Origin of the sequence: Streptococcus alactolyticus (assembly GCF_042649785.1) — a bacterium.
GTDB classification, from domain to species: Bacteria; Bacillota; Bacilli; order Lactobacillales; family Streptococcaceae; genus Streptococcus; species Streptococcus alactolyticus.
In genome coordinates, this window is sequence record NZ_JBHRZX010000014.1 from 1 (window position 1) to 57671 (window position 57671).

The 57671-nt window shown below is 39.3% G+C and carries 56 protein-coding genes and 4 pseudogenes (1 of these 60 running past the window's edge); 30 read left to right on the top strand and 30 right to left on the bottom strand.

The features are described 5' to 3' along the window. Positions 1 to 127: 127 nt before the first annotated feature. From ACFORE_RS03900 to ACFORE_RS03915, 4 genes are all read right to left on the bottom strand, one after another. A complete protein-coding gene (locus ACFORE_RS03900; protein ID WP_154455442.1) occupies positions 128 to 475 on the bottom strand; it encodes a DUF1831 domain-containing protein in 348 nt (115 codons plus the stop codon). 1 nt (position 476) lies between these two features. Then, the gene (locus ACFORE_RS03905; protein WP_168260767.1) at positions 477 to 1592 is read right to left on the bottom strand and encodes a cysteine desulfurase family protein; all 1116 of its coding nucleotides are present in this window, start codon (positions 1590 to 1592) and stop codon (positions 477 to 479) included. Positions 1593 to 1595: 3 nt separating this feature from the next. After that, positions 1596 to 2567 carry a ribose-phosphate diphosphokinase gene (locus tag ACFORE_RS03910; protein ID WP_235280997.1) on the bottom strand — a complete coding sequence of 324 codons (972 nt, stop codon included), beginning with the start codon at positions 2565 to 2567 and terminating at the stop codon, positions 1596 to 1598. A gap of 91 nt (positions 2568 to 2658) precedes the next feature. Continuing rightward, positions 2659 to 3222, bottom strand: coding sequence for a CYTH domain-containing protein (locus tag ACFORE_RS03915; RefSeq protein ID WP_264879339.1), 564 nt, complete (start codon positions 3220 to 3222; stop codon positions 2659 to 2661). Between the two features lie 124 nt (positions 3223 to 3346). On the opposite strand from ACFORE_RS03915, the pseudogene yjbM reads away from it, so the two are divergent. The 10 genes and pseudogenes from yjbM to cls all read left to right on the top strand — a co-directional run bounded on the left by yjbM (position 3347) and on the right by cls (position 13715). Continuing rightward, a pseudogene (gene yjbM / locus ACFORE_RS03920) lies at positions 3347 to 4011 on the top strand (GTP diphosphokinase). Beyond that, positions 3986 to 4831 carry an NAD kinase gene (locus ACFORE_RS03925; protein WP_168260771.1) on the top strand — a complete coding sequence of 282 codons (846 nt, stop codon included), beginning with the start codon at positions 3986 to 3988 and terminating at the stop codon, positions 4829 to 4831. Before yjbM ends, ACFORE_RS03925 begins: the two are co-directional and overlap by 26 nt. Continuing rightward, on the top strand, positions 4828 to 5715 hold the full coding sequence (locus tag ACFORE_RS03930) for an RluA family pseudouridine synthase (protein WP_235280998.1): 888 nt from the start codon (positions 4828 to 4830) through the stop codon (positions 5713 to 5715). Before ACFORE_RS03925 ends, ACFORE_RS03930 begins: the two co-directional genes overlap by 4 nt. Positions 5716 to 5732: 17 nt before the next feature. Next, positions 5733 to 6728, top strand: a complete 996-nt coding sequence (gene pta, locus ACFORE_RS03935; protein WP_154455449.1) for a phosphate acetyltransferase — start codon at positions 5733 to 5735, stop codon at positions 6726 to 6728. A 62-nt stretch (positions 6729 to 6790) separates the two neighbouring features. Then, entirely contained in the window at positions 6791 to 7546 is a 756-nt protein-coding gene (locus ACFORE_RS03940) for an SDR family oxidoreductase (protein WP_235280999.1), read from the top strand. Between the two features lie 135 nt (positions 7547 to 7681). Continuing rightward, positions 7682 to 8376: pseudogene (locus tag ACFORE_RS03945) on the top strand (HAD hydrolase family protein); the annotation flags it as partial. A gap of 116 nt (positions 8377 to 8492) precedes the next feature. Further along, a complete protein-coding gene (locus ACFORE_RS03950) occupies positions 8493 to 9911 on the top strand; it encodes a glycoside hydrolase family 1 protein (RefSeq protein ID WP_154455451.1) in 1419 nt (472 codons plus the stop codon). 237 nt (positions 9912 to 10148) lie between these two features. Continuing rightward, positions 10149 to 11132 carry a GMP reductase gene (guaC, locus tag ACFORE_RS03955; protein WP_235281064.1) on the top strand — a complete coding sequence of 328 codons (984 nt, stop codon included), beginning with the start codon at positions 10149 to 10151 and terminating at the stop codon, positions 11130 to 11132. Positions 11133 to 11279: 147 nt separating this feature from the next. Beyond that, positions 11280 to 11996, top strand: a complete 717-nt coding sequence (locus ACFORE_RS03960) for a class A sortase (RefSeq protein ID WP_154455453.1) — start codon at positions 11280 to 11282, stop codon at positions 11994 to 11996. Between the two features lie 138 nt (positions 11997 to 12134). Beyond that, positions 12135 to 13715, top strand: coding sequence for a cardiolipin synthase (cls, locus tag ACFORE_RS03965; RefSeq protein WP_154455454.1), 1581 nt, complete (start codon positions 12135 to 12137; stop codon positions 13713 to 13715). 232 nt (positions 13716 to 13947) lie between these two features. On the opposite strand, the gene ACFORE_RS03970 is transcribed toward cls, so the two are convergent. From ACFORE_RS03970 to ACFORE_RS03980, 3 genes are all read right to left on the bottom strand, one after another. After that, positions 13948 to 14520, bottom strand: coding sequence for an ECF transporter S component (locus ACFORE_RS03970; protein WP_154454303.1), 573 nt, complete (start codon positions 14518 to 14520; stop codon positions 13948 to 13950). A gap of 106 nt (positions 14521 to 14626) precedes the next feature. Next, on the bottom strand, positions 14627 to 15178 hold the full coding sequence (coaC, locus tag ACFORE_RS03975) for a phosphopantothenoylcysteine decarboxylase (protein WP_235281063.1): 552 nt from the start codon (positions 15176 to 15178) through the stop codon (positions 14627 to 14629). Then, positions 15171 to 15854, bottom strand: a complete 684-nt coding sequence (locus tag ACFORE_RS03980) for a phosphopantothenate--cysteine ligase (RefSeq protein WP_204984346.1) — start codon at positions 15852 to 15854, stop codon at positions 15171 to 15173. Before ACFORE_RS03980 ends, coaC begins: the two co-directional genes overlap by 8 nt. A 190-nt stretch (positions 15855 to 16044) precedes the next feature. On the opposite strand from ACFORE_RS03980, the gene ACFORE_RS03985 reads away from it, so the two are divergent. From ACFORE_RS03985 to ACFORE_RS03995, 3 genes are all read left to right on the top strand, one after another. Beyond that, on the top strand, positions 16045 to 17715 hold the full coding sequence (locus tag ACFORE_RS03985; protein ID WP_168260784.1) for a formate--tetrahydrofolate ligase: 1671 nt from the start codon (positions 16045 to 16047) through the stop codon (positions 17713 to 17715). Positions 17716 to 17942: 227 nt separating this feature from the next. Next, complete coding sequence (locus tag ACFORE_RS03990) at positions 17943 to 18524, top strand: xanthine phosphoribosyltransferase (RefSeq protein ID WP_154454307.1); 582 nt, start codon at positions 17943 to 17945, stop codon at positions 18522 to 18524. Position 18525: 1 nt separating this feature from the next. Further along, positions 18526 to 19791 (top strand): nucleobase:cation symporter-2 family protein, encoded by a 1266-nt coding sequence (locus tag ACFORE_RS03995; protein ID WP_167510347.1) that lies wholly within the window; start codon positions 18526 to 18528, stop codon positions 19789 to 19791. Positions 19792 to 19828: 37 nt separating this feature from the next. On the opposite strand, the gene ACFORE_RS04000 is transcribed toward ACFORE_RS03995, so the two are convergent. Beyond that, complete coding sequence (locus ACFORE_RS04000) at positions 19829 to 20209, bottom strand: DUF3795 domain-containing protein (RefSeq protein WP_154454309.1); 381 nt, start codon at positions 20207 to 20209, stop codon at positions 19829 to 19831. Between the two features lie 198 nt (positions 20210 to 20407). Next, positions 20408 to 20593: a 4-oxalocrotonate tautomerase gene (locus tag ACFORE_RS04005; RefSeq protein ID WP_002885057.1), complete on the bottom strand. Its 186-nt coding sequence runs from the start codon at positions 20591 to 20593 to the stop codon at positions 20408 to 20410. A gap of 377 nt (positions 20594 to 20970) precedes the next feature. Between ACFORE_RS04005 and ACFORE_RS04010 the strand changes: the two genes are divergently transcribed. The 9 genes from ACFORE_RS04010 to ACFORE_RS04050 all read left to right on the top strand — a co-directional run bounded on the left by ACFORE_RS04010 (position 20971) and on the right by ACFORE_RS04050 (position 30517). Beyond that, entirely contained in the window at positions 20971 to 21552 is a 582-nt protein-coding gene (locus ACFORE_RS04010; protein WP_154454310.1) for a thymidine kinase, read from the top strand. 30 nt (positions 21553 to 21582) lie between these two features. Continuing rightward, entirely contained in the window at positions 21583 to 22662 is a 1080-nt protein-coding gene (gene prfA, locus ACFORE_RS04015) for a peptide chain release factor 1 (protein ID WP_154454311.1), read from the top strand. Then, a complete protein-coding gene (prmC, locus tag ACFORE_RS04020) occupies positions 22662 to 23492 on the top strand; it encodes a peptide chain release factor N(5)-glutamine methyltransferase (protein WP_204984343.1) in 831 nt (276 codons plus the stop codon). The genes prfA and prmC overlap by 1 nt, the downstream gene beginning before the upstream one ends. After that, entirely contained in the window at positions 23485 to 24084 is a 600-nt protein-coding gene (locus ACFORE_RS04025; protein ID WP_154454313.1) for an L-threonylcarbamoyladenylate synthase, read from the top strand. Before prmC ends, ACFORE_RS04025 begins: the two co-directional genes overlap by 8 nt. Positions 24085 to 24176: 92 nt before the next feature. Continuing rightward, positions 24177 to 25427: a serine hydroxymethyltransferase gene (gene glyA, locus ACFORE_RS04030; protein WP_235300349.1), complete on the top strand. Its 1251-nt coding sequence runs from the start codon at positions 24177 to 24179 to the stop codon at positions 25425 to 25427. A gap of 21 nt (positions 25428 to 25448) precedes the next feature. Then, a complete protein-coding gene (locus ACFORE_RS04035) occupies positions 25449 to 26423 on the top strand; it encodes a nucleoid-associated protein (RefSeq protein WP_168260790.1) in 975 nt (324 codons plus the stop codon). Continuing rightward, positions 26423 to 27025 carry a lysozyme family protein gene (locus tag ACFORE_RS04040; RefSeq protein ID WP_154454316.1) on the top strand — a complete coding sequence of 201 codons (603 nt, stop codon included), beginning with the start codon at positions 26423 to 26425 and terminating at the stop codon, positions 27023 to 27025. The genes ACFORE_RS04035 and ACFORE_RS04040 overlap by 1 nt, the downstream gene beginning before the upstream one ends. A gap of 22 nt (positions 27026 to 27047) precedes the next feature. Further along, the gene (locus ACFORE_RS04045; protein ID WP_204984341.1) at positions 27048 to 28778 is read left to right on the top strand and encodes an ABC transporter ATP-binding protein; all 1731 of its coding nucleotides are present in this window, start codon (positions 27048 to 27050) and stop codon (positions 28776 to 28778) included. Beyond that, positions 28775 to 30517, top strand: coding sequence for an ABC transporter ATP-binding protein (locus ACFORE_RS04050; RefSeq protein WP_264879331.1), 1743 nt, complete (start codon positions 28775 to 28777; stop codon positions 30515 to 30517). The genes ACFORE_RS04045 and ACFORE_RS04050 overlap by 4 nt, the downstream gene beginning before the upstream one ends. 42 nt (positions 30518 to 30559) lie before the next feature. Here the strand turns inward: ACFORE_RS04050 and ACFORE_RS04055 are convergent, their stop codons facing one another. From ACFORE_RS04055 to ACFORE_RS04065, 3 genes are read right to left on the bottom strand one after another with little or no spacing between them, the layout of a single operon-like run. Next, the gene (locus ACFORE_RS04055; protein WP_300773581.1) at positions 30560 to 30799 is read right to left on the bottom strand and encodes a hypothetical protein; all 240 of its coding nucleotides are present in this window, start codon (positions 30797 to 30799) and stop codon (positions 30560 to 30562) included. 4 nt (positions 30800 to 30803) lie between these two features. After that, positions 30804 to 30965 carry a hypothetical protein gene (locus tag ACFORE_RS04060; RefSeq protein WP_239472444.1) on the bottom strand — a complete coding sequence of 54 codons (162 nt, stop codon included), beginning with the start codon at positions 30963 to 30965 and terminating at the stop codon, positions 30804 to 30806. A 33-nt stretch (positions 30966 to 30998) separates the two neighbouring features. Further along, a complete protein-coding gene (locus tag ACFORE_RS04065; RefSeq protein WP_168260793.1) occupies positions 30999 to 32456 on the bottom strand; it encodes an alpha-amylase in 1458 nt (485 codons plus the stop codon). 535 nt (positions 32457 to 32991) lie between these two features. Here ACFORE_RS04065 and guaA point away from each other — a divergent pair. Further along, positions 32992 to 34554 carry a glutamine-hydrolyzing GMP synthase gene (gene guaA / locus ACFORE_RS04070; protein ID WP_298192772.1) on the top strand — a complete coding sequence of 521 codons (1563 nt, stop codon included), beginning with the start codon at positions 32992 to 32994 and terminating at the stop codon, positions 34552 to 34554. 67 nt (positions 34555 to 34621) lie between these two features. Here the strand turns inward: guaA and ACFORE_RS04075 are convergent, their stop codons facing one another. The 4 genes from ACFORE_RS04075 to ACFORE_RS04090 form a co-directional block, all read right to left on the bottom strand. Continuing rightward, positions 34622 to 35815 carry a site-specific integrase gene (locus tag ACFORE_RS04075; RefSeq protein ID WP_000237797.1) on the bottom strand — a complete coding sequence of 398 codons (1194 nt, stop codon included), beginning with the start codon at positions 35813 to 35815 and terminating at the stop codon, positions 34622 to 34624. A gap of 26 nt (positions 35816 to 35841) precedes the next feature. Beyond that, positions 35842 to 36042 carry a DUF3173 family protein gene (locus ACFORE_RS04080; protein WP_000633907.1) on the bottom strand — a complete coding sequence of 67 codons (201 nt, stop codon included), beginning with the start codon at positions 36040 to 36042 and terminating at the stop codon, positions 35842 to 35844. Positions 36043 to 36539: 497 nt separating this feature from the next. Next, positions 36540 to 36770 carry a helix-turn-helix domain-containing protein gene (locus ACFORE_RS04085; RefSeq protein WP_000845143.1) on the bottom strand — a complete coding sequence of 77 codons (231 nt, stop codon included), beginning with the start codon at positions 36768 to 36770 and terminating at the stop codon, positions 36540 to 36542. Then, positions 36767 to 37189 carry an RNA polymerase sigma factor gene (locus ACFORE_RS04090; RefSeq protein ID WP_000804879.1) on the bottom strand — a complete coding sequence of 141 codons (423 nt, stop codon included), beginning with the start codon at positions 37187 to 37189 and terminating at the stop codon, positions 36767 to 36769. Before ACFORE_RS04090 ends, ACFORE_RS04085 begins: the two co-directional genes overlap by 4 nt. A gap of 530 nt (positions 37190 to 37719) precedes the next feature. Here ACFORE_RS04090 and ACFORE_RS04095 point away from each other — a divergent pair. From ACFORE_RS04095 to ACFORE_RS04125, 7 genes and pseudogenes are all read left to right on the top strand, one after another. Beyond that, complete coding sequence (locus tag ACFORE_RS04095) at positions 37720 to 38073, top strand: helix-turn-helix domain-containing protein (RefSeq protein WP_001227350.1); 354 nt, start codon at positions 37720 to 37722, stop codon at positions 38071 to 38073. 44 nt (positions 38074 to 38117) lie between these two features. Then, a pseudogene (gene tcpF, locus ACFORE_RS04100) lies at positions 38118 to 39983 on the top strand (conjugal transfer ATPase TcpF); the annotation flags it as partial. Next, positions 39980 to 42007, top strand: coding sequence for a CD3337/EF1877 family mobilome membrane protein (locus ACFORE_RS04105; protein ID WP_000192392.1), 2028 nt, complete (start codon positions 39980 to 39982; stop codon positions 42005 to 42007). The pseudogene tcpF and the gene ACFORE_RS04105, both read left to right, overlap by 4 nt. Further along, complete coding sequence (locus ACFORE_RS04110; protein WP_000768372.1) at positions 42004 to 43026, top strand: bifunctional lytic transglycosylase/C40 family peptidase; 1023 nt, start codon at positions 42004 to 42006, stop codon at positions 43024 to 43026. Before ACFORE_RS04105 ends, ACFORE_RS04110 begins: the two co-directional genes overlap by 4 nt. 16 nt (positions 43027 to 43042) lie before the next feature. After that, the gene (locus ACFORE_RS04115) at positions 43043 to 43972 is read left to right on the top strand and encodes a conjugal transfer protein (RefSeq protein WP_000584386.1); all 930 of its coding nucleotides are present in this window, start codon (positions 43043 to 43045) and stop codon (positions 43970 to 43972) included. A gap of 251 nt (positions 43973 to 44223) precedes the next feature. Then, positions 44224 to 46143 (top strand): tetracycline resistance ribosomal protection protein Tet(M), encoded by a 1920-nt coding sequence (gene tet(M) / locus ACFORE_RS04120; protein ID WP_002335119.1) that lies wholly within the window; start codon positions 44224 to 44226, stop codon positions 46141 to 46143. A 160-nt stretch (positions 46144 to 46303) separates the two neighbouring features. Next, a complete protein-coding gene (locus tag ACFORE_RS04125; protein WP_319020699.1) occupies positions 46304 to 46429 on the top strand; it encodes a cysteine-rich KTR domain-containing protein in 126 nt (41 codons plus the stop codon). Between the two features lie 10 nt (positions 46430 to 46439). On the opposite strand, the pseudogene ACFORE_RS04130 reads toward ACFORE_RS04125, so the two are convergent. The 14 genes and pseudogenes from ACFORE_RS04130 to ACFORE_RS04195 form a co-directional block, all read right to left on the bottom strand. Continuing rightward, positions 46440 to 47030: pseudogene (locus ACFORE_RS04130) on the bottom strand (conjugal transfer ATPase TcpF); the annotation flags it as partial. Further along, positions 47014 to 47409: a conjugal transfer protein gene (locus ACFORE_RS04135; protein ID WP_000723887.1), complete on the bottom strand. Its 396-nt coding sequence runs from the start codon at positions 47407 to 47409 to the stop codon at positions 47014 to 47016. The pseudogene ACFORE_RS04130 and the gene ACFORE_RS04135, both read right to left, overlap by 17 nt. 71 nt (positions 47410 to 47480) lie before the next feature. Next, entirely contained in the window at positions 47481 to 48119 is a 639-nt protein-coding gene (locus ACFORE_RS04140; RefSeq protein WP_000248477.1) for a DUF6037 family protein, read from the bottom strand. A 55-nt stretch (positions 48120 to 48174) separates the two neighbouring features. Further along, the gene (locus ACFORE_RS04145) at positions 48175 to 48669 is read right to left on the bottom strand and encodes an antirestriction protein ArdA (RefSeq protein WP_000870467.1); all 495 of its coding nucleotides are present in this window, start codon (positions 48667 to 48669) and stop codon (positions 48175 to 48177) included. Between the two features lie 66 nt (positions 48670 to 48735). Then, positions 48736 to 49497 (bottom strand): abortive infection family protein, encoded by a 762-nt coding sequence (locus tag ACFORE_RS04150; protein WP_001565981.1) that lies wholly within the window; start codon positions 49495 to 49497, stop codon positions 48736 to 48738. Positions 49498 to 49556: 59 nt separating this feature from the next. After that, a complete protein-coding gene (locus ACFORE_RS04155) occupies positions 49557 to 49778 on the bottom strand; it encodes a hypothetical protein (protein ID WP_001009054.1) in 222 nt (73 codons plus the stop codon). Then, a complete protein-coding gene (locus tag ACFORE_RS04160; protein ID WP_000055376.1) occupies positions 49775 to 50065 on the bottom strand; it encodes a hypothetical protein in 291 nt (96 codons plus the stop codon). Before ACFORE_RS04160 ends, ACFORE_RS04155 begins: the two co-directional genes overlap by 4 nt. Continuing rightward, complete coding sequence (gene mobT / locus ACFORE_RS04165) at positions 50062 to 51246, bottom strand: MobT family relaxase (RefSeq protein ID WP_000426689.1); 1185 nt, start codon at positions 51244 to 51246, stop codon at positions 50062 to 50064. The genes ACFORE_RS04160 and mobT overlap by 4 nt, the downstream gene beginning before the upstream one ends. Before the next feature lie 181 nt (positions 51247 to 51427). Then, a complete protein-coding gene (locus ACFORE_RS04170; RefSeq protein WP_001130244.1) occupies positions 51428 to 52831 on the bottom strand; it encodes an FtsK/SpoIIIE domain-containing protein in 1404 nt (467 codons plus the stop codon). A gap of 21 nt (positions 52832 to 52852) precedes the next feature. Next, positions 52853 to 53626, bottom strand: coding sequence for a Mom family adenine methylcarbamoylation protein (locus ACFORE_RS04175; protein WP_000185761.1), 774 nt, complete (start codon positions 53624 to 53626; stop codon positions 52853 to 52855). Between the two features lie 9 nt (positions 53627 to 53635). After that, positions 53636 to 54013 (bottom strand): YdcP family protein, encoded by a 378-nt coding sequence (locus ACFORE_RS04180; protein ID WP_001234191.1) that lies wholly within the window; start codon positions 54011 to 54013, stop codon positions 53636 to 53638. A 20-nt stretch (positions 54014 to 54033) separates the two neighbouring features. Beyond that, on the bottom strand, positions 54034 to 54348 hold the full coding sequence (locus tag ACFORE_RS04185) for a YdcP family protein (protein ID WP_000421279.1): 315 nt from the start codon (positions 54346 to 54348) through the stop codon (positions 54034 to 54036). A gap of 199 nt (positions 54349 to 54547) precedes the next feature. Then, positions 54548 to 56341, bottom strand: coding sequence for an ATP-dependent helicase (locus ACFORE_RS04190; protein ID WP_000181735.1), 1794 nt, complete (start codon positions 56339 to 56341; stop codon positions 54548 to 54550). Beyond that, positions 56338 to 57671, bottom strand: partial view of an ATP-dependent nuclease gene (locus tag ACFORE_RS04195; protein ID WP_000470931.1) — the 3' portion only. The gene runs 856 nt beyond the window's last position; only the last 1334 of its 2190 coding nucleotides appear in the window; the start codon falls outside the window, past its right edge — the gene reads right to left on this strand; it ends in the stop codon at positions 56338 to 56340. The genes ACFORE_RS04190 and ACFORE_RS04195 overlap by 4 nt, the downstream gene beginning before the upstream one ends.

Consider the following 57671-nt stretch of genomic DNA (forward strand, 5'->3'; position numbering starts at 1 on the left):
AACATAAAGAAAGAGAGGACGAAGTTCGTCCTCTCTAGGTGTTAGCTTTTCATCTACCCACTACAGTTGACAAAGAGCCAAAAAAAGCCTGATTTCTAAGCAAAACTAGAAATCAAGCTGATGATCATTAAACGGATGTTTTGGTGAAAATATCACGTTCAACAAGGCTATCCATCAAGAAGTAAAATTTCTCTTGTAAAATGGTGTTATCTTCTGATTTGAAAATGTTGACGAGGCGTAGACCAGATTTGTCCGTAATGTTCATTTTAAAGCCTGTTAGCTCTTTGTTAATAGTGATTTTTAGGGCAAAACCTTCGCCAGAATTAGGGACTTTTTCCAATAAACGTGTCAATTCATAATGTCCTACACGATTTTGAGTAAAAGTCGTGTCGCGAAGGGTATATTTTTTAACGTCATCGCTAAGAGTATAGCTATATAGGCAGTCTGTTAATGTAATTGTTTTTTCAAATGCCATCTTATTTTCCTATTATTTCTACTAATTTTTGGGCGAACTCTTGCACTTCTGATAGTGTGTTGAGTTCAGAGAAACTGATGCGAATAGACTCGTTTAAACGTAGTGAGTCTTGGCCATACATACTGGCTAACACATGACTTGGCTCAACCGTACCAGCCGTGCAGGCAGAACCTGTTGAAACGGCAAATCCAGCCAAATCTAACTGGGTTAATAATGTGGCATTATTGTGATGAGGAAAACCGATATTAAGCACATGAGGCATCGTGTTGGCTGTTTCATTGAGGTAATAGTCCAAGCCAGAAATAGCCTCCAAAAAGGCATCACGCAAGATTTGAACGTGGTCATAATTGGCTTTTTTATTTGCCACACTATCGGCCAAGGCTTGTGCCATCCCAGCAATACCAACCATGTTTTCAGTACTTGCTCGGCGTTTTTCTTCTTGCTCCCCACCATGAAGTAGGTTATCAAAGTGTTGCGGCGTCGAATATAAAATACCAACGCCCTTTGGACCGTGGAATTTATGGGCAGAAGCAGACAAAAAGTCGGCTTTTAACTCCTCAGGAAAAACGTCCAGTTTTCCCACGGCCTGAACAGCATCCACGTGAAAAACAGCTTGATGCGATTCAAGGAGTTCTCCGATTTCCTTGACGGGTAGGAGGTCGCCTGTTTCGTTATTAGCCAACATGGTGCTAACTAAAATGGTATCATTACGCAAAGCGTCAGCCACTTGTTGGGCAGAAATCGTCCCGTTTTGAGGTTGCAAATAAGTTACTTCAAAACCAAAACTTTCTTCCAAATAAGTCATTGTGTGTAAGACAGAGTGATGCTCGATAGCCGTTGTAATCAGGTGTTTTCCCTTATTTTGATTGGCCAAAGCATAGCCTTTAATAGCAGTATTGTTGCTTTCAGTTGCTCCTGAGGTGAAGATAATGCGGCGTGGAGTTGTCTTGAGGGCAGACGCAATCATTTGCCGATAAGTACGCAGGCGGTAGTTGGCACGGCGTCCAATCCTGTGAATGCTAGAAGGGTTACCAAAATCGGTAGTCATGATATCCTTCATCGCCTCAATGACAGACGGAGTTAGTGGAGTAGTAGCAGCATTATCAAAATAAATCATATCTTAATCCTTTTTAGCGTCGTATGAAAAGAGTGGGCTAAGTGGTGCTTTTTCGTGGATACGAATAATAGCATCCGCAATCAATTCACTGGCAGAAAGGTATTTCAAGTTTTTAGGAAGAAGTTCCTTAGTGTCAACAGAATCGGTTACAACAATTTCTTTGATAGGAGCAGTATTTAGCGTATCAGCGGCACCGCCAGCAAACAATCCGTGACTGGCTACCACATAAATCTCAGTTGCACCTTCGCGTTCAAGGATTTTAGCTGCTTCAGCAAACGTACGACCTGTATTTAAAATGTCATCGATAAGGATGGCTTTTTTATTTGCAACTTCACCGATAATGTAACCTTCTTCGCGGTGTGAGTCGTCTTGAGCGTAGTCGATGATAGCGATAGGTGAATCAAGGTATTCGGCAAGGCTACGAGCACGTTTGATTCCTGAGTTTTTAGGACTGACAACAACAACGTCTTCTCCTTTTAAATCAAGGTTGTAGCAGTATTCTGCAAACAAAGGTACAGTGTACAAGTTATCTACTGGAACGTCAAAGAAACCTTGAACTTGGACAGCGTGAAGGTCTAGTGTAAGAAGACGGTCAACACCAGCTTTAACAAGCATATTAGCCACTAGTTTAGCAGTAATTGGTTCACGTGATGCGGCAATGCGGTCTTGACGAGAGTAACCAAAGTAAGGAATCACCACGTTTACGGTGTTGGCACTGGCACGTTTACAAGCATCAATCATGATGAGCAACTCCCAAAGGTTGTCATTCACTGGGTAGCTCGTTGATTGGATAATGTAGATATCATCACCACGAACAGTTTCTTCGATGTTAATCATGATTTCGCCGTCTGAGAATTTGCGTGTTGACACTTTTCCTAGCGGCACCTTAACGGCATCCGCAATTTTTTTGGCAATTTCCACATTAGAAGAAAGAGAAAAAAGCTTAAATTGTTTGTCGGCGTAAAGTTCTGCCATGATATAAATATACTCCTTTAAACATTAATAGTTCTATTTTATCAAAAAAGATGGAATTATTCAGCATTTTATAACGAAAAATGGGCTGAAATTATTTTAGTGTGGCACTGAAACGAGCCACCTTGCTTTTAGCGTATTTAAAATGAATGTGGTTTTGGGCTAGGAAACGGTCAAAATCGGCCTTACCTTTATCAGCATCTTCCACCTCTAACTCCAACTCATAATCTTGTTTGCCAGCGTATTGATTGCTATCTAGCGCCATTAAACCGATAGACGTTTTCATTTCGCGGCGAGTGGTTGTCAAATGCCCAAAACACTTCAATGCAGCTGGATCAACTCCATTTTCTCGAATGTGATCAAAAAATGCAATCTTTGAAAAATGATTGGTTTGAATAATGTTTTTTGCTTCTTCTAAAGTCAAATCGTGATTGTGTTCCAAATTGCCAACTTTTTTGGGCACTTTAAGAGTGAGTTCGGCGCGGTCGTCAAATGTGCGAATGCGCAAGGACATCCGATTGGCTTTCATATCAAATGCCGCTGTATCAAAGTAGTAGTTGGTTTGAGTAACAGGAGCGACTTGTGCAAATTGTGGGCTCAAACGGTTAAAATCATCCTTGTTTAATAAGGTTTTGTATTCTATTTCAAGATGTGTCATAAGCCAGTTTTCCTTTGTGATAAAAATAGTGAATATGATATAATTAGAATGTTATACTAATTCTATAAAAAAGTTATTTATTTGACAAGAATGGACTTGTCATGATAAAGGGGGATGATGATTTTTGGATTGGGAAAAGTTTTTGGATCCGTATATCCAAACCGTAGGAGAGTTAAAAATCAAACTGCGAGGGATTCGAAAGCAATTTCGAAAGCAAAACAGACACTCTCCGATTGAGTTTGTCACAGGACGTGTGAAATCGGTTGAGAGTATTCAAGAAAAAATGGCACTCCGAGGCATTAAGCTTGAAAATATCGCTCAAGATTTGCAAGATATTGCTGGGGTGCGTATTATGGTTCAATTTGTCGATGATGTGGACGAAGTCTTGACGCTATTGCGTAGCAGACATGATATGACCATTATCCAAGAACGCGACTACATCAACAATATGAAATCAAGTGGTTACCGTTCATACCATGTGATTATTGAGTATCCTGTTGATACTATAGATGGTCAAAAAACAGTCCTAGCCGAAATTCAAATTCGGACTTTGGCCATGAATTTTTGGGCAACGATTGAACATTCCTTGAACTACAAGTACAAGGGGGAATTTCCAGAAGAAATCAAGAAACGTTTGGAAATCACGGCAAAAATTGCTTTGGAATTGGACGAGGAAATGCGGAAAATTAGGGAAGATATCAGAGAAGCACAGCTTTTATTGATCCAGCGAGTCGAAAATTAAATGATGGAGTAGGGAATAGCGATGACACAGACGAATACTACAGGTAAAAACAAAAAAGCTATGCGTGTGGCTATTGTTTCAAATGGGAAAAAACAAAGTCGCCGAGTAGCTTCAAAATTGTTTGCGATTTTTAAAGAAGACAAGGATTTTTACTTAACCAAAAAAGACCCTGATGTAGTGATTTCAATTGGTGGCGATGGTATGTTGCTTTCAGCCTTCCATATGTACGAAAGAAATCTAGACACCGTCCGTTTTGTGGGGGTTCACACGGGGCATTTGGGCTTTTACACCGATTACCGTGATTTTGAAATCGACAAATTGGTTGATAATTTGCGCTCAGACAAGGGCGACAAGGCTTCTTACCCTATCTTGAAAGTGAAAATTACCCTTGATGACGGCAAAGTCATTAACCTTAGAGCCTTGAACGAATCGTCAATCAAACGGATTGAAAAAACCATGGTGGCAGATGTCATGGTTAGCGATGTTATCTTGGAGCGTTTCCGTGGTGATGGCTTGTCTGTATCAACACCGACAGGAAGCACGGCTTACAACAAATCATTAGGTGGGGCTCTTTTGTACCCAACCATTGAAGCCATGCAGTTAGCTGAAATTTCAAGCTTAAATAACCGTGTTTATCGCACCTTAGGGTCATCAATTGTTGTGCCTAAAAAAGATAAGATTGAAATCAAGCCGACCCGCCAAGGTATCTATACCATTTCAGTGGACAATAAAACCATGCATTATAAAAATTTATCTAAAGTGGAATATCGGATTGATTCTAAAAAAATTAGCTTTGTGGCAACCCCATCGCATACAAGTTTTTGGGAACGTGTCACAGATGCTTTCATAGGAGATTTGGATTCGTGAGATTTGAATTTGTTGCCGACCGTCAAACCAAGGTCAAGACATTTCTAAAAAGCCATGATGTTTCAAAAGGGTTACTCGCCAAGGTTAAATTTAAAGGGGGGAATATTTGGGTTAACGGCGTTGAGCAAAATGCGATTTACCTCTTAGAAAAAGGAGATGTCGTCACGATTGAGATTCCTGACGAGCAAGAGCACGAAACCCTCATTCCCGTCAAACACCCTTTGGATATTGTCTATGAGGACGAGCATTTTCTAATCATCAATAAGCCGAGCGGCTTTGCTAGCATTCCAAGTGTTTTGCACTCTAACACCATCGCTAATTTTGTGAAGGCTTATTATATGGAAAATGATTACCCTAATAAGCAGGTTCATATTGTGACCCGTTTGGATAAAGATACGAGTGGTTTGATGCTTTTTGCCAAACACGGCTACGCTCATGCCAGACTAGATAGGCAGCTGCAAAGCAAGTCTATTGAAAAGCGTTATTTGGCTTTGGTTTCTGGCAAGGGAGAATTGGAAGATAGCGGCGAGATTATTGCACCAATTGCTCGCTCAGATGACAGCATCATCACGCGCCGTGTTCACCCATCAGGCAAATACGCTCACACCAGCTATCAAGTGGTCGAACGTTTTGGTGATGTGGCCTTGGTGGACATTCGGCTGCACACAGGACGCACCCATCAAATTCGCGTGCATTTTGCGCACATTGGCTTTCCTTTGCTGGGAGATGATATGTATGGCGGTCGGATGTTAGGCATCACACGTCAAGCTTTGCATTGCCATTACTTGCGTTTTAGAAATCCTTATGACAATAAGGAGATTATCCAGAAAATCCCCTTGACAAAAGACTTTGAAAACGTTATCATTAAATTACAAAAAAATTAGAATTGAAGGTTGTTTATATGGGAATTCGCTCTTTATTTGGTAGTTTGCGCGGAAAAATCATTGGAAAAAACCTCAAGATTGTCTTTCCTGAAGGCAGTGACGAACGTGTTTTGCGTGCGGCAACACGTTTGAAATTTGAGGGATTAATAGAACCGATTATTCTAGGAGAACCTCAGGTCATTCGTGAAACACTTGACATGATTGGATTTGCTGATTTGAATTACATTATCATTAACCCAGAGGAATACGATGGCTTTGATGAGATGAAAGCAGCTTTTCTAGAAATTCGCAAAGACAAGGTAACACCTGAAGAAGCTGATGAACTCTTACACGATGTCAATTATTTTGGGGTTATGTTAGTAAAAATGGGGCTTGCTAACGGGATGGTATCAGGTGCCATGCATTCAACGGCAGCTACGGTTCGACCAGCCCTTCAAATCATTAAAACTAAACCAGGCGTATCAAGAACTTCAGGAGTATTTTTGATGAGCCGTGAGACAACCGAACAACGTTTGGTGTTTGCTGATTGTGCCATCAATGTAGACCCAAATGCCCAACAACTCGCTGAGATTGCTGTCAACACAGCAGACACCGCTAAAATTTTCAACCTAGATCCTAAAGTAGCTATGCTTAGCTTCTCAACTAAGGGCAGCGCTAAAGCCCCCCAAGTGGAAAAAGTTCAAGAAGCTCTGCAATTGGCTAAGGAAGCACGACCTGACCTTGCTATTGACGGGGAATTACAATTTGACGCGGCTTTTGTGCCTGGAACTGCAGCTCTTAAAGCGCCAGGCAGTGACGTTGCAGGACAAGCAAATGTCTTTATCTTCCCAGACCTTCAATCAGGAAATATTGGTTACAAGATTGCCCAACGTTTGGGAATGTTTGAGGCTATCGGGCCAATTCTCCAAGGTCTTAACCAACCTGTTAACGATTTATCTCGTGGCTCAAGTGCCGAAGATATCTACAAATTAGCCATTATCACAGCTGCCCAAGCTATTGATGATGACGAATAAACACAAAGTTCAGTTGGATAATCCAACTGACTTTCTCATTTAGCAAATAGAAAAGAGAAATCATGTCAAAAATTGTTTTAGTAACAGGGGCTTCTGCTGGATTTGGCATAGCCATTGTCAAAACATTAGTTGCTGACGGCTATCAAGTGATTGCTTGTGCCCGTCGCTTTGATAAATTGCAAGAGTTGCAAGCCGAGTTGGGACAAGACAAGGTCTATCCCCTCCAAATGGATGTGGCTCAGCCAAAAGCTATTGATGCGGCATTGACTAGCTTACCTGAACAATGGCGCGCTATCGATGTTTTGGTCAATAATGCTGGTTTGGCGCTAGGTTTGGACAAGGCCTATGAGGCTGATTTTACCGATTGGATGACCATGATTAATACCAATATTGTAGGCTTGATTTACCTCACACGACAAGTGCTGCCAGATATGGTCAAACGCAATTTTGGTTTGATTATCAATCTTGGTTCTACCGCTGGAACTGTTCCTTACCCAGGCGCAAATGTTTACGGGGCATCAAAAGCCTTTGTTAAACAATTCTCCCTCAATTTACGAGCGGACCTTGCAGGTACTAAAATCCGCGTGTCTAATATTGAACCAGGCTTGTGCGAAGGAACAGAATTTTCAAATGTGCGCTTTAAGGGAGATGATGAGCGAGTTGCCAAACTCTACGAAGGAGCACATGCTATTCAACCTGAGGATATTGCTAACACGGTATCTTGGATTGCCAGCCAGCCTGAGCACGTTAATATCAATCGCATCGAAATCATGCCTGTTTCACAGACATTTGGTGCGCAGCCCGTTTATCGCGACTAATCAAAGTAGCAACACCTTTCTTGCTAGTCAAGGAGGTGTTTTTTCATACCATTCTATTAGAAAACGCTAACATCATACTATCTTTTCCTTTAGCCAGCTCTTATAATGACAGTAAAAGGAGGGAAAAACATGGGCGCAGGAATGCCTGATAAGCTTTGGGCGATTGATTTTGATGGCATGATTGGTGGCAACGGTTCTTACGTGGAGTGTGACGGTCAGGTTGTCATGCACCAACTGATATCAAAAGAAGACACCAAGGTGATTGTGGATTGGTTGCAGGAGCGTGTTTTAGCCTTTTATTTGAAATCAAACAACGGCCTTTTTGCCTCAGACAATTCAAAGAAGCGGCTTGTCCTATCATGCGCCAATACGCCATGCGTAAGGGAAAAACAGCAGCAGAGGTGAAAGATTTGGAAGCAGAGGATACTTTGTACGGCCTGGTTTATGGGGATGAATTGTATTGCGATGATGTCAATAAGGTGAGTTTTATTCTCAAGACGTATCAAGACCATTTGGATTCTGTCCTAGTTTTTCCAAATCTCAAAGCAGGGACTTGGAGTGGCCGTGGGGAAACGGCATTATTTGGCGACCTAGGTGTCAAAGATATTACCAAGGCCCATGCCATTGACGTGCTTTTAAAGTATCTGCAAGCGGACAAACAAGACACCATTGCCTTTGGCGATGCTAAGGTGGCTATTCCTATGCTTGATTATTGCGAGATTGGGGTTGCCATGGGAAATGGAGGTCCTGACAGTCTAGCCATGGCCAATATGGTCACCGATGACGTGGAAGAAGATGGTTTGTTTAATGCTTTTAAAGCATTAAAGTAAATTGAGTAAAAAGAGGATATCGTAGAATAGTACCAAGAAAACGGTTTATAATAGTAGTTTTTACCAACCGCGATCGTTATAATACTATTGAAAACACAGCAATAAGGAGAATCGTTATGTTACACAAAACCTTAAAACCATTTCCAGAACATTTCTTGTGGGGTGCATCAACATCTGCTTACCAAGTAGAAGGAGCAGCCTTAGAAGACGGCAAAGGGCCTTCATGCCAAGACGTGAAAGACATTCCTGCAGGAACAGCAGACTTGTCGGTATCTGTTGACCATTACCACCACTACAAAGAAGACATTGCCTTAATGGCAGAAATGGGCTTCAAATCTTACCGTTTCTCTATTTCATGGAGCCGTGTCTTGCCAAAAGGTGTTGGTGAAGTGAATCCAAAAGGAATCGCCTTTTACAATGATTTGATTAACGAATGTTTGAAATATGACATTGAACCTATCGTGACTATGTTCCACTTTGATATGCCAGCAGCTCTTGATGAACGCGGTTCTTGGTCAACGCATGAATCAGTTGATTGGTTTGCAGAATACGCTCGTGTCTTATTTGAAAACTTTGGTGACCGTGTTAAATATTGGCTGACCATCAACGAACAAAATATGCTAACCTTGGTGGGTCCTGTCATCGGAACCCTCCACATTCCAGAAGGAACAACAAATGTAACCAAAGAAGTTTACCAACAAAACCATCACCAATTGGTTGCGCAAGCCAAAGCCATGCAAATTTGTCACGAAATGTTGCCTGAGGCTAAAATTGGTCCTGCTCCAAATATCTCACTTGTTTATGCGGCATCATCAAAACCAGAAGATGTTTTGGCATCACAAAACTTTAACGCTATCCGTAACTGGCTTTATTTAGATGCTGCGGTTTACGGTGTTTACAACAACTTGGTTTGGGCTTATTTGGAAGAACAAGATGCTACACCAGTTGTTACCGAAGAAGACTTGGCTATCATGAAGGCTGCAAAACCTGATTTCATCGGATTTAACTACTACAATACAGCAACCGTGGCTGCTTCTGATGGAACAGAAAGCCTAAACCCATCAGCTGACCAACAAACAGCTCGTGGAGAAGCTGGTTTCTACCGTGGCGTTGACAATCCAAACCTACCAAAAACCGAATTTGGCTGGGAAATTGACCCAATTGGTTTCCGTGCAACTGTTCGTGAAATGTACAGCCGTTACCGCCTCCCACTTCTCGTAACTGAAAACGGACTAGGAGCATACGATACCCTAACAGAAGATGGCAAAGTTCATGACCAATACCGTATCAATTACTTGCGCGCCCACATCGAACAAATTCAATTGGCTATTACTGACGGCGTGGATATGCTTGGGTACAACCCATGGTCTGCCATTGACTTGATTTCAACTCACGAAGGCATTCGTAAACGTTACGGCTTTATCTATGTGGATCGTACAGACGAAGAAATCGGTACCCTCAAACGTTACCGCAAAGATTCATTCTTCTGGTACAAGAAAGTCATCGCAACTAACGGACAATATTTGTCAGATTAATCAGATAGTTACAGGGAATTCTAATCATCCGATATAAACGAATAATGCAAATAAGCAAAGCAAAATAATTGACACAAAACGAACGCTATTGTAATATATTAATGGAAGGGTAAGTTTTTACCCAGCGATGCTCTTTGATCCATTCTTGAAAAGAGTCATAGGAAGGTCACTATTTATGAAAATGTTTCTGTGTTCCTTGCTTTAGATGAGGGATAGGGAAACCATGGAGAAACCATTATGTATAACGAAATGCCTGTATTTGACTACGAAGACATTCAATTGATTCCTAATAAGTGTATTATTAAGAGTCGTTCAGAAGCTGATACTCATGTGACCTTGGGACGCTACACCTTTAAACTCCCTGTGGTACCTGCTAATATGCAAACCATCATTGATGAAGATATTGCAGAAAGTTTAGCAAAAGATGGGTATTTCTACATCATGCACCGTTTTGACGAAGACTCTCGCAAACCATTTGTGAAACGCATGCATGACCAAGGCTTGATTGCTTCGATTTCAGTGGGTGTTAAAGATTACGAATATGACTTTGTCACAAGCTTAAAAGAGGACGCACCAGAGTTTATTACGATTGACATTGCTCATGGGCATTCTGATAGCGTGATTAACATGATTAAGCACATCAAGAAAGAATTGCCTGACACCTTTGTTATTGCCGGAAATGTTGGTACGCCTGAAGCCGTTCGTGAGTTGGAAAATGCGGGTGCAGATGCGACAAAAGTCGGTATCGGTCCTGGTAAAGTCTGCATCACAAAAGTAAAAACTGGTTTTGGTACTGGCGGATGGCAATTGGCAGCTTTGCGCTGGTGTGCGAAAGCCGCTCAAAAACCTATTATCGCAGATGGTGGTGTGAGAACACACGGTGATATTGCCAAATCAATCCGTTTTGGTGCTACAATGGTTATGATTGGTTCACTTTTTGCAGGGCATTTGGAAAGTCCTGGAAAACTAGTTGAAGTGGATGGCGAACAGTATAAAGAATACTACGGTTCTGCTTCAGAATACCAAAAAGGTGAGCACAAAAACGTCGAAGGTAAGAAAATCCTTTTACCTGTCAAAGGTCATTTGAAAGACACCTTGCAAGAAATGCAAGAAGACCTTCAAAGTTCAATCTCTTATGCAGGTGGCCGTGACTTGCATAGCTTGACGCGCGTGGATTACGTGATTGTTAAAAATTCGATTTGGAATGGGGATTCCATTTAATCAGATGATAAAAGCAAAAAGGAGTAGGAGCTATTACTGCTATTCCTTTTTGTGTGTTTGAAAGCATATCATTCGCTCCCTTGGTCAAGAAATGGTATGCTGGTAGGAGATTATTGGATTAGAAAAGTCAGAAGGGAAATTGTCGCTATGAAACGATTATTAAGGGGATGGGTACGTTGGATCTTGATTCTAGTGCTTTTGCTTGTAGGCATGGCACTATTCTTTCATCGGACCATTAGCCACATTATGATGACTTACACGACCGACCGTTATCAAGTGATCCATGTATCACGAGAAAATATTGAACAAAATGAAAAAAGTAAGGGTAATTTTGATTTTTCACAGGTAGCTGTTGTTTCTACCCAAGATGTGCTAGCAGCTCAGATGAGTGGTCAAAAACTAAACGTCATTGGTGGCATTGCGATTCCAGATCTGGAAATGAATTTGCCCGTTTTTAAAGGCATTGACAATACCAACCTTTTATATGGTGCGGGAACCATGAAGGAAAATCAAACCATGGGAGAGGGGAATTATGCGCTTGCCAGCCACCATGTTTTTGACCAAGTCAATAGCGATCACCTACTCTTTTCACCACTAGAAAGAGCGGAAGTGGGGCAGAAAGTCTATCTGACAGACAAGGCTTATATCTACACTTACACAATTACTAGCAAGGAAGTTGTGGCTCCGACAGATGTTGAAGTCATTGAGGATGTTCCTGATAAGACCTTACTGACCTTGGTGACGTGTGATGATTTGCAAGCGAGCAACCGTTTGATCGTGCAGACGACTTATGATGGCAAAACACCATACGACCAAGCACCATCTAAGGTTCAAAAAGCTTTTACCAAAAGCTACACGCAGTAGCCATTATTCGTTTTTTGACAGCTGAACCATCTTGTGTTCGGCTGTTTTCCTTGTTAAAAATAGCAGTTCCTGAAATACTTTTTAAAAGTATGGTATAATGCTAGTTATTGAAAGTTTTTGGAGGTTAAGATTATCGCAATGAAAAACACAGATAAAGATAGCAGAGTTGTTCGTTTATTGAGTAAGAGCCGTCGTGGGTTGCTTCGAGGTATCTTTAGTCGAACGACCATTATTTCGGTTCTGTTAATCTTGCAACTGCTGTTTATCTTTGATTCTTACATTTGGTTAGACCAATCTCGGATTTGGGCGGATATTATTGGACGTATTTTGACTATTACAGCCGTTTTGTATTTGGTTAATAGTGAAATGGATGCTCTTTCTCGAGTGACTTGGCTGATTTTGATTATGATAGCACCACTATTAGGGTCGCTTTTCTTGATTTACACCAAGCTAGACTGGGGTTATAGAGGCTTGAAGCAACGGATGGGACAACGCGTGGATGAGAGTGTGCAATACCTGCCACATCATCCCGAAATTGTGAGAACCTTGAAAGAGGATACCTCAACAACCTATCATCTTGTTCAATATTTCAGTCGTAGCCGTGGCAATTTTCCTGTTTACCAAAATACCGACGTCACTTATTTTCCGACAGGTGAGGATTTCTTTAAAGAATTAAAAAAACAACTCCTTAAAGCCGAACACTACATTTTCATGGAGTTTTTCATCATCGCTGAAGGGGAGATGTGGGGAGAAATCCTAAGTATTCTTGAAGATAAGGTCAAGCAAGGCGTTGAGGTTAGGGTTTTGTATGACGGCATGATTGAATTATCAACCTTATCACCTGACTACACCCAACGTCTTGAAAAAATTGGAATTAAAGCCAAAGTTTTTTCACCTATTTCACCTTTCATTTCGACTTATTACAATTACCGTGACCACCGTAAAAATATTGTCATTGATGGGCAAGTTGCCTTTACAGGTGGGGTGAATTTGGCTGATGAATACATTAACAAAATCGAGCGTTTTGGTCACTGGAAAGACACGGCCGTGATGATTGAAGGCGAAGCCGTCGATAGCTTTTTGGTCTTGTTCTTGCAAATGTGGTCTGTTACGGAAAGAGAATTGGTGGTGGAACCTTATTTGATGGAACACTCGCCAACTAGAACAGCCGATGGTTACGTGATTCCTTATGGTGATTCGCCTTTAGATACGGATAAAGTTGGGGAAAATGTGTATATCGATATCCTCAACCATGCTAGAGATTACGTGTATATCATGACGCCTTATTTGATTTTAGATAGCGAAATGGAACACGCCCTTTGTTTTGCGGCTGAGCGTGGAGTGGATGTGCGGATCATGATGCCTGGTGTCCCTGATAAACCGATTCCGTATGCTCTAGCTAAGACTTACTTTGGCAAATTGATGCGTTCTGGGGTTAAGATTTACCTCTACACGCCAGGCTTCTTGCACGCCAAGGTATTTGTCAGCGACCACATTAAAGCTGTTGTGGGAACCATTAACCTAGATTACCGCAGTCTTTACCATCACTTTGAATGCGCAACTTATATGTACCGAGTGGATGCCATTCGAGATATTTACGAAGATTTCACCATGACTTTGGAAGAATGTGAGCGTGTGACGCCTGAAACTCTAGCCAAACGCCCTGTTCATGAAAAAGTTGTGGGTATGTTGGTCAAAACCATTGCGCCGCTCCTATAAGATATGCTATACTAATCTTATGCGATGAGCCGAGTGAACTCGTTGTTAATGAGTTTATTTGCGCAGAGGAGGTCACTCTAACTTTTGTTAGAACGCAGGAGCGGACTTTGACAATTTGTGTGAACCATTTTGTCACATTCAAATGAATGCCTCAGCCCTCTTACCTATTTGGTGGGAGGGCTTTTTTGATAGCAAAAAAGCTAGGAGAGAACTCCTAACTTTCTAGTATCTATTAGCGTCTTTGCTTTTCAAGGACAGGAACGACTGCAGCGGTTAAAATAGCAGAGGCAATCATTTCTGCAATGGCATTGGTTCCAAAAACAGCTGCTAATAAGGCTTTTATGTCACCATTATACACATTTGAAAAGATAAAGAAAACGCCACCCAATACAAAGATAGTATTGGTCATTGAACCGACTGCTCCAGCTACTACCAGACCAGCTCTACTGTGCCACCATTTGTAAACGTAATAAGGGGTGATACCGATTAAAATACGGGGCACCATAGCAATCACAAGTGAGGCAAGATTCCCATTTTCAACAAAGGGAGAAAAGAGGTAGCTTGTCGGCATCAGCGTGATGGTATTGACCGTCACACTGATAATCCCCATCAGACCACCTAAAATAGCACCAATACGCGAACCATACATGATAGAAGCCACGATAACAGGAATCTGAATCAGCGTGGGTTTAATTGGGACAGGCCACAGGTTAAACACCAAACTAGTCAAGAAATGAATAACGAGCATAATTGCAAAGAAAATGGCGATAACGGCAATATCCGATGCGGATTGTCTTTTTTTCATGGTTCCTCCTAAATCCAAAAGCCGAGAATAAATGCGTTGAGTCTTTGAAAAGACTTTAACCCATTATACAGGTTTGGGCTAGTGTTGACAAGTGTATCCGTTACCATTATTCGTGATTTTTACAAACTTTTAACACTGATTCAATAATTGTTTCCAAATCTGCCAAAGCCCCCTTACCGACATCACCGCAGGCCAGTCGCGTTGAACGAGGTTCGATTTTCTGATAACCTGCCTGAATAAGCTGCTCAATATTGCGTTTGGTCATGGGATTATTGTACATATTGGTATTCATAGCAGGTGCAATGAGTTTAGGCGTGTCAGCTGGCAAGGCTAAAGCTGTTGTGGTCACGATGTTATCTGCCATGCCATAAGAGAGTTTGGCGATGGTATTAGCAGAAGCAGGGGCAATCAAAAAGACATCCGCTTCCTTGGCTAAATCAATATGATTGATGGTTTGAGCATCTTCTTCCTTCATCACATCAAGGGCGACGGGATTTTTAGAAAGCACCTGCAAGGTTAAAGGGGTGATAAATTGAGTAGCAGCAGGTGTCATCAAAATCCGAACGTTCAAGCCTGATTTAGTGAATTGATTGGTTAAATCAGCTGCTTTATAAGCGGCGATACTGCCTGAAACGGCTAATAATACAGTTTTAGTCATGTGTTACCCTTTCCAAAATCAGCTCGGCAATTGCTTTCTTGGTCTTAGCGACAACCACGTCATCTTTCCCCACTAAATAAGCCAAGTGCTGATTATCATCTATTGTGGTGAGGTCATTTGCGACGATATAGTGGGCTTGATTGGTCGCTAAACTGCGTCTAGCAACAGCTAACAATTCCTCCTTTGGCACTCCCACCAAGAGTTTGAAGCCGATTAACATAATATCAGGATTCCATTGCTTGATTAGGGAAATCACCTTTGGTGTTTTTTTGAGAAAAAGCACTTGGTAATCTTGTTGAGAGGAAATTTTGGCACTTGTGTTGCTTTTATGAAGCAAATCTTTGATGGCTGGTGCTTTTTCCACTTCCTCAAGGTCCGTCATGTAAACAGGGGTGTAGTCAGATACCGCCATGCTATGGATGATAGCATCATGCGTTTTCACTAAGGGTTCAAGTTCCGCGATTAAATCAGCCACCGTTTCGACCAAGATGATTTTGAGCTTGGAATGTTTCTTGGGTTTGACCGCTCTTTGTGTCGTCACCAATGTCACATCATGCCCTTGCGCCAAAAAGCACTCAGCAACTTCCTTGCCAAGAGTCCCAGTGGCATGATTGGTAATACCACGAACGGCATCAATATTTTCGGTGGTTCCACCAGATGTAATTAAAATCTTCATGTTCTCATTTTACACAAAAAAATTTTTTTCGTAAACGATTTACCATAAGCTAGAATAGGCTTGTTGCTGCCTTTCTAAAGTAAAACCATCGAATAAAATACGAACATTTATAAAACTATGAATAAAAACGTGCGTTTTTTATAAAATGTGATATAATAAAGCTATCACTTATAATTTAGAGGAGAATCTTGTGAAATCTGATATCGAAATTGCACAAAGTGTTGAACTAAAACCTATTACTGAAATTGTCGAAAAAGTTGGGATTACGTTCGACGATATTGAACTCTATGGTAAATACAAAGCGAAACTATCTTTTGATAAAATTGCAGCTGTTCAAAACAATAAACCTGGTAAGCTTGTCCTTGTGACAGCTATTAACCCGACACCTGCCGGTGAAGGAAAATCAACCATGTCCATTGGTCTAGCAGATGCCTTAAATAAGATTGGCAAGAAAACTATGATTGCCTTGCGTGAACCATCTCTTGGTCCTGTTATGGGGATTAAAGGGGGAGCAGCAGGTGGTGGTTATGCCCAAGTTCTTCCAATGGAAGACATTAACCTTCATTTTACTGGGGATATGCACGCCATTACAACAGCTAATAATGCCCTTTCAGCTATCATTGATAACCACCTTCACCAAGGTAATGAACTTGGTATTGACCAACGTCGTATTATCTGGAAGCGTGTGGTTGACCTTAATGACCGTGCCCTTCGTCATGTAACCATTGGTCTTGGTAGCCCAGTTAATGGTATCCCACGTGAGGACGGTTTTGATATCACTGTTGCGTCTGAAATCATGGCCATTTTGTGTCTGGCAACTGACATCAATGACTTGAAAGAACGCCTTGCCAATATCGTGGTAGCTTACCGCTATGACCGTACACCTGTTTACGTTCGTGATTTGAAGGTTGAAGGTGCTTTGACGCTTATCCTTAAAGACGCTATTAAACCAAATCTTGTGCAAACCATTTATGGCACACCTGCCCTCGTTCATGGTGGACCATTTGCCAATATCGCACATGGATGTAACTCTGTTTTGGCAACAAGCACAGCACTTCGTCTAGCAGATTATACCATCACAGAAGCTGGATTTGGTGCAGATCTTGGGGCTGAAAAATTCCTTGATATTAAAACACCAAATCTTCCAACAACACCTGACGCCGTTGTGATTGTGGCCACTATTCGTGCTCTTAAAATGCATGGTGGCGTAGCGAAAACAGATTTAGCTGAAGAAAATGTCGATGCTGTTCGTGCTGGTTTTGCCAACCTTAAACGTCACGTGGAAAACGTTCGTAAATTTGGTATCCCTGCCGTTGTTGCTATCAATGAATTTGTAGCAGATACTGAAGCTGAAATTGCTGCTCTTAAAGAACTTTGTGCCGAAATCAACGTGCCTGTTGAATTGGCTAGCGTTTGGGCAAACGGTGCTGACGGTGGTATTGACCTTGCAAATGCCGTTGTTAATGCTGTTGAAAATGGCAATGCTGACTACAAACGCCTTTACTCAGACGACGATTCTCTTGAAGAAAAAATCACTAAAATCGTTACTGAAATTTACGGTGGTAACAAAGTTATCTTTGGCAAAAAAGCACAAACGCAATTGAAACAATTTGCCCAATTTGGCTGGGATAAATTGCCAGTATGTATGGCGAAAACACAATACAGTTTCTCTGACAACCCTACGCTTTTAGGGGCTCCAGAAGGCTTTGATATCACTATCCGCGAATTTGTACCGAAAACAGGTGCGGGGTTCATCGTTGCCTTGACAGGAGATGTGATGACCATGCCTGGTTTGCCTAAGAAACCAGCCGCTCTTAATATGGACGTGGCAGAAGACGGAACAGCTATCGGTTTGTTCTAATCTGTCAGATGACTGATTTAATGAGCATCTTGCAATAATTACAATAAATGTTACAATAAAACAACTGATCTACCCCATCACAGCCAATCGTGCCATGTGTGGGGTAGAAACATTTATATAGCTATGTAGTTAACCATTTAGCGAGGTAGAAGCAGTGAACAAAAGTGGTAAGTAAATAACAAAATCCTAGCTTAATGGGTTAGTTGTGAAAAGAAAAGGAGACGTGTATGAAATTATTAGAAGAACGCATTTTAAAAGATGGCGATGTTTTAGGTAAGGATATCTTAAAAGTTGACAGTTTTTTGACGCACCAAGTGGATTATGAGCTCATGCAAGAAATTGGAAAAGTTTTTGCAGAGGTTTATAAAGACGCTGGTATTACAAAAATTGTCACAATTGAAGCTTCTGGGATTGCTCCCGCGCTTTATACTGCTCAAGCCATGCAAGTTCCAATGATTTTTGCTAAAAAAGCGAAAAACATCACGATGACAGAAGGCATTTTAACGACTGAAGTTTATTCCTTCACTAAACAAGTGACAAGCACGGTTTCTATTGCGAGCAAGTTCTTGTCAGAAGATGACACGGTGCTTATTGTCGATGACTTCTTGGCAAATGGTCAAGCTGCAAAAGGCTTGTTAGATATTATCCAACAGGCTGGAGCTAAGGTGGCTGGTATTGGGATTGTGATTGAAAAATCATTCCAAACAGGGCGCCATTTGTTGGAAGAAGAGGGTGTGCCAGTGACATCTCTAGCACGTATCGAAGCTTTCTGTGATGGAAAGGTGATTTTCACGGAGGCCGATGCATAAGATGAACGAAGAAACACACTCACGCTCAGCGGTGTTGGGCTTACAACACCTATTAGCCATGTACGCTGGTTCAATCTTGGTGCCTATCATGATTGCTGGGGCACTAAATTATTCAGCGGAACAACTGACCTACCTCATCTCGACCGATATTTTCATGTGTGGGGTAGCAACTTTCTTGCAACTGCAATTGCGTAAGCATTTTGGGGTAGGTTTGCCCGTTGTTTTGGGATGTGCCTTCCAGTCAGTCGCACCTTTGTCTATTATCGGTGCAAACCAAGGCTCAGCTTATATGTTTGGTGCTTTGATTGCCTCAGGAATTTACGTTATGGTGATTGCTGGCATTTTCTCAAAAATCGCGGCTTTCTTCCCGCCAGTCGTGACAGGTTCGGTTATCACAACCATTGGTTTGACCTTGATTCCTGTTGCTATGGGAAATATGGGAGATAACATTAACTCGCCAACAGCACAGTCAATGATTTTAGCCTTGATAACCATCGCTATTGTCTTATCCGTTAATATTTTTGCCAAAGGTTTCTTGAAATCTATTGCTATCTTGATTGGTTTGATTGGCGGAACCGTTATTGCGGCTTTCATGGGCTTGGTAGATACTTCTGCTGTGGTAGAAGCTCCGCTGGTTCATGTTCCACAACCATTTTACTTTGGTATGCCAAAATTTGAAATCACCTCTATTGTCATGATGTGTATCATCGCGACGGTTTCAATGGTTGAATCAACAGGTGTTTACCTCGCACTTGCAGATTTGACAGGGGATAAGATTGACAGCCAACGCTTACGTAATGGTTACCGTGCAGAAGGTTTTGCCGTCCTTCTAGGTGGAATTTTCAATACCTTCCCATACACTGGTTTTTCACAAAACGTTGGTTTGGTACGCATTTCAGGTATCAAGACACGTCGCCCGATTTACTACACAGCTTTGTTCCTTGTGATTTTGGGATTGCTTCCTAAATTTGGAGCCATGGCACAAATGATTCCAAGTCCTGTGCTTGGTGGTGCGATGATTGTCCTCTTTGGTATGGTTGCTCTTCAAGGGATTCAAATGCTGCACCAAGTGGACTTTGAACACAACGAGCACAACTTCATCATCGCTGCCGTTTCCATTGCCTGTGGTGTAGGTTTTAACGGAACGAATCTCTTTGATAGCCTACCAACAACTCTACAAATGTTCTTAACCAACGGTATTGTTATTGCTACGCTTTTAGCCGTTGTGCTAAACCTCGTATTAAATGGTAAAACACAAACAAAATAAGCTTAAAAAACCAGCTCTTCAAGGGCTGGTTTTCATTTTAAGGCTGACGCTCACCAGTTAAAATAAATTGGATAAGCTGGCCCACATCGTCAAAATCATCGTAGTCACCATAGATGCCATCACGGTGGTAAACAATGCCTCTTTTTTCATTGGCTTCCAAACAGTCCAACAATTTTTCTTCGCCATATTGTTTCATGAACAGGGTAAAAGCATAGGGCTTTATCTTACCAAGTAGGCCTTTTCGACACTCTTGCGAACATTGGTAGCAGTGGGACAATTGTTTTTCCATGGAGCAGTTACGATTGATGTAAGTCGTACTTCCAGGGCATTGGTTTGAATGGCAGCCCTGATAGGTCACATTTTCTGAACATAAGCAACAGGCCAAACCACACCTTGCTATTCCTAATTCCCGTTTCATAGCCATACCTCCCGTAAACTTCACTCTATTATACCACATATTGAAAGCGTTATCATTATTTGTTATACTATGTCAAAAGGAGGTTGCCATGGCTTTTGATTTAAAAAAAGAATACAAGATGTTTTACAAACCTATTGCCTATCAAAAAGCAGTAGCATCCAAAGAAAAAAGCTAGAACAAATCGTCTAGCTTTTTGGCTTAGTTTTTCTTTTTCATTTCGCCGTGTGGGTAGTAAGTTCCCTCAGGCATATCGTTAATAAAGACATGAATAGCTTCTTTTGGTGCTTTAGCAACACGAGAAACCACCTCAGTTACTTCACGAGCTAATTCAATTTTTTGTTCTTCCGTACGACCTTCAAACAAATCAATTTTGACAAATGGCATGATACCTCTCCTTAACATTTAGTAATATCAGTATTGTAGCATATTTTGCACAAAAATTCAGAAACAAATGGTATAATGAAGGTGTAGATAAAAGAAAAAGCGACATTCGCTCACATGTAAAGAATACATATAGAGGTAGAATAAATGAAACCTATGTTTATCGTGGCAATGCTATCGATTTTCATTGCACTATACGCTGGCGATAATGACTCAAAACCTCAATAAGACGATAATTTAGCACCCAGACTCTTAATCGAGGAAGGTGCGTTTTTATTGTTAAAATGCCTTTTCATCTGGAAGTCAAAATAGTACCCATATACGAAAAGTTGTATTTATGGTAAAATAGGAGAATATTAATAGAAGGTAGGATCTTATTCTTGGCTCAACTCTATTATAAATACGGAACCATGAATTCTGGTAAGACCATTGAAATTTTAAAAGTGGCTCACAACTATGAAGAACAAGGCAAGCCTGTTGTGATTATGACATCGGCACTGGATACGCGTGATGGGTACGGGATTGTTTCTAGCCGTATTGGTATGCGTCGTGAGGCAGTAGCTATTACAGAAGAGATGGATATTTTTGCTTTTGTACAAGCTTTGCCTTTCACACCTTATTGTGTGCTGATTGATGAGTGTCAGTTTTTAAACAAACAACACGTTTATGATTTAGCGCGTGTTGTGGATGAGTTAGGCATTCCTGTTATGGCTTTTGGTTTGAAAAATGATTTTCAAAATGAGTTATTTGAAGGCTCACGTTATCTTTTGCTTATGGCAGATAAGATTGACGAGATTAAAACCATTTGCCAATTTTGTTCTAAAAAAGCAACGATGGTCTTGCGTACGGAAAATGGTAAGCCTGTGTACGAGGGCGATCAGATTCAAATTGGTGGTAATGAAACCTATATACCTGTCTGCCGCAAGCATTATTTCAATCCGATGATGCCAACAGACAAGTAAAACTGGAAAAAGAGAGGGTAATAAAAAACAATGAACATTTACGATCAGCTACAAGCGGTTGAAGACCGTTATGAAGAATTGGGAGAATTGCTTAGTGACCCTGAGGTCGTTAGCGACACCAAACGTTTTATGGAATTGTCACGCGAAGAAGCTAATACCCGCGATACCGTGACAGCTTACCGCGAATACAAGCAAATTCTTCAAAACATCGAAGACGCTGAAGAAATGATTAAAGACGCTGGTGGCGATCCTGAATTGGAAGAAATGGCCAAAGAAGAACTCAAAGAGTCAAAAGCTGCCAAGGAAGAATACGAAGAAAAATTGAAGATTTTGCTCTTGCCAAAAGATCCAAACGATGATAAAAACATCATCTTGGAAATTCGCGGAGCAGCAGGCGGGGACGAAGCAGCTCTTTTTGCTGGTGACTTATTGCAAATGTATCAAAAATACGCTGAAAGCCAAGGTTGGAAATTTGATGTCATGGAAGCTTCTTACAACGGTGTCGGCGGTATCAAAGAAGTAGTGGTCATGGTATCTGGTCAATCGGTTTACTCTAAATTGAAATACGAATCAGGTGCCCACCGTGTGCAACGTGTTCCTGTAACAGAAAGCCAAGGGCGTGTTCACACCTCAACAGCGACCGTCTTGGTTATGCCTGAAGTAGAAGAAGTCGAATACGAAATTGATCCAAAAGACTTGCGCGTGGATATCTACCATGCCTCAGGTGCTGGTGGACAAAACGTCAACAAAGTAGCGACAGCCGTTCGTATGGTCCACATTCCAACAGGTATTAAAGTGGAAATGCAAGAAGAACGTACCCAACAAAAGAACCGCGACAAAGCCATGAAAATTATTCGTGCGCGCGTGGCTGACCACTTTGCCCAAATCGCTCAAAACGAACAAGACGCCGAACGTAAATCAACCATCGGTACTGGTGACCGTTCAGAACGTATTCGTACCTATAATTTCCCACAAAACCGTGTGACAGACCACCGTATCGGTTTGACCTTGCAAAAATTGGATAGCATTTTGTCAGGAAAATTGGACGAAATCATTGACGCCTTGATTCTCTTTGACCAAACCAAGAAATTAGAAGAGTTGAATCAATAATGAATTACGCTGAAACCATCAGCCAATTAGAAAAACAGTTACAAAACCTTGGCGAAGCCCCCGAAAACCTTGCTTACGTTTTTCGTGACATCAAAGGCTGGACTTTGCTGGATTACATTTTACATCAAAATCAATCTGTGACGTCCGAGGACGAGCAAGTGTTGGCAGGGATTATGTCCCAACTAAGCCAGCACCGCTCCCCTCAATACATCACAGGTACGGCTTATTTCCGCGATTTAGCTTTAGCCGTGGATGAGCGCGTTTTGATTCCGCGACCAGAAACCGAAGAATTGGTTGAGTTGATTTTAAAGGAAAATAGCGGAGCAGATAAACGTGTTTTAGATATCGGTACAGGTAGCGGGGCGATTGCCATTTCACTCAAGGCTGCGCGGACAGATTGGCAAGTGACAGCGTCTGATATTTCAATAGATGCCTTAAACCTAGCGCGTGACAATGGGGGGAAACACCAAGTCAAGATTGATTGGGTGCAATCTGATGTATTTAGCAATCTGACAGGAACATTTGATATCATTGTTTCCAATCCGCCTTATATCGCCTTTGACGATAAGGATGAAGTGGGTGTGAATGTTTTGGCCTCAGAGCCGCATTTGGCTTTGTTTGCAGACGAAGATGGTTTTGCTATTTACCGTCGGATTATCGAAGAAGCTAGCAACTACCTAACCGAGCAAGGAAAGCTTTATTTTGAAATTGGGTATAAGCAAGGTGACGGTTTGCGAAACTTGCTGGAGCAGCATTTTCCTGGCAAGCGCGTGCGGGTATTACAAGATGTATTTGGAAAAGATAGAATGGTCGTGATGGATAATGGCTAATTTAAAAGAGATTTTAGAAAATGGCGGAGCGGTGATTTTGCCGACAGAAACGGTTTACGGACTATTTGCGCAAGCCATGAATGAAGCAGCAGTTGAGCACGTTTACCAACTCAAACGTCGTCCAAAAGACAAGGCGATGAATCTTAATGTGGCTGATTTGGAAACCATTTTAGCGTTTTCAAAAAATCAACCCAGCTACCTCAAAACACTTTACGAGGCTTTTTTACCTGGTCCTTTGACCATTATTTTACAGGCCAATGACCGTGTGCCAGCTTGGATCAATTCTGGCTTATCAACAATTGGTTTTCGAATTCCCAATCACCCAAAAACCTTGGAATTGATTCAGCAAACAGGGCCTTTAATTGGTCCTTCTGCCAATATCTCTGGGCGAGAAAGTGGGAAAATCTTTGCTGATATTAAAACCCAGTTCAACAACGAGGTGACAGGGCTGGCAGATGATGCTGCCCTAACAGGCGTGGATTCAACTATTTTAGATTTATCTGGAGAAACAGCTCGAATTTTGCGCCAAGGTGCCATTACCAAGGCGGAATTATTGGCTGTGGCACCTGAATTATCGTTTGAATCCAATTAGGTTTTTAGGGGGAATTTTTCTCATAATGTTTTGGCTTTGACAGACTTGACGACAAGGGTGTCACTTGGACTTATCAAAAAGGAGATCAGGTTATGATTTTTGACAAGGAAAACTACGAAGCATTTGACCAAGAACTCTGGGCTGCCGTGCACGCTGAAGAAGTTCGCCAACAAAACAACATTGAACTCATCGCCTCTGAAAATGTGGTGTCAAAAGCTGTCATGGCAGCACAAGGTAGCGTTTTGACCAATAAATACGCTGAAGGTTACCCAGGTAAACGCTACTACGGGGGAACAGACTGCGTGAACGTGGTCGAAAACCTTGCCATTGACCGTGCAAAAGAACTCTTTGGTGCTGCATTTGCCAATGTTCAACCGCACTCAGGAAGTCAAGCCAATGCCGCTGCCTACATGGCTTTAATCCAACCTGGCGATACTGTTTTGGGCATGGATTTGGCGGCTGGTGGGCACCTAACGCACGGAGCACCCGTTAGCTTTTCAGGAAAAACTTATCACTTTGTGTCATACACCGTGGACCCCGTCACTGAATGCATTGACTACGATGCTCTAGCTCAATTAGCGCTGAAAACCCAGCCAAAACTCATCGTTGCAGGAGCGTCAGCTTATCCTCGCATCATTGATTTCAAACGTTTCCGTGACATTGCTGATAGCGTTGGGGCTTATTTGATGGTGGATATGGCGCACATTGCGGGGTTAGTCGCTTCAGGTCATCACCCAAGCCCTGTTCCTTATGCCCACATCACAACAAGCACAACCCACAAAACCCTACGTGGGCCTCGTGGTGGCTTGATTTTAACCAATGATGAAGCCCTAGCTAAGAAGATTAATTCTGCGGTCTTTCCTGGCTTGCAAGGTGGACCCTTGATGCACGTCATTGCTGGAAAAGCCGTTGCCTTCAAAGAAGCCCTGGACCCTGCTTTCACAACTTACGGTGAGCAGGTGGTGAAAAATGCTGCCGCTATGGCAGAGGTTTTTACCCAACACCCAAATTTCCGCGTCATTTCAGGAGGAACAGACAACCACGTCTTTCTTGTTGACGTGACGAAGGTCGTTGAAAATGGCAAAGTGGCCCAAAACATTTTGGAATCAGTCAATATTACCTTGAACAAAAATGTGATTCCATTTGAAACCTTATCGCCTTTTAAAACCTCAGGCATTCGCATCGGCACCCCAGCCATCACTAGTCGTGGCATGGGCGAAGCTGAATCACGTACGATTGCAGAATTGATTGTCAAGACCCTAGAAAATCACCAAAACGAAACTATTTTAGAGGAGGTTCGTCAGGACGTGAAGGCTCTAACAGATGCTTTCCCGCTCTACTAACGAACACTTAAAACAGCCAACATGATTGATTTATATATTAAACGGATTGTGATTCACCAATTCACACCCAACGACACTGACCTAATCTTGTCAGACCAACCGTTGACTCTGACGCCGCGAATTGATGAGTATTTTCGCAAAAAACTCAGTAAAGTCTTTTCAGACGAAGCCAAGCGTGGCACTTTTTCTAAGGACAATGTCTTTTGGAGCTATCTCACCGATGATTTGCTGGAATCATCGGTTCAGATTGCCCAGCTTTGGAAAGAAGAATTTGTCTTGTCTGACAACCAAAAAGTCAATGACCTCATTTTCATTCAATTTGACAAGGATGGCATGGAGCACTTTGCTTTTTTGCGGGTTGCTTTGAAAGAAAATTTCACACATATTTCAAGCGATAATGATAATCCTTTGAAAATCACGCAAAACAATCTGCCAACGGCTGCACAAGTACCTGATGAGGCCTTGATTGTCAACCGTCAAAATCGCAATTACTATCTTATCGAGAAGCGAATTAAGCATAATGGCAGTTTTGCTCATTATTTTTCAGAAAATCTCTTGCAAGTTCAGCCTGAACAATCTGTGAAAAAATCCATTAAAATGGTGGAACAGACTGCTCAGAAAATCGCTGAAAATTTTCAGCAAGATGACTTTGCTTTTCAATCGAAAATGAAAGCAGCTATCCATAAAAACTTGGAAGAAGAGGAGTTGTCGCCTGAAAAGCTAGCTGACCAATTGTTTGATAGCAACCTGACTGCCCGTCTGACCTTTGTGGATGAATTGAAAGAAAGCATTCCAGAACCTATTCAACTATCAGATATTGACCATTCGCGTCAGAGTAAAAAACTGGAAAATCAGAAACTCTCACTTTCAAATGGCATTCAACTCATTGTTCCCAATAATGTCTATGAGGATGCCGAGTCAGTCGAATTTATTCAAAACCCAAATGGAACCTATTCCATCCTAATCAAAAATATAGAGGATATTCAAAATAAATAATGTTTAAATGTATCAGACGTTTGGTTATACTTGGGCTTGTTTTCTTTGCTGGCTTTCAAATTCACGACACTTATGTCAACGTACATAATGTCTTGCAATATAAAACTATGGTGAAGGAGATTTTGGCGACCAATGACACCACTGCCAATGTTGACTTGGTTTTGGCCATGATTTACACGGAAACCAAGGGCAGTGATGGGGACGTTATGCAATCCAGCGAAAGCACCTCAGGAGTTGCCAATTCCATTACGGATAGCCAAACCAGTATCCGTCAGGGCGTCACTCTCTTGTCTAAAAACCTTACCTTAGCTGAGGAAAAGGGCGTGGATGTTTGGACGGCAGTGCAAGCCTACAATTTTGGAACGGCTTATATTGATTATGTTGCTAATCATGGTGGTAAGAGTACCATTGCATTAGCCACTGAATATTCCAAAAATGTCGTTGCTCCCAGTCTTGGAAACACCACTGGGGAAAGTTATTTTTACCACCACCCTATAGCACTCATATCTGGAGGAAAATTGTACAAAAACGGTGGTAATATCTATTACTCACGCGAAGTTCATTTCAATCTCTATCTGATTGAGTTGATGAGCTTGTTTTAACATATGTTTTAGAAAGTAGAAAATGAAAGCATTAGGACAGTATTTTAAAGGGTACCTGAAAGAGACAATCTTGGGGCCCCTTTTTAAATTATTTGAAGCTTCTTTTGAACTGTTAGTTCCCATTATTATTGCTAGAATCGTTGATACCATCATTCCCCACCATAATAAGCCACAGTTGTATGCCATGATTGGCTTGCTCTTTTTTTTGGCTATTGTAGGTGTAATCGTTGCTATTACAGCCCAGTATTTCTCATCAAAAGCTGCCGTCGGCTACACCCGTCAGCTCACGCAGGATTTGTTTAAGAAAATCATGAGTTTGAGTAAGGAGGACCGTGATCGCATAACCGCTTCTAGTTTGATTACGCGTCTAACCAGTGATACTTATCAGATTCAGACAGGTATTAACCAATTTCTACGCCTCTTTTTACGCGCACCTATCATTGTCTTTGGGTCAATTATCATGGCCTTTACCATTAGCCCAAAATTGACCATTGCCTTTGTTTTGATGGTGGTCATTCTCTTTACTTTGGTCTTTGTGATGTCACGCTTGCTAAATCCCATTTATGCAAAAATTCGTCTGGCTATCGACCACATTGTGCGTCTGACGCGTCAGCAATTAGAAGGTGCTCGCGTTATCCGTGCCTTTGGACAGGTGGACAAAGAAGAAGAGGAATTCTCTGCTGCTAATCAAGGCTACACGCGCTTGCAACTTAAGGCAGGGTACTTGTCTAGCTTAGTGACCCCTTTGACTTATGTCGTGGTTAACGGCACGCTGATTATCGTGATTTGGCAGGGAAATCTATCTATCGGACAAGGTTTATTGTCACAAGGGATGTTGATTGCCTTGGTTAATTATCTCTTGCAGATTTTGACAGAATTGCTCAAGATGACCATGTTAGTCACATCGCTAAACCAATCGTTCATCAGTGCTAAACGCATGACCGAAGTGTTTGAGATGCCGTCAGAAAATTTGAATACCCCATTGCCACAAAAAACGTCTGACCTTGCTATTAGCATCAAGGACATGAGTTTCACTTACCCATCCGCAGCTGAGCCTGCCTTGTCTGATATTAACCTGGCCATCACTCCAGGAGCCTTTATCGGGGTTATCGGAGGGACAGGAGCAGGAAAATCAACCTTGGTGGAATTGCTAACGCACCTGTACACCCCACAAGAGGGAAGTTTGAACATTTTCCAAAAGCAACACTCTCCTAAAACCTTGAAAGAATGGCGTTCGTGGGTCAATGTCGTGCCGCAAAAAGCAGAGCTGTTCCAAGGAACCATTCGTTCTAATCTGACCTTTGGATTAAAAGAAAAGATTAGCGATGAACAGCTTTGGCGTGCCTTGGATATTGCCCAAGCCACTGAATTTGTTTCAGAAAAAGAAGGGCAATTGGATGCCGTGGTGGAAGCTTTTGGGCGTAATTTCTCAGGTGGGCAGCGTCAACGGTTGACCATTGCTCGCGCCTTGGTGCAAGAAGCGCCGTTCTTGATTTTGGATGATTCCACATCAGCCTTGGACTACTTGACTGAAGCCAAGCTATTGACAGCCATTCATGAAGAATTGAAGGACACCACTTTGATTCTCATCTCACAACGCACCAATAGCTTAAAAGCTGCTGACAAGGTCTTGCTCTTAGACCAAGGCAAGCAATTAGGCTTTGCGTCACATGATGACTTGTTAGCTCACAACAAGGTTTATCAGGCTATCCATTACTCACAACATTCTGAAGAAGAAGGAGGTTTAGGATGAAAGCACGCTATCAAACACAGACCACCCAACGCTTAATCAAAGATTTGTTGACACAAAGATGGCTGGTCTTGGGAGCAACCATTGGAACCCTGATGCAAGTGAGCTTGACCGTTTACCTCCCTATTCTCATCGGGGATGCGGTTGATGTTGTTTTATCACCCAATTCCATTCAACTGTTGTTGCCAATTATTGCCAAGATGATTGCCGTCGTCGGACTCAACACCTTGATTCAGTGGGTTAATCCTTTGATTTATAACCGCTTGACCTTCCAATTCGTTTACCAATTGCGGCAAAAAGTCATGGAAAAACTCAATCAAATGCCCATTGCTTATTTGGACCGCAAGAGCGCTGGCGACCTCGTCAGCCGCGTCACGACCGATTCTGAACAATTAAGCAACGGTTTGTTAATGGTCTTTAATCAATTTTTCATCGGTATTTTAACCATTGTCATTACCATTGTGGCTATGGCTGATATTGATTTGTTAATGGTTGGTCTGGTCTTGATTTTGACGCCCTTATCACTCTTTTTGGCACGTTTTATTGCCCAAAGAAGTTACCAATTGTACCAAAATCAAACCAAATCACGTGGTCAACAAACTCAGTATATCGAGGAAATGATTCGTCAGGAAAGTTTGGTCCACCTTTTAAACGCTCAAAATACCACAATCGAGCAATTTACAGGCATTAACAATACTTATGCCGATTATTCTCAAGAGGCTATTTTCTATTCTTCAACGGTGAACCCAGCCACTCGCTTTATCAATAGTTTGATTTATGCCCTCTTGTCAGGGGTTGGAGCCTTGCGCATCATGTCAGGTGCCTTCACGATTGGAGAATTGACCACCTTCTTAAACTACGTCAACCAATACACCAAGCCTTTCAATGACATTTCATCTGTCTTGTCAGAATTGCAGAGCACCTTGGCTTGTGCAGAGCGTCTGTATAGCATTTTGGATGAAAAAAGCGAACTGCTCCCAGTGAAAATAGAGCTGGACGTTGAAAACATTAAAGGGCAAATTGATTTCAAAGCCGTTTCTTTTGGTTATACCAGCCAAAAAACCTTGATTAAACATCTGGACTTGTCTATTCCGCCAGCTTCAAAAGTCGCGATTGTTGGGCCAACAGGAGCAGGGAAATCAACCCTAATCAATCTCTTGATGCGTTTCTACGAGTTAAATAGCGGCTCAATTGACTTAGACGGCGTGCCAATGTCCCATTACGACGCGGAGGCCTTACGTCACCAAATCGGAATGGTCTTGCAAGAAACGTGGCTCAAGGTTGGTACCGTCCATGATAACATTGCTTACGGAAATCCAAATGCCACAAGAGAAGAAGTCATCGCAGCAGCTAAGGCTGCCAATGCCGATTTCTTTATCCGTCAATTGCCAAACGGCTACGACACTTATCTGGCTGATGCAGGCGCTTCATTGTCACAGGGACAACGCCAATTGCTCACCATTGCCCGTGTCTTTATCAAATCACCGAAAATTTTGATTTTAGACGAAGCCACATCGTCAATTGACACACGGACAGAACTCTTGGTGCAAGAAGCCTTTGAAACCTTGATGAAAGGACGCACCAGCTTTATTATCGCCCACCGTCTATCAACCATCAAAAACGTGGATTTCATTCTCGTTATGGTTGACGGGGATGTGGTCGAATACGGTAAACACCATGCCTTAATGGCGAAAAAAGGTGTTTATTACCAAATGCAAACCGCACACGACAGTGCCTTTTAAGCCAAAATACCTCCCTCATGTTTCCCATGAGAGAGGTATTTTTTAGTTATCAGGATACTGTTTTTCAAGGATATTGCTGATTAGAATGAGCAATATCGGTTGCAGTAAAATCAGCGTCCCTGTCATGATAGCTGGTAAAAAATAATCCAATGCAATCAGCAAAACCGTGACAATTCCCAGAAAAATCATGGTTATCATCAGAGCAATGCTGCCTGCCTTTTCCTTGATAAAGGTATTGCGTTCTGTCTTGACGCTGATGCGATAAGTTGTGTCTGTTCGCATCATTTTATGGTGCAGCAAACTGAATGTAAGAAATGCTAAAAACCGCACTAAACAAAAAGATAAGCGCCATATCCATCGTTTTAGAAAAATCATTGCAAAACATCATTACAATAAGCAGGAGTGACAGGGCATAGCCAATGTACCAAATACGGTTGTTTCCCTTCATGGCAAGTCCTCCTCAATCACTAAGCGAAAGGACCTACAAGACCCCAAGTGGTACCCAAGCACTCACCGATTTTTCACCCACTGGAAAGTCCCCATAACCGTCCGCATCAATCGTGACAGGCAAAGGGTAGTGGTATAGGGCATCTTCAAAGGCTTGTCCAACCCAATTTTCCCCAACAAAAAGGCGTTTTGAGGTCGCTTTGCCATTGCTAATCACAACCGCTAGAGGATTTGGGTGCTGGTCATCGCCAAGGCAAGTCCAGCCGATGCAATTTTCCTCATCAAAATAATCCACTTCCTCGCCGTAAACCACCGTTTGACGCAGTAGAAGTAGGCGGTCAATCACATCTTTAAAGCTCTCTTGGGCAAATTCACCAGAAATGCCGTAATAATCCCCATAAAAAACACAAGGAAGTCCTGTTTGTCGCAAGAGAATGAGAGCATAGGCTGCAGGCTTAAACCACTCGGCAATCGTTGATTCTAAAGCCTGTCCACGCTGGGTATCGTGATTATCGACGAAAGTCACCGCAGAATCAGGGTGGTTTTTAACCAGCGTTCCCTCAAAAATCGTCTGCAAATCGAATTGCTCATCTTGGCTCGCGTCAAATAAATTGTGGTGCAGTCGCACATCTACCAAGTCAAAACGAAAATCCGTGCTTTCCAGATAATCCGTATTGGCTTGTTCATCGCTATTCCAAAATTCCCCAAAGACATAGAAATCATCGCCGTATTTGGCTTTCATATCGCGGATGAAATTCCCCATAAAGAAAGAATCAATGTGCTTGATAGCGTCCAAACGAAAACCTGTTATGCCAGTCGTTTCCACGAACCAGTCCGCCCAGTCGTAGATATTTTGAATGACCTCAGGGTGTTTAAAGTCCAAATCAGCGTACATGAGATAGTCGTAGTTACCGTTTTCACCATCCACCAGATTTTGGTTCGCCCAACCTTTGTTATCCCCTTGAATCTGAAAAATACCTGTCTTGCCTGTCTTGACATCGTAGTCAGTCCCAGTGAAATGGTACCAGTGCCACTCAAAAGCGTTGTATTTATGCTTTCTACCTGCAAAGGTAAAATTGGTCCAACCCTCGATTTCAAAAGGCTCGCTCAAGACCTTGGTGCGGTCCTCAGGCGACACCTCCACCACGGTAAAGACTTCCGTGTGGTCAGCAGCAGCCTTGTGATTCAAAATCACATCCGCCATAGGTTCAATGCCGTTATCTTTCAGGCTTTTAATAGTCGCTAGATAGTCAGCCTTGGTACCGTACTTAGTCCGAACGCTGCCTTTTTGCTCAAATTCTCCCAAATCAAACAAATCGTAAACACCGTACCCCACATCAGCCGAGTGCGTTGCCTTAAAGGCAGGCGGAAGCCACATCTTCGTAATCCCTTTTTTAGCTAATTGCGGTGCAGCAGCAGCCAAGTTTTGCCAGTGCTTACCATCATCAGGCAAATACCATTCAAAATACTGCATTAAGGTTTCATTTGTCATAAAAATAAATCTCCTAAAAAGAAAAAGCTGTTTCTTCCATTGTACCAAAAAGATAAAATAACGCAACCGTTTGCGTAAAGTACAACCTTTTCTGAAATATAACATGCAACTGACAAGGCAGACTGTTTGTGGTTATTTGGGAACAATAAAAAAGCAAGAGCTCTAGAAGCCCTCACCTATGGAGATTATGAAAAAGAAAAGTTTTAGGATTTTCTTATAATATAACCAAATAATCTTAACGCCCGCTTAAAAACTTTTCAAATGTTTTGACATGAGTCAATTGACTGAAATCTAACATCCTCATGACAAAATAACTCTTTTTTCAAAAAATAGGACTTTAGACGGATGTGATTTAGGGCCACATCTTATATACTAATAGCATACCGATCCTTTTCATATTAACTCCAAACAGAACAGTTTTTAGCTGTTCTGTTTTTTTCTTACCTAAAAATAGATAATGCTAAATAAGAAAAAATATGTTACAATGGGCTATGATTACTGTTGGCGGTTTGCCGACGATATAGAAAGGGTAATAATGACTGACAAATCTACATTGACTGATGTTCAAAAAATCATTGTTCTTGATTATGGTAGCCAGTATAACCAATTAATCGCACGTCGCATTCGTGAATTTGGTGTGTTCTCTGAATTGAGAAGCCACAAAATCACAGCCGATGAAGTTCGTGAAATCAATCCAATCGGAATTGTGCTTTCTGGTGGTCCTAATTCTGTTTATGCGAACAATGCTTTTGGTATTGATGAAGCTATTTTTGAATTGGGTATTCCAATTCTTGGTATCTGTTACGGGATGCAATTATTGACTGATAAGCTCGGCGGAAAAGTAGTGCCAGCTGGTCAAACAGGTAATAGCGAGTACGGCCAATCAACACTTCGCCTAAAAGCAGAATCAAAACTTTTTGCAGATACACCAAAAGAGCAAACGGTTTTGATGAGCCACGGTGATGCCGTTACAGAAATCCCAGCAGGTTTCCACTTGGTTGGTGATTCGGCTGATTGCCCTTACGCTGCTATTGAAAACACTGAGAAAAACATTTACGGTATCCAATTCCATCCAGAAGTGCGTCACTCTGTATATGGTAACGACATTTTGCGCAACTTTGCCTTCAAAATTTGTGGGGCTAAAGGTGACTGGTCAATGGATAATTTCATCGACTTGCAAATCAACGAAATTCGCAAAAAAGTTGGTGACCGCAAAGTGCTTTTAGGACTTTCTGGTGGCGTGGACTCATCTGTTGTTGGAGTCCTTCTTCAACGCGCTATCGGCGACCAATTGACATGTATCTTCGTTGACCATGGTTTGCTTCGTAAAAACGAAGGTGACCAAGTTATGGAAATGCTTGGTGGCAAATTCGGACTTAACATCATCCGCGTTGACGCTTCAAAACGTTTCTTGGACTTATTGGCTGGCGTAGAAGACCCAGAGAAAAAACGTAAAATCATCGGAAATGAATTCGTTAGCGTCTTTGATGATGAAGCAAGCAAGCTAAAAGGTGTTGATTTCCTTGCACAAGGAACGCTATACACTGATGTCATCGAATCTGGTACAGATACTGCCCAAACCATCAAATCACACCACAACGTTGGTGGTCTTCCAGAAGACATGCAATTTGAACTTATCGAGCCATTGAATACCTTGTTCAAAGACGAAGTTCGTGCGCTTGGAACAGCTCTTGGTATGCCAGACGAAGTGGTTTGGCGTCAACCATTCCCAGGACCTGGTTTGGCTATCCGTGTCATGGGTGAAATCACTGCAGAACGCTTGGAAACTGTCCGCGAATCAGATGCCATCCTCCGTGAAGAAATCGCTAAAGCAGGTCTTGACCGTGACATTTGGCAATACTTCACTGTTAACACTGGCGTTCGTTCTGTTGGGGTTATGGGTGACGGTCGTACTTACGACTACACTATCGCTATCCGTGCCATCACATCAATCGACGGCATGACCGCAGACTTCGCTCGTATCCCTTGGGATGTCTTGCAAAAAATCTCTGTTCGTATCGTAAACGAAGTGGACCACGTTAACCGCATCGTCTACGATATTACAAGTAAACCACCTGCAACAGTAGAGTGGGAGTAGTTGTAGGAGAGCTAGAAATCCTCTTATACCAAGGGTTTCTGGCTCTTCTTATCTTTTTACTGCACTTTTATTGCACTTTTTTCATTTCTTTGTTTCGCAAGTAGTCTACAGTAAATTGATTCTTTGGTGAAGTATCATAATTTTGTTTTGCTTCTTTAAAGGAAATGGCTCCATTTAATTTGTTAGCTACCTCGAAATTACTGTTAGGATAAAGATGTCCATACGTTCCTAAAGTCGTCTCAATATCTTCGTGTCCTAGACGATCTTTAATGATAAGTGGATTTTCTCCCATACTGATTAACAAGGAAGCATGAGAATGCCGTAACCCATGGATTCTGATTCGATGGATACCAGCCAGCTTAGCATAGCGTTCAATAGCATATGATAGTGTATGTTTTTGGGTAGGAATACCGTTATAGCTCATTACAAAGTCTGTCTGAATTAGATTTTGTTGTACTTCCTTCCATTCGGATAAATAAGTTAATGTGCATTTATCTAATACAATATGACGAACGCTCGCCTTTGTTTTTGGTTCAACAAATCTATAATTCGATTGATTCTTGTAATAGAGTGTTTTGTTGATGGTTAGTACTCCTGAGTCAAAATCAATATCTTCCCATTGAATGGCAGTAGCTTCACCAATTCGCATTCCAGTCATAAATAAAAACCACAGAGAGATAAATAAAAAGTGTTGATAGTAATCTTCTTTGTAAATTAGAGAGATTACTTTTTCAAATTCTTCTTTTGTCCAAAATTCAATTTTAGACTTTTGCTTTTTCACATTGCCAATAATCTTAGATGGATTTGTGGTGGTTATCCCAAGGACAATTGCTCGATCCATAGCAACTGAAAATAGTCCTTGAACAGCTCTTACATAAGAAGACTTACACTTCTTTGATAATTTTAGTTGCCAATTTTGCACATCAATAGGCTCAATATCGGAAACAGCCATTTTATCAAAATAAGAGAAATGCTTCTTAATAGTTGGTAAGCGATTTTCATATGTTCTGAGCTTTACCTGTGTCTTATACCATGGAAGGAAAATTTCAAAGATATAATGTTTAAACGTCATTTTATCCTTATTCTCACTTAATTCTTCTGGTTTCATCAATAGCAGTTTCGAATATTCTTCTCTTGCTTCTTTTTTAGTAGTGAATCCACTACGATATTTTTGAATTTTTTTCCCTTTAGAATCATAACCTAGATTTGCACGAAAATAATAGGTTCCATTCTTTGCTTTTTTTATTGGGTCTTTAACCATAGTTTTTACTCCTTACTGTGCAAAAACTACTCAGACCTGTTTTCATTTGAAAACCGAATTCCTAGAATTTCTTCAACAGCTTCACGAGGGACTCTATCTAGCTTTCGAGATTGATAGTAGATATGCCCTTTTGTAATCATCAATTCTTTTGCTTTTTTTATGATGTCTGCTGAAAAAGAAGTTCCATATCCTAGCTCAACTAAATCCTTTTTTGTGACCGTTATCATTATTACTCCTTTCCCAATTATAGGCTAGGAAAACTCCAATATTCACCTATAATTATATCAAATAGTTTTATAATAATACACTGACAAGAGAAGAATATCTTAGCAATCGAACAGCTCTAGCAAAGCTCACAGGAATTTCACTTCTGCATGGTTCTCATGTAGCCGTACCCATTGCCTGTGACGCTTCTAACGCTCGGACTATGGCTATACGGGAGTATCATTATCACGATAAGAAAGTCATGGCAGCAATCCTGCTAAAGATTACTTTCGAATTACTAACATGAATCGCTCACTAATTTTGTAGGTCATGGCGTGTTAGTTCATCAGCTCTTTTCTTACCGAAACGTATTCGATTGCCTTTATTTGGTTGTCAAAGAACGTTTGGCTTGTTAGCCTATCAAAACCTACTGAACACACAATATGCTTTGATGGAATAACAAACCTCCCAAATCGGGAAGCGTGGATACGATTCGACACGCTTCCACGAAAAAATGGGACTATTTAATTTCGAACGATAAAATCTTAGAGATGAGTTTCGTTTCCATTCTGCCACGTAGGGTTTCATCAATAACCATATGAGAATTTCCATATTCGTCTGTCATGCGACGTAATGAACGTTTTGAGGTATACCCTCGATAATGTTTAACAATCTGATTAATTGCTTCCACGTCGCCATCTGTCGCCTTTACAATGAGGGGGAAGGGGACCCTTGGATAGGCTGTTTTCATTCTTTACACTCCTTCATGAATTCTTTAATCATGGCTAGTCCACTTATTCGATGACGATAAACAGTCGAACGATTCAAATTTAGTAACTCCGCAATCTCCACATCACTCATATCCATAAAGTAATGAAGTAAAATAATGTTCCGTTTTTTCTCTGAAAGATGACGCAGGGCTTCACTTAATAAATCACTTTCAACATTGATTCTTAATCCAAATAATTTAAATAGTTGGAAATCAGTGACGTACGTATCAACAGTAGAAAAAGAGTTGACAAGGTAGTTATCTATATCAGAAAACGAGACTTCTTTTGCTGATAGTCTGTCTAGATGTTTGAAGTAATCTTTTCGTTCATCTTCAATAACTTGTTTGCAGATATAGTCAAACTGATTTTCTATGGTTTCTTGAAAAGAAGATGGTTTCATGCTTTTCACCCCCTTTCTGTCGTGAAAGGGAGTGGCATGTGCTTCTTTATCTCCCTTCATACTAAGCCCCGACACGAAAGGGGGATTTGTTGCATAAATGAAGAGAAATCCTAAAAGATATTTATTAAGTGACCAAAAAAGCACATAAACAGATTGTTTTCTCTGTTCATATGCTTTGATTTTTCTATCTATGTAATCTGCAAAACCACATTGATGGTCATATCTATCCAGTACAGGTGGATAAGTTTTTTTGATAAGAACTTAATTAAGAGAACTAGATGACAGATTATCTTTCTCATGGCGACTTTTCCCTCCATTAAGTCGCCAATTTTATCTACTTTCTAGGAGTATGACTAAATTTTATAAAGTTGTATAGGTAAATAAAATCAGCGACCTTTCTATTTGAAATTGGATTCATCGCATTAATAAATTCCACAGTGTTCTATAGGAACTCATAAACTATATAACATGTTTTTCTATACCTGTTTATGGTTATATAGGAACAGTAAAATGTATAGAGGTGATTTAGTATGCGTAAAAAAGAAGATAAATACGATTTTAGAGCCGTTGGTTTAGCGATTAAAGAGGCTCGAATGAAACGGGGTCTCACTCGTGAACAAGTGGGAACAATGATTGAAATTGACCCACGTTATTTAACAAATATAGAAAACAAAGGACAACACCCAAGTACACAAGTGCTGTATGATCTTGTATCATTACTCCATGTATCTATTGATGAATTTTTCTTACCTACAGATAATTTGATTAAAAGCACTCGAAGGTTACAGGTAGAAAAATACATGGATAGCTTTACAGACAAAGAACTATCCTTAATGGAAGCACTAGCAAAAGGTATCAATGAAGCAAGAAATATTGAAGGCTAGTCAGTAAAATTCAGATAAACAAAAAGAGCCGATAAGATGAGAGTTACGGGCAAACAGGTGTCCCTTTTGATGACTACGACTACCATTTACCGAAAAGATACGAAGATAAAAAAGTGTTGGTAAAGAAATACGATATTCTCAAACCCACTCGCTGTTTAATCGAAGAAAATCAACGCTATTTACGGATTGAACAGGAAGATACCACTACTTATGTGGCGTATTTTACAATTAATAGTATTGTTGGTGAATTGGATTTCCCTAATAGTGAAATTTTTTATTACCAGCAACAGCAGTTTACTTTCCCCGTTGATACCAGTATGAATGTTGAAATTGTCGCCAATAAAAAAGCCTTATCTACCGTTCGCAATAAAAAGAAAGAACTGAAAGATTTAGATAGCCACGCATGGGAAAGCGACAACGAAACCAGTACTAATGTGGTGGACGCTTTAGAATCTGTCGATGAATTAGAAAGTAATTTAGACCAAACCAAAGAATCTATGTACAAACTAAGCTATGTGGTACGGGTATCGGCAAAGAATTTGGACGAGCTGAAACAACGTTGTGATGAAGTAAAAGATTTTTATGATGATCTGTCTATCAAATTAGTACGACCTTTTGGCGATATGCTAGGCTTGCATAATGAATTTATTCCCTCAAGCAAGCGATATATCAATGACTATATTCAATATGTCACGTCGGATTTTTTGGCTGGTCTTGGTTTCGGTGCTACACAAATGATTGGTGAAAATTCTGGTATTTACGTCGGTTACAATCTCGATACAGGCAGAAATATTTATCTCCAACCTAGCCTTGCAAGTCAAGGAATTAAAGGCTCTGTAACAAATGCATTAGCGTCCGCTTTTATTGGTTCATTAGGTGGCGGAAAATCATTCTCTAACAATATGCTGGTCTATTATTCAGTACTCTTTGGCGGACAGGCAACCATTGTTGACCCAAAAGCTGAACGTGGTGAATGGAAAGAAACCTTACCTGATATTGCCCATGAAATCAATATTGTTAATCTCACGAGTGAGAACGACAATAAAGGGTTACTTGACCCTTATGTGATTTTAAAACTCCCGAAAGATTCAGAAAGCCTTGCCATTGATATTCTCACGTTCTTAACAGGTATTTCCAGCCGAGATAGCGAGAAGTTTCCTGTCCTGCGTAAAGCTATTCGGAGTGTAACTCAAAGCAAACAACGAGGGTTGTTATTGGTGATTGATGAATTGCGAAAAGAAGATACGCCCATCAGCAATAGTATTGCTGACCATATCGAAAGCTTTGTCGATTATGATTTTGCCCATCTGTTATTCAGTGATGGCAGTGTCACCCAATCCATTAGCTTGGAAAAACAACTCAATATTATTCAAGTGGCAGATTTGGTCTTACCCGATTCCAATAGCTCTTTTGAAGAATACACTACCATGGAATTATTAAGTGTGGCAATGCTGATTGTCATTAGTACCTTTGCTTTAGACTTTATCCACTCTGACCGTTCCATTTTTAAAATTGTTGACCTTGATGAGGCTTGGAGTTTTTTACAAGTGGCACAAGGAAAAGCTCTATCTATGCGATTGGTTCGAGCAGGACGTGCCATGAATGCAGGGGTCTATTTCGTTACTCAAAACGCGGACGATTTACTAGATGAAAAGATGAAGAATAATATTGGCTTGAAATTTGCCTTTCGTTCCACTGACCTAGTGGAAATCAAAAAGACCTTAGAATTTTTTGGTGTGGACAAGGAAGATGAAAACAATCAGAAACGCTTACGTGAATTAGAAAATGGACAATGTTTAGTTTCAGACATCTATGGTCGTGTAGGGGTTATGCAGTTTCACCCGATTTTTGAAGAGTTGCTTCATGCCTTTGATACCAGACCGCCTGTGCGAAATGAGGTGGAAGAATGACACAAAAACAAAAGAAATTTCTTCACTATAGTTGGATAACGCTCCTTTGTGTGGGCGTTATTTTACTTTTATTAGGCACGCTGGGCAATGCAGTACAAGCGACAGGCTTAGTTGATGAAACCATTGATACAAGCAATGAATACTCCAAGTATGGTTTGAATCAATATCAGCTTGATTATTATGTGGACAATAGCTGGGGCTGGCTTCCATGGAATTGGAGTGATGGCATAGGACAATCGGTGATGTATGGATTGTATGCCATTACTAATTTTATTTGGACAATTTCTCTTTATCTATCGAACGCCACAGGTTATTTGGTGAAAGAAGCCTATGCCTTAGATTTCATTAGTCAAACATCCCAAGCAATTGGCGAAAACATGCAGACGATTGCAGGCATTACACCGAATGGCTTTTCCAGTTCAGGGTTTTATGTCGGTTTCCTCCTTCTTTTTATTCTCATTGTTGGAATCTATGTTGCCTATACAGGATTGGTTAAGCGAGAAACGACGAAAGTGATACGAGCTGTTTTAAACTTTGTCGTGGTGTTTATTCTATCGGCTTCCTTTATTGCGTATGCACCCGATTATATTGCGAAAATCAATGATTTTTCCAAAGATGTCAGTACCGCCAGTCTGAATATTGGGACAAAAATTGTTCTTCCTAACACGGATAGTCAAGGGAAAGACAGTGTGGACATGATACGTGACAGCTTATTCTCTGTTCAAGTAAAGCAACCATGGCTATTGCTTCAATATGGCTCCACTGATGTAGAAGCGTTAGGGGAAGAACGTGTGGAAAGTTTATTGTCTACCAGTCCAGATACAAACAATGGTGAAGATAGAGAAAATGTAGTGATTGAAGAAATTGAAGATCATGACAATACCTATTTAACCCTACCGAAGACGATTTCCAGATTAGGAACAGTCTTCTTTTTGTTTGTATTCAATATTGGTATCTCGATTTTTGTTTTCCTTCTAACAGGAATCATGATTTTTTCGCAAGTGCTATTTATTATTTTCGCTATGTTTTTGCCAATCAGTTTCCTATTAAGTATGTTGCCGAGTTTTGATGGCATGGGCAGGCATGCCATTACCAAGTTATTTAATGTGATTATGACAAGGGCTGGTATTACCTTGATTATTACCGTTGCCTTTAGTATTTCCACTATGCTTTATTCGCTGTCAGCAAGTTCTCCCTTTTTCATGATTATGTTTTTACAAATTGTGACCTTTGCAGGGATTTATTTTAAACTGGGCGATTTAATGAGCCTATTCTCTTTACAAAGCAACGACTCTCAAAACATGGGCAGACAAGTGTTTCGCAGACCTCGTCAAATGATGAATCGACAAACCAGAAGATTTCAACGCAGTATGAGTAAGATTTTTCGTGGAAAAGCAGGGTCAACGAAGCAAAAGACAATGACAACAAAGCAGAATCAAACCAATAAAGCTAACCATACTCGTCAAAATGAACGGACTACACCAAAGAAAGAAACAGCACTTTCCAATGTGAAAAAGCAACAAGGCGGTATCGGGCAACGATTAGGTGAAAAGACAGCCCATGTATTGGACACGAAAAATCGTCTAGTCAATAAAAGAAAGCAGGCAAAACAACAGATACAGGCGACACCAACCCATGTCAAATATGCCCTTCATCAAGGAAAAGAGAATGTCACTCATAATGTAACAGACTTTAAACAATCTATGGCAGATACCAAAGCTCAACGCAAACAACAGCGTATGAACCAGCAGGAGCAAAAACGAAAGAACATTGCTCAAAAGCGTTTGGAGCTGGATAAAGCAAAAGAAAAAAGACGAAAAGAAAACCCATCATCTCCTGTTCAGAATAACCAGCAGCATGTTCGCAAGCGTCAGCAAACCGTCACGCCTGTTTTGTCACAAAACACTAAACGTGAAAATCATCAGCGACCATTGAAAAAAGAGCAAAAACAAAAGACACCACCGAAGCAATTCAATCAGAGGAAGCTAAATAAAAGAACGGATAAGCGAGGACAACAAACATGAAGCTAAAAATAACAGTGATTTGTAGTGTGGTCTTCTCTCTCTTCTTTTTTCTCTTATTATTCCTAGTCATTTTCTTTGCAGATGATACGGACAGTGGCGAAAACAACAAGGATTCTTCTATTCCAGAAGGCGGTGTGACCGTTTCACCAGAAGTGTTGGCACACCGTCCGTTGATTGAAAAATATGGTAAGGAATATGGGATTGAAGACTATGTTTCTTATATCTTAGCCATTATGCAAGTGGAATCGGGCGGTACAGCAGAAGATGTTATGCAAAGTTCCGAATCTTTGGGTTTACCGCCCAACAGTTTGAGTACCGAAGAGTCCATCAAACAAGGGGTTAAATATTTCAGTGAATTATTAACCAGTGCAGAACAACAAGGAGTGGATATAGATTCTGTTATCCAATCTTATAATTATGGCGGTGGCTTTTTAAATTATGTGAGGAGTCATGGGAAAAAATATACCTATGAATTAGCCGAACAGTTTTCTAAAGAGAAGTCGGGTGGTCAAAAAGCAGACTATCCCAATCCCATAGCCATACCTGTGAATGGTGGTTGGCGATATAACTATGGAAATCAGTTTTATGTTCAGTTGGTTTCACAATACCTAACCGACACTTCCCCAACAGAATTTGATGATGAAACCGTGCAAGTCATTATGGACGAAGCCTTGAAATACGAAGGGTTTCCCTATGTCTTTGGAGGGGCGTCGCCTACCACCTCTTTTGATTGTAGTGGCTTAATACAATGGGTGTATGACAAAGCTGGCATTTCTCTCCCTCGTGTCGCCCAAGATCAGTATGACGCTACGCAAGAAATCTCTATGGAAGAAGCCCAAGCAGGCGACCTTATCTTCTTTCATTCAACCTATAATGCAGGCACATATGTGACTCATGTGGCGATATATTTAGAGGGAAATCGCTTTTATCATGCAGGCGACCCAATCGGTTATGGCGACTTAAGCAGTCGTTATTGGCAAGACCATCTGATTGGGGCTAGACGTGTTATTCATAACTAAGAAAGGAATGAATCAAATGATTATAAAAATCGAGCGAAAAGAAAAGAAGGAGAAACCAAAGAAATCTAAAAAACCGAGCAAGCAAAGAAAAGTTCCGATGATTAAAGTTGGCACGCATAAGAAATTAACCTTTGTTTTATGGGTTTTATTGATTGGTAGTGTCGGATTTGGAATCTATAAAAATTTTACTGCCATTGACACTCATACTGTCCGTGAAACAGAAATCATTAAACAGCAGATTGTCGATACCAACCAAGTAGAAAGTTTTGTGAAATCCTTTGCGAAAGACTACTTTTCGTGGCAACAATCCCAAGAAGCCATTGATAAACGAAATGAGAAATTGACCCATTATTTGACGGAAGAATTGCAGGTATTAAATGAAGAAATGATTCGTAAGGATATTCCTACTAGTTCTAGTGTGAACGATATACAGGTGTGGCAGGTTTCTCAAGTGAATGAGAACACCTTTGAGGTACTGTTTTCTGTTGAACAAGTTATTACCGAAGACAAAGACAAGGAAACTATATCGTCTAGCTTTCATGTGGTTGTCCATATAGATGAATCAGATAATATGGTTATTATCAAAAATCCGACAATGAGTAAGAAACCTCAAAAATCGGACTACCAACCCAAACAGCTAGAAAGTGACCATACAGTAGATACAGAAACGATGGACGAAATCATTAGCTTTTTAGAAACGTTCTTCCAGCTCTATCCTACCGCCACAGAAAAAGAATTGACTTACTATGTAAGTAATCATGTGTTACCTATGATTAACAAGGAATATGTTTTCGAGGAATTGGTGAATCCTATCTTTACCAGAAAAGATAACCAAGTAATCGTGAATGTCGCTGTGAAATATTTAGATCAAGAAACAAAGGCAACCCAAATCTCGCAATTTGAGTTGATATTAGAAAAACAAGATAATTGGAAGATTGTAAAATAACAAATATTGGTACATGATTACAGATACTTTGTAATCATGTACTCTTTTTGATAAAAAATTGGAGATTCCTTTACAAATATGCTCTTACGTGCTATTATTTAAGTGACTATTTAAAAGGAGTTAATAAATATGCGGCAAGGTATTCTTAAATAAACTGTCAATTTGATAGCGGGAACAAATAATTAGATGTCCTTTTTTAGGAGGGCTTAGTTTTTTATGCCCTTTTGGGTTTTTGAATGGAGGAAAATCACATGAAAATTATTAATATTGGAGTTTTAGCTCATGTTGATGCAGGAAAAACTACCTTAACAGAAAGCTTATTATATAACAGTGGAGCGATTACAGAATTAGGAAGCGTGGACAAAGGTACAACGAGGACGGATAATACGCTTTTAGAACGTCAGAGAGGAATTACAATTCAGACAGGAATAACCTCTTTTCAGTGGGAAAATACGAAGGTGAACATCATAGACACGCCAGGACATATGGATTTCTTAGCAGAAGTATATCGTTCATTATCAGTTTTAGATGGGGCAATTCTACTGATTTCTGCAAAAGATGGCGTACAAGCACAAACTCGTATATTATTTCATGCACTTAGGAAAATGGGGATTCCCACAATCTTTTTTATCAATAAGATTGACCAAAATGGAATTGATTTATCAACGGTTTATCAGGATATTAAAGAGAAACTTTCTGCCGAAATTGTAATCAAACAGAAGGTAGAACTGTATCCTAATATGTGTGTGACGAACTTTACCGAATCTGAACAATGGGATACGGTAATAGAGGGAAACGATGACCTTTTAGAGAAATATATGTCCGGTAAATCATTAGAAGCATTGGAACTCGAACAAGAGGAAAGCATAAGATTTCAGAATTGCTCCTTGTACCCTGTTTATCATGGAAGCGCAAAAAGCAACATAGGGATTGAGCAGCTTATAGAAGTGATAACGAATAAATTTTATTCATCAACATACAGAAAGAAGTCTGAACTTTGCGGAAATGTCTTCAAAATTGAATATTCGGAAGAAAGACAACGTCTTGCATATGTACGCCTTTATGGCGGAATCCTGCATTTGCGGGATTCGGTTAGAATATCGGAAAAGGAAAAAATAAAAATTACAGAAATGTATACTTCAATAAATGGTGAATTATGTAAAATTGATAAGGCTTATTCCGGGGAAATTGTTATTTTGCAAAATGAGTTTTTGAAGCTAAATAGTGTTCTTGGAGATACAAAGCTATTGCCACAGAGAGAGAGAATTGAAAATCCGCTCCCTCTGCTGCAAACAACTGTTGAACCGAGCAAACCTCAACAAAGGGAAATGTTACTTGATGCACTTTTAGAAATCTCCGACAGTGACCCGCTTCTACAATATTATGTGGATTCTACGACACATGAAATCATACTTTCTTTCTTAGGGAAAGTACAAATGGAAGTGACTTGTGCTCTATTGCAAGAAAAGTATCATGTGGAGGTAAAAATAAAAAAGCCTACAGTCATTTATATGGAAAGACCGTTAAAAAAAGCAGAGTATACCATTCACATCGAAGTGCCACCGAATCCCTTCTGGGCTTCCATTGGTCTTTCTGTAGCACCGCTTCCATTAGGGAGCGGAGTACAGTATGAGAGCTCGGTTTCTCTTGGATACTTAAATCAATCGTTTCAAAATGCAGTTATGGAAGGGATACGATATGGCTGTGAACAAGGATTGTATGGTTGGAATGTGACGGACTGTAAAATCTGTTTTAAGTATGGCTTATACTATAGCCCTGTTAGTACCCCAGCAGATTTTCGGATGCTTGCTCCTATTGTATTGGAACAAGTTTTAAAAAAAGCTGGAACAGAATTGTTAGAGCCATATCTTAGTTTTAAAATTTATGCACCACAAGAATATCTTTCACGAGCATATAACGATGCTCCTAAATATTGTGCGAACATCGTAGACACTCAACTGAAAAATAATGAGGTCATTCTTAGTGGAGAAATTCCTGCTCGGTGTATTCAAGAATATCGTAATGATTTAACTTTCTTTACAAATGGACGTAGCGTTTGTTTAACAGAGTTAAAAGGGTACTATGTTACTACTGGTGAATCTGTTTGTCAGCCCCGTCGTCCAAATAGTCGGATAGATAAAGTACGATATATGTTCAATAAAATAACTTAGTGCGTTTTATGTTGTTATATAAATATGGTTTCTTATTAAATAAGATGAAATATTCTTTAATATAGATTTGAATTAAAGTGGAAAGGAGGAGATTGTTATTATAAACTACAAGTGGATATTGTGTCCTATTTGTGGAAATAAAACAAGACTACGAATACGAGTGGATACTATACTTAAAAATTTCCCTTTATACTGCCCCAAATGTAAGAACGAAACTTTAATTAATGTTCAAAAAATGAATATAATAACAATCAAAGAGCCAGACGCCAAGACGCAGAGCCGATAATTTGAGAAATGAAAAGATGTTCAATAATATAACCAAAATCATCTTTCTCCAATTTACGAATCTGAAAGCGTCTGGATAATTTACTTTCTAACAACTGTTCCATCTTAGAAAAGCGTTCGATTTCCGCCATAGGCATAGAAACAAAATCGCCCATTAATTTGTGATTCACACCATGAAAGAATTCCGCAAATGCTTTTTGAATTTCTTTCCCAACATTTTTTACGGATACTTCCTGTTCATTGAGGTAGAGTTTAAAACCAATAAAAAAGCGATAGTCTACTTGATTGTCACCAATCATAGAAATTAACGCTTCGGTCTGTTCATCTATTTTTTCGTAAGCTATCTCTTTTAATCGTCCAGTGATTTCTTTTTTCGATTGTTCCTGTGTGGCTCGAATACTTGATTCGGTTGCTAGTTGCAGAGCATGAATCTTGCCATCACGATTTTGGGCAATCAATTGACAGAAATTATCATGAACTTGAATTTTTTCATCGGAACTTAAAAAACTGTAATTATAGGGAATTAATTCATAATAAGCGAATACTTCGCCATCATGATTAAATACGAGATTATCTTCCATATATTTAATCGGATATGCCATCTAGTTGTTCACTCCTTACAATCGTAATCGATTCATTCATTGTTTCTTTTTTTAATCGTATTTGTTTGCCAGCGTAGGTTACTTTAGGGCGTAGAGCATAGGTAATGATAGACTTTAGAAATCCATAGGGTTTCTTTCCGTCAAAGGTCTTTTGGCACATGAACCCAGTGAGAACAATGGGAATCCCTAAGTATTTGAGTAGTGCTCCGTCAATCAGAGAAAGTGGTGGTAAACTGCCAAAGAGTATGACGACAAACAAAGAAACGATAAACCATGTCATTTGCGTAAAGGTAATTGGGAAAGGGAGTTGTAAATCATTAATCGCATAAATCACTTTTTCTACTGACCAAATACTGGTGTAACTTCTTATTTTTTTCATGTCTTCACGTCCTTTCCGTAAAAATAGAAAAAGAACAATCAAAATAGGTGATTGCTCTTTCAATGCTTTAACTATTCAATTTTATTTTTTGTCCATTTTGCAATAATACCTTCATCAGTTTCTTCATCATCTGGATTCATTGAATATCTGAAACTTAAATTGGTATCTGACCCTAATCGTTCATATAAGCTGGGTCTATACAATCTCGTTTTATTGTCATTAAAAGGACTTCGTTTTCCCAGCTCACCATTTCCCTTTAAAGGATTTCTTCTAACTGAAAAACAATATTTTTTTCTGGGATCTTCTGAATCACTTTGACTTAATGAGAAACACATGGCTTCTTTTTGGTCTTCATTTTTCTTCTCACTAACTTCTGTCGGAATAAATCGAGCAAGAGTTTGGCTAAATTGAAATAAAACATCTCCCAAGTTACTACTGTATTCGATACCAAAATATTCTCTTATTGTTTTCGTGTCTGTATATAATTTTACCGAATTAGCATAGACAGCTAGCATATCTGAAAAATCGTTTTCCTTTAAAAATTCTAGTTTTAACAGAGCATATTCTGGAACTTTTTCCTCTTTTTCAAATAGCTTAACAAGTACAATATAATTTTGCTGTTTGTAACGAAAGTAAAAGGAATCTATCACCCAGCCTTTATCTTTCATGTCTAGTTTTAATAGTTTAAGATTTTCAAATACATTTACCATAATTTATACCTCTCCGTGCTATTTATTAATTTAATTATAACACGGATTGTTAAACTTACTGACAATATTCAAATACCCCATGAGAGGTAACTAGGTAATTACCCTCTATTTCCATATCACGTCCCAAAGATTGGTAGTCAATATAATTTTGTAAATTGGAAGGGACTTCACCAAGCTGTCCTGTTTCTTCCACGTAATAACGGGCGACATCTTCCATCGAATCACAATCACTATAACAATGAATATCCTCTTTGTTTTCCAGTAATTCTTCCAAGCTACTAAACCACATGCCTTGAATTTCTTTGAGTTCATTATAAATAGGTGTACCTTCGATTTCTTGAATGGCTTCACATAGACGGTTGATTTCACTAATCGGCGTGTATTCGTCCACATCAAAAGGAAGCTCAAAATCATGTATTGCATATTCTTCGTAGTCCTCATTTAAACCGATTCTTTCTGCCATTTCTTCCTCATCAATTGGTGGAGTAAACCATGCTCCGACTAATTCACCTTCATTATACCGTCCTAAATTTGCCACATAGACTTTCATTTCCAATTCTTATCACATCCTTTTTATAAAAATAGTCATAAAAAAAGTAGCAATCAGTTAATGACGCTACTTATCAAGGTATCCGCTAATATAATCTGTAACTGTACTTGAAATACCTATTATTAGTTTTGCTTCTCTCTTTCCAATAATATTTGTATTAGGGTGTGCAAGTGAATGCCTATTTCTTGCTTCATTAAGAGAGCTAATCATTCCATTTGATGACCTTATCGTTGTCTTCACTATATCAGCAAGTTCAGTAGGTTGAATTTCTTTTTCAATTAATTGTTGTATCCTACTATATAATTTAGATAGATTTTCGTCTCTAGGAACTGTAATTTCATATTTTTTTAGTATTTCAATTAAATATCCATGAAAAGCAGTGTGAACTCTGTCAAAGGCACGTTGATATTCACCATTACTCATAAAAGACTCAGCGTCTTCAATAGCTTGTGAAACCACATCACTAATTTTCAACTGACTAAAGTTAATTACTTCGTAATTCTCTGGAAGTGGTACTAAAATAGTATCCACTAATACATTATCACCTTGTTTATCATATATGGAGCTTGCTGTCTGGGTAATCAAATCTTTATGACTTTCAAAAAAGTCTAAATCATCAAAAGGAACTCTTATTTTAAGATATGTGCAAAGCGTATTCCAGCCCTTTTTATATCCTTTATAATAAGTAAAATCGTCAGTCTCATCTAAAGTTACCTCTGATATTTTCATTTTAGAAACAATCTCGTTACCTCCTTCATAATAATTTGAAGAGCTCTTTCTTTCTAATGTTTTAATTAAAAGAGATTTAAATTGATCATTTGTAAACATATTCATAAATCCTTTCATAACAAAATATATACTTCCTATTTTATCATGAAAAATATCTGTTAAGCACCAATGATTCGGTTAAATAAGTTTAATAACACATCTTTCACGCCAGCTGCATTGAACACAAGTCCGACGGCGATTAGAGCAATAATCAAGAAGCCAATGAGTTTTGAAAATTCTCGTTTAAAACCTAAAAACAGTCCAATGACAACAATCGCTAACAATACCAATGACTGTGCATTATCCAAGAACCAGTTGTACAAATTCTGCCCAAAATTCATGTGATTGTCCTCCTTTCCTTAAGATATTTTTCTCGATAATAGATATAGCTTTTTACACGCCTTAATAATTGAAAAGGGGTTAAATGCTCTCCATAGACGGTTACTCGATTGGTATAATTATTATAAAATCTCACCTTGTAAAAATCATAGGTATAGATGGTATCACCAGCTTGCCGTTTTCCCTCAATAATGAGAGACGTATATTTCCCTGTATTTTGTATATACGCTTGAAACTCAATGCCACACTGAAACCCTAACTTCTTTAATTCTTTTGTTAAAAGGCTCATGTAATCAAATCCTCCATGGCTAGATGTTGTTGTTCAATTAATTTCTCATGTTTTTCTGTCAGTTTGGCTTCCTGAATCATGGTGGAGATAATGGTTGTACCGTTGAGAACATCTAAAATGCTTGCGATTTTTAATGTAGGGGCGACTTGATGATGTAACCAGTTCAATGTTCGTTCAAAAGAATAAGGCTCTGGCTGTGTGGTTAGGCGTAATGCTCCACGATTTTTACCGATAAACCATTCCCAACGTTCATTAGTTTTCCAATCACTCCGACGTTTAGTGTCGTCTTTATCTGCAAAGCGGATATAGCGATTGATAATTTCAAAGGCTGTTTTTTCCGCCTGTTGATGTGCCAATAAATCTTTCATGGCTTGGGTGGCTCGGTCATTTTTTAACCGAATTTCAAACCGATTCTTTACTTCTGCGTCTTCTAAGGGAACATCATTTTTCACGTATTGCTCATAATCTTTCTCATATATACAGAAATAGACTTCACTTTTTAATGAGCCAATATAAAGTGTGTTTCCCATGTATGGTTTTTCATCACGGTGAACCAATTCACCACTGCGATAATTTTTAAAGCTTCGAAAGACGGAAATGCATTCTTCCTGTTTACATTTCTTTGCCAAATCTGGAATATTCAAAATCCCTGTTTTATCGTTGATAGCTAAATCCAAGCGTTTGAAAATACCTTTATGTTCCATGCAATCTTGAAAGAAATCATACCAGCTCCGATGTTGAGCCAATAGAAAGTTTTCAAATTGCCGACAGCCTTTTCCTTTCAGTTCTAATAAAACACCTTTACTTACATCATGAGAGACTAGGACAACAATATCACCGAAACGATAGTGTTCGGGATAAGAATAATAGCCAAAGTCTTCGTGTAGCATATAATCCATATTCAAACGTAAAACCTCACCGATAATTTGAGCCACATCATTGGTAGGGAATCGAATCCGTACATAGTCGAATAACATCTCCAATGGGTTATCGGGATTGAAGCGTTCCAAAGCGTTCAGTAAATCTTCTTTCACCTGTTGAGTAGGGACTGCCTTGCCTGTTTCAATATCCGATAGGTAAGGTCTGGTAATATGAGAAGCAACCGCCAGTTTATTTTGAGAAACGCCATAAGCCAGTCGCTTTTCTTTCAATTCCTTAATCCAAATTTTTTCGTTTTCCATTCGCAAACCTCCAATCTAAAAAAGATGTAAACTATGACCCTTGAGTTTACACCTTTCATATTTTCCGCAATCCTTTGTACCATCAACATTGGTTGATGAGAATTGCCTGTTTTCAGTTGTATTTGTGCCCCCCTGTTAGATAGAGGGGGCTAAAGGATTGGCGTGGCTAACGCCACACCAGTCAAAGCAAGTCTGAACCTGTACCTTTCACTTCGTGCGGTACAGGCTCAGATTGCTTTTTTTGAATGACTTTTCCTATTTCTCCTAAGAAATCGTACCTTTTTGGTACAAGGGGTGTATAAAACTCACTAATCACACTTTTTCCTGTATCCACGTAACCTCTTCCCTTGATGGGTTTTAAGAAAAATTGTTTTTGTGTATCGCTTCCGAACATCATACCAAAGCCCATTTCAGACATACGACCCAAAGCCACACGGAAGTTAAAGTTGTCCCGAATCCCATCACTAAAATATTTTGCGTCTGGACGTTGACAGGCAAGAATTAAAAAGAAGCCTGCTTGTCGTCCTAACATTACAATTTGTTTGAGTTTATGAATAACGGTGGTACTTTCACGACCTAGCATATCCATCATTGCCACATATTCATCAAAAATAAGAAAATTGGCAGACAAACCAAGATAAGCATAATTTTCTCCTGTTTTATAGTTAGGGTGTTGTTTCATGGTTTCACTGCGATCAATCATATCTTCGTAAAATTGATTGATACATGCCAACATATCTTCTTTACGGTAATAGACATTATTCATGACCGCCCCTAAGTCTGCCAAATCAGCATTTTTAGGGTCAAGAATATAAAGCTTTGCATTTGTATGCAGGAGAGATTCAATCAATGTGAGAATAAAATAGGATTTTCCACTACCAGTGCCCCCAGCAATTAACATGTGAGGGAGAGAATCGAACTCCCAATAGACCGATTCCATCAATTTGACACGTCCATCTTGAGCTACCACGTCTTCAATGCCAATTCGATTGCCAATAGTATCATAAAGTAGGACATACTCTACATAAGAATCTTTCAACGTTTTTTCCACTAATTCACAATACAATCCTGTTTCTAGTTTGTTTTCTAGGTGCAAAAGCTGATCTTGATATTTCCCTAAGGTGATTTCTACATGAATATGGATTAGTCCATCTTTCATTCGATAATATATTTTAGGAAAATGGCGGATTCGTTGTTTGGTTTTCTTGCTGGGTAAATCTTTAAAGAATCCCTCTGATTGAGTTTCTTCGGCTTCATACCAATGATTTTCTAAAATCATACGAGCTAACTTTTGACGGTGCTCTAACTGTTTTATAGAATCTATACGATAGTGATAATAAAGCCAGCTGATAAGTCCGCATACAAAAAGAGCAGTGAGAATACTGCTCCAAAAGTATGGCGTATGAAGTTGATAGAAAAATGTATCTAACTGAACTGCTTGCCAGTTCACCGATTGTAACGCTCTCCAATGAAAAGGGAGTAGGACGACTAGAAAAACTACCAGCAATGAAATTAGTACAAAATGATAGACCAAGTGCTTATCGTTGGCTTTGATTCGCTCTCCTCTGTCATGAAGCAATGGCATAAAAATCCTCCTTTCCACCTATCAAAATAATTGTGTATTGTAGATACGAGCCTGTTTATCAAAAGTTGGTTGAGAAATGGCTTCATATTTCTGATAAGCGATTCGCTTTTCAAAGCGTAAATTTTTTTCTTTCGGATAATAATGACGTCGATAGAGAGTGTGTCCTAACAGTTTTTTCGCTTCTTTTGTCAACGGATAGAGATAGCGAAACATGCGTCCATTGATTTTCTCAATCCCTTTGTATTCGCAAAATGCCTGGGAAAGCCAATGCTTTTTCTCTACCTGTTCAAAGCGAGCATTTTCCTCTAATAAAAGGCGAGCACTTCGAGGGTGTATCTTTTCCCATGACTGCTTATCACGATAGACACTTGTCTTGAAATACCCGCAGTAAAAGAAGTTGGACGCTTGATAGACATAGCCACATTTTCCCTCAATTCCATCTGCCAGTGTATATAAAAAATGACAGTCCGTATGTTCTTTCAACCACTTAATTAGAGCTGAAAGAGCTTGACTGCCAAAATAATTGGTTTGATTCATTTCTGGAAGAAAACACATCTTTCCAATTTCTAAATAATCTGTGGTTTGAAGGGAACTGTCGGGAAAGAGTTTGCGTATGGTTTGTAGGGGTTGCGTACCCCAGCCTAATTCCACAACGCCTAATAATTTTTCTTCTGAAAAAATCCCTAGAAAGTATTTACACAATCTAGGGAGTATCTTTGAATAATGGTATTGCCGAATAAAAGAAATGGCTTCATCTTTCGGAATTTCTTTCAAAATCAATGGTGTGTTTGTCATAAGCAACACCTATTTTTCACTTTCGGACGCTTCTTTTTTATATTTCTGATGAGGTTTTGTCTGTCCTTTTAATACAAGATCGTCTGCTTTCACGTACCAATCAACGTCTGCCCCTCGAAAAGTAGCCGTCGCTACGGTATCTGCCACAGGATTGATTAATTCCACTTCTGCGTTGTAGTCAAATTCTTTCAAAGGAACAGAAGCGGGGATACTGACTTGTATCATGCGTCCTTGTCCTTTTGATTTTAAGTCATAGGTACGTTCTTTAATTTCTTCGGAAACCGTACCATCTTCATTCTGGATACGAACCTCACGACGCAAGGCGGAAAATTTCAATGTGCCAAATGTCTGGTCTTTTTCAATCACAATACCTTCTGCTAATCTCATATTTTTTCACCTTTCCTTTCTTATGCTTTTACCATATCGTCTGCGTGCATAATGTAATTGGTAAATCCTCGATTGCCAATTTTATAACCTTCTGCGGTAATATGTGGGTTGATGAGTTTGACTTTTTCGTCGGATTCAAAATGTTTCTCGCCAGCTTCGGAGGGAAGAATGACAACAATATCATCTGCTCGTTGAATCGTTGAGTATAAATTGTAACTACGAGAGAGAATGGTTGGTCTGCCATTTATTCGACGTTGTTCAATGTTCCCTTCACCAGCATATTCTAATTGTCCAAATGTTTTTTCCATATTGGGAATGACATATTTAAGTTCCATATTTTTACCTATCCTTTCTGTTTTTATGTTTGAATGAATCTTATTTGTGTGATGGTTTTAAAGGGGGGAGAGCGACCTTTTGATTCTTGATTTTTTATTTTCATAAGTTCACTTCCTTTCAAAATTGGGTAAAAAAATAGACGCTCCGTACTGAGCGTCCGATTCCTACTATATTTAAAACAACGACTACCTAGGTATTTTAAATATTATAATCAAATTCTATTTTATCTAATAATTGAGTGGGATAAAGCAAGTCTCCTTTACTCGTAAAATAACCCACCTCTGAGAAAAGAAATAAATTATTTTTTGCTCTTGAACAAATTACGTATAGTAGTTTTCTCGCTGAACTAATTCCTTTATCAGAAACATTAAAAATTTCATTCCAATGAGGAATTTTCCCGTTTAGAAGATTAATAGCGATAACAGTATCATACTCATTTCCTTTAACTTTATGTGCTGTAGTAAGTGTGATACCATCTCGAGATTTAAACATCTTCTTAAAACTAGATACACTACTAGATAATGAATTATTTTTTATCCGATCTTCTACTTCGTTAATAAAAAATAGATAGTGCTTAAAAATAGACGGGTAATTTTTCTCGTCAATATTAAGATTAACAAATATATGTTTGGTAACAAATTTGTATAAATCAACACCGTTGTCGTCTCCACTATACATTCTTTTCACACTGTTTATTAGCTGTAATAAATCTAAGTCAATAAAATAATCTTTAACTTCTATTCCAAATTCATTTTTTAATATAATTAAAATATCGTTTGCAATTAGCTTTCTTCTTCGAACCTTTTCACCTGATTCAGTAAAGTACAAAATTGCTAACTTGAAAAATAAACTATGATTATTTACCTTAATTGGTGATATATTTATAGCATCAAAATTGCAATACGGTAATTCTTTCTTTAAATACTCACCCAGTGAAAACAGAGGATAGTGTTGAGGAGCAAGTACACAAATATCTTTTTCATGAATGCCGCTTTCAATCTTTTCCTTTATTATATTTTTTATTATGTTGGGTAAATCCTCCTTAGTAACTTTGCAATCATAACTTATAAAACCACGGTCGTTTTTATTATTCCCTCTGCTTTCAATCTCGTAAGGACAACTCTGAAAATTAGAGTAGAAGTCTACTAATCTCTGATTAGACCTGTAACAGCCATGTAGCGTCTTTGATTGAAAAGTGTGACTAGTTAGCATTTCTAGTTCTTCAACTGATTTAGCTATACCATCTAATGATCCATAAATTGCTTGGTCAATATCTCCAACAAACATTGACTGAATTTGAGGGTTGTTTTGAAGTAATTTAGCTATTACATTGTATTGTAATTCTCTAGTATCTTGAAATTCATCCACATAAATCGCCCTTATATTACTAGCAATATTACGTGCAACGTTACTGTTTACAGTTAAAATTTTATACGCTACTAGTAAAATCATATCAAAATCAATTTCTTTATTTTTTTCCAACATAGTGTGATACATTTCAGAAACTTGAGTATACTGAACTTCATTAATTTTAAAATCATGAGAAAGTGACAAATCAATTTTGTTCAGTTCATACGTTTTGAGATTTAAATTCAGCATATTATTAATTTGGCTGACGTAAGCTCTTTGAGTATAATCATCAATAATTGTAAATCCTTTTGATACTCTTGAGAGATTCATTTTAAAAGGATAAATAATAAATTCAAGACAAAACTGATGTATTGTCCCCACCCAAATATTAATATCATCATCTATACTAAGTAAACTTAGGCGTTCCTTAATTTCTTCAGCAGCTCTATTAGTGTATGTGATAGCAATTATTCTTTTTAGTGATCCATCGTGTTTAATTGCTTGGTAAGCAATTTTCCTTGTAAGTACCCTTGTTTTCCCACTCCCAGGACATGCATTTACATAAAGGTTATCTTCACTTTCCACAACATCTTTTTGTTCTAAATTTAAATCATTTACGATTTTTTCGAAGATATTTGTCATTTTGAAACCTCAGCATAAAGTATTTTTGTGTAATTTTCTATCTGATTGATTAGATACACAACATCCTCATCTTTACCAAAGTACTCTAATAAAGAAATTATTGCTATATTCAAATCAGCTGTATCACTTGTTTTTAAACTAGCTGATAAAGCTGACAATTCTGTAGTTTCCTCGTACAAGTCGATTGTATGGAGTAGAATTTTTTTATAAATTGAGAGATCTACTATTTCCTGACATGCAAAAGCAATAGCATTAAGAATATACTTAGGAATTTTGATTAAAAAGTCAATTTTTTCACCTAACTCAATTGCAAACCACCCCTTACCAACATGATTGGCTAGTTTTAACATCGCTAAATTTCTTTCTAAATATTGTTCACTTTGTATTTCTTCTTTATAAGCAGTTATTGTTTTTTTATCTTTGAATGCGTCATCTATAATTGGACTGACATAAGTTAGAATATTTTCTTTATTCACATCTAAAAACTCAATTTCAAATGTTGTATTAGCATAAAAACAATTAACCCAATTGTTTTCATTAAAAAGGGAGGATAATTTTTCTTTTCTTGCTTGACCTTTCTCTTGTGCAGTGCTTTTATACAATCGATGTTCTGATGGGATTGCCTGTTCATCTAAATCAGTTACAATAGCACACTTTCTCTGTATTCTATCATCGTCAAACAAGCTAGCGATATATTCAAACGAAGTACTACCAACATTAATCAAACCTATTCCAAGTTCGTCTAAGTTTATACCAAATAATTTTTTTACTATTTGAGGAATAAGTATTTCTTCAGCATCTCCTTCAACTAAGATAACACCTTTAGAAAAAAGCAATCCATTTCTTTTAACATCTAAATATCTCTCTACTGCGTTTATTAGATTTAGATTGTTCTTTTTTAACTTTTCTTTAGCAAATGAGTTCAGATTATTTGCTGGATTCATAACGATAGATTTGCCATTAAACGATTTTAATACATTCATCCGAGATATTTCAGACACTTCAGCTAAATGTACAGAATGTGTGGTCATGAGAATCTGAGTATAGTTTTTTTGAAGATTTAATCCTTCGAACAGAGTTTTTTGAATATGATGATGAATATGAGCTTCTGGTTCTTCAATCAACATAATATTAAGTAGTTCTCTTGAACGACACGCTTCAAATTCGACTATTTTCAAAGCTAAATAAATCATATTTAGATGTCCTAACCCTAGTAAGTCTAAGTCGATATTTTGTTCTGGCTTCATTGAAAGAAATTTTGCTAAAGAACCCATATCATCTGACATAGTTGAGGAAAGAAGAAGATTAGGAGAATACACTGAACCAATTA

Excerpts from the sequence above, each read along its gene's own strand:
- ACFORE_RS04150 (WP_001565981.1), bottom strand. The coding sequence starts at position 49,497 with ATGTTTACAAATGATCAATTTAAATCTCTTTTAATTAAAACATTAGAA.
- coaC (WP_235281063.1), bottom strand. The coding sequence starts at position 15,178 with ATGACTAAAACTGTATTATTAGCCGTTTCAGGCAGTATCGCCGCTTAT.
- prmC (WP_204984343.1), top strand. The coding sequence starts at position 22,662 with ATGAATTACGCTGAAACCATCAGCCAATTAGAAAAACAGTTACAAAAC.
- prfA (WP_154454311.1), top strand. The coding sequence starts at position 21,583 with ATGAACATTTACGATCAGCTACAAGCGGTTGAAGACCGTTATGAAGAA.
- ACFORE_RS03900 (WP_154455442.1), bottom strand. The coding sequence starts at position 475 with ATGGCATTTGAAAAAACAATTACATTAACAGACTGCCTATATAGCTAT.
- ACFORE_RS04045 (WP_204984341.1), top strand. The coding sequence starts at position 27,048 with ATGAAAGCATTAGGACAGTATTTTAAAGGGTACCTGAAAGAGACAATC.
- ACFORE_RS03905 (WP_168260767.1), bottom strand. The coding sequence starts at position 1,592 with ATGATTTATTTTGATAATGCTGCTACTACTCCACTAACTCCGTCTGTC.
- ACFORE_RS03995 (WP_167510347.1), top strand. The coding sequence starts at position 18,526 with ATGAACGAAGAAACACACTCACGCTCAGCGGTGTTGGGCTTACAACAC.
- ACFORE_RS03980 (WP_204984346.1), bottom strand. The coding sequence starts at position 15,854 with ATGAAGATTTTAATTACATCTGGTGGAACCACCGAAAATATTGATGCC.
- ACFORE_RS03970 (WP_154454303.1), bottom strand. The coding sequence starts at position 14,520 with ATGAAAAAAAGACAATCCGCATCGGATATTGCCGTTATCGCCATTTTC.
- ACFORE_RS04075 (WP_000237797.1), bottom strand. The coding sequence starts at position 35,815 with ATGGTTAAAGACCCAATAAAAAAAGCAAAGAATGGAACCTATTATTTT.
- guaC (WP_235281064.1), top strand. The coding sequence starts at position 10,149 with ATGTATAACGAAATGCCTGTATTTGACTACGAAGACATTCAATTGATT.
- ACFORE_RS04000 (WP_154454309.1), bottom strand. The coding sequence starts at position 20,209 with ATGAAACGGGAATTAGGAATAGCAAGGTGTGGTTTGGCCTGTTGCTTA.
- ACFORE_RS04135 (WP_000723887.1), bottom strand. The coding sequence starts at position 47,409 with ATGAAAAAAATAAGAAGTTACACCAGTATTTGGTCAGTAGAAAAAGTG.
- ACFORE_RS04090 (WP_000804879.1), bottom strand. The coding sequence starts at position 37,189 with ATGAAACCATCTTCTTTTCAAGAAACCATAGAAAATCAGTTTGACTAT.
- ACFORE_RS04035 (WP_168260790.1), top strand. The coding sequence starts at position 25,449 with ATGATTGATTTATATATTAAACGGATTGTGATTCACCAATTCACACCC.
- ACFORE_RS04155 (WP_001009054.1), bottom strand. The coding sequence starts at position 49,778 with ATGAATTTTGGGCAGAATTTGTACAACTGGTTCTTGGATAATGCACAG.
- ACFORE_RS04080 (WP_000633907.1), bottom strand. The coding sequence starts at position 36,042 with ATGATAACGGTCACAAAAAAGGATTTAGTTGAGCTAGGATATGGAACT.
- ACFORE_RS04040 (WP_154454316.1), top strand. The coding sequence starts at position 26,423 with ATGTTTAAATGTATCAGACGTTTGGTTATACTTGGGCTTGTTTTCTTT.
- ACFORE_RS03910 (WP_235280997.1), bottom strand. The coding sequence starts at position 2,567 with ATGGCAGAACTTTACGCCGACAAACAATTTAAGCTTTTTTCTCTTTCT.
- ACFORE_RS04050 (WP_264879331.1), top strand. The coding sequence starts at position 28,775 with ATGAAAGCACGCTATCAAACACAGACCACCCAACGCTTAATCAAAGAT.
- ACFORE_RS03940 (WP_235280999.1), top strand. The coding sequence starts at position 6,791 with ATGTCAAAAATTGTTTTAGTAACAGGGGCTTCTGCTGGATTTGGCATA.
- ACFORE_RS04185 (WP_000421279.1), bottom strand. The coding sequence starts at position 54,348 with ATGGAACTTAAATATGTCATTCCCAATATGGAAAAAACATTTGGACAA.
- ACFORE_RS03925 (WP_168260771.1), top strand. The coding sequence starts at position 3,986 with ATGACACAGACGAATACTACAGGTAAAAACAAAAAAGCTATGCGTGTG.
- ACFORE_RS04025 (WP_154454313.1), top strand. The coding sequence starts at position 23,485 with ATGGCTAATTTAAAAGAGATTTTAGAAAATGGCGGAGCGGTGATTTTG.
- cls (WP_154455454.1), top strand. The coding sequence starts at position 12,135 with ATGAAAAACACAGATAAAGATAGCAGAGTTGTTCGTTTATTGAGTAAG.
- ACFORE_RS04055 (WP_300773581.1), bottom strand. The coding sequence starts at position 30,799 with ATGCGAACAGACACAACTTATCGCATCAGCGTCAAGACAGAACGCAAT.
- ACFORE_RS04170 (WP_001130244.1), bottom strand. The coding sequence starts at position 52,831 with ATGCCATTGCTTCATGACAGAGGAGAGCGAATCAAAGCCAACGATAAG.
- ACFORE_RS04105 (WP_000192392.1), top strand. The coding sequence starts at position 39,980 with ATGACACAAAAACAAAAGAAATTTCTTCACTATAGTTGGATAACGCTC.
- ACFORE_RS03915 (WP_264879339.1), bottom strand. The coding sequence starts at position 3,222 with ATGACACATCTTGAAATAGAATACAAAACCTTATTAAACAAGGATGAT.
- ACFORE_RS04180 (WP_001234191.1), bottom strand. The coding sequence starts at position 54,013 with ATGAGATTAGCAGAAGGTATTGTGATTGAAAAAGACCAGACATTTGGC.
- ACFORE_RS04085 (WP_000845143.1), bottom strand. The coding sequence starts at position 36,770 with ATGAAAACAGCCTATCCAAGGGTCCCCTTCCCCCTCATTGTAAAGGCG.
- mobT (WP_000426689.1), bottom strand. The coding sequence starts at position 51,246 with ATGGAAAACGAAAAAATTTGGATTAAGGAATTGAAAGAAAAGCGACTG.
- pta (WP_154455449.1), top strand. The coding sequence starts at position 5,733 with ATGGGAATTCGCTCTTTATTTGGTAGTTTGCGCGGAAAAATCATTGGA.
- ACFORE_RS04115 (WP_000584386.1), top strand. The coding sequence starts at position 43,043 with ATGATTATAAAAATCGAGCGAAAAGAAAAGAAGGAGAAACCAAAGAAA.
- ACFORE_RS03990 (WP_154454307.1), top strand. The coding sequence starts at position 17,943 with ATGAAATTATTAGAAGAACGCATTTTAAAAGATGGCGATGTTTTAGGT.
- ACFORE_RS04145 (WP_000870467.1), bottom strand. The coding sequence starts at position 48,669 with ATGAAAGTCTATGTGGCAAATTTAGGACGGTATAATGAAGGTGAATTA.
- ACFORE_RS03950 (WP_154455451.1), top strand. The coding sequence starts at position 8,493 with ATGTTACACAAAACCTTAAAACCATTTCCAGAACATTTCTTGTGGGGT.
- guaA (WP_298192772.1), top strand. The coding sequence starts at position 32,992 with ATGACTGACAAATCTACATTGACTGATGTTCAAAAAATCATTGTTCTT.
- ACFORE_RS04005 (WP_002885057.1), bottom strand. The coding sequence starts at position 20,593 with ATGCCATTTGTCAAAATTGATTTGTTTGAAGGTCGTACGGAAGAACAA.
- ACFORE_RS04110 (WP_000768372.1), top strand. The coding sequence starts at position 42,004 with ATGAAGCTAAAAATAACAGTGATTTGTAGTGTGGTCTTCTCTCTCTTC.
- ACFORE_RS04175 (WP_000185761.1), bottom strand. The coding sequence starts at position 53,626 with ATGACAAACACACCATTGATTTTGAAAGAAATTCCGAAAGATGAAGCC.
- ACFORE_RS04065 (WP_168260793.1), bottom strand. The coding sequence starts at position 32,456 with ATGACAAATGAAACCTTAATGCAGTATTTTGAATGGTATTTGCCTGAT.
- ACFORE_RS04140 (WP_000248477.1), bottom strand. The coding sequence starts at position 48,119 with ATGGTAAATGTATTTGAAAATCTTAAACTATTAAAACTAGACATGAAA.
- glyA (WP_235300349.1), top strand. The coding sequence starts at position 24,177 with ATGATTTTTGACAAGGAAAACTACGAAGCATTTGACCAAGAACTCTGG.
- ACFORE_RS04060 (WP_239472444.1), bottom strand. The coding sequence starts at position 30,965 with ATGAAGGGAAACAACCGTATTTGGTACATTGGCTATGCCCTGTCACTC.
- ACFORE_RS04160 (WP_000055376.1), bottom strand. The coding sequence starts at position 50,065 with ATGAGCCTTTTAACAAAAGAATTAAAGAAGTTAGGGTTTCAGTGTGGC.
- ACFORE_RS04095 (WP_001227350.1), top strand. The coding sequence starts at position 37,720 with ATGCGTAAAAAAGAAGATAAATACGATTTTAGAGCCGTTGGTTTAGCG.
- ACFORE_RS03960 (WP_154455453.1), top strand. The coding sequence starts at position 11,280 with ATGAAACGATTATTAAGGGGATGGGTACGTTGGATCTTGATTCTAGTG.
- ACFORE_RS04190 (WP_000181735.1), bottom strand. The coding sequence starts at position 56,341 with ATGACAAATATCTTCGAAAAAATCGTAAATGATTTAAATTTAGAACAA.